The sequence below is a fragment of the Nodosilinea sp. FACHB-131 genome (genome assembly GCF_014695395.1).
In the GTDB taxonomy this organism is placed as follows: Bacteria; Cyanobacteriota; Cyanobacteriia; order Phormidesmidales; family Phormidesmidaceae; genus Nodosilinea.
On record NZ_JACJOF010000025.1, the window covers coordinates 1 to 57,671 of the forward strand.

46 protein-coding genes and 1 pseudogene (1 of these 47 running past the window's edge) are annotated in these 57,671 nt (G+C 55.2%); 27 read left to right on the forward strand and 20 right to left on the reverse strand.

The window, feature by feature from the left end; translation table 11 throughout:
- Positions 1-1,804: 1,804 nt before the first annotated feature.
- From H6F75_RS15280 to H6F75_RS15295, 4 genes are all read left to right on the forward strand, one after another.
- Positions 1,805-3,865: an AMP-binding protein gene (locus tag H6F75_RS15280; RefSeq protein WP_199303958.1), complete on the forward strand. Its 2,061-nt coding sequence runs from the start codon at positions 1,805-1,807 to the stop codon at positions 3,863-3,865.
- A 134-nt stretch (positions 3,866-3,999) separates the two neighbouring features.
- Positions 4,000-6,372: a 3-hydroxyacyl-CoA dehydrogenase/enoyl-CoA hydratase family protein gene (locus H6F75_RS15285; RefSeq protein ID WP_190753331.1), complete on the forward strand. Its 2,373-nt coding sequence runs from the start codon at positions 4,000-4,002 to the stop codon at positions 6,370-6,372.
- A gap of 145 nt (positions 6,373-6,517) precedes the next feature.
- On the forward strand, positions 6,518-7,702 hold the full coding sequence (locus tag H6F75_RS15290; RefSeq protein ID WP_190753332.1) for an acetyl-CoA C-acyltransferase: 1,185 nt from the start codon (positions 6,518-6,520) through the stop codon (positions 7,700-7,702).
- A gap of 122 nt (positions 7,703-7,824) precedes the next feature.
- Entirely contained in the window at positions 7,825-10,164 is a 2,340-nt protein-coding gene (locus H6F75_RS15295; RefSeq protein ID WP_190753333.1) for an acyl-CoA dehydrogenase, read from the forward strand.
- A gap of 148 nt (positions 10,165-10,312) precedes the next feature.
- On the opposite strand, the gene H6F75_RS15300 is transcribed toward H6F75_RS15295, so the two are convergent.
- Positions 10,313-10,723, reverse strand: coding sequence for a hypothetical protein (locus tag H6F75_RS15300; protein WP_206754683.1), 411 nt, complete (start codon positions 10,721-10,723; stop codon positions 10,313-10,315).
- A gap of 31 nt (positions 10,724-10,754) precedes the next feature.
- On the opposite strand from H6F75_RS15300, the gene H6F75_RS15305 reads away from it, so the two are divergent.
- Entirely contained in the window at positions 10,755-10,988 is a 234-nt protein-coding gene (locus H6F75_RS15305) for a hypothetical protein (protein ID WP_190753335.1), read from the forward strand.
- On the opposite strand, the gene H6F75_RS15310 is transcribed toward H6F75_RS15305, so the two are convergent.
- The 4 genes from H6F75_RS15310 to H6F75_RS15325 form a co-directional block, all read right to left on the reverse strand.
- The gene (locus H6F75_RS15310; RefSeq protein ID WP_190753336.1) at positions 10,968-11,582 is read right to left on the reverse strand and encodes a hypothetical protein; all 615 of its coding nucleotides are present in this window, start codon (positions 11,580-11,582) and stop codon (positions 10,968-10,970) included. The genes H6F75_RS15305 and H6F75_RS15310 overlap by 21 nt on opposite strands.
- Before the next feature lie 19 nt (positions 11,583-11,601).
- Positions 11,602-11,820 (reverse strand): hypothetical protein, encoded by a 219-nt coding sequence (locus H6F75_RS15315; RefSeq protein WP_190753337.1) that lies wholly within the window; start codon positions 11,818-11,820, stop codon positions 11,602-11,604.
- Positions 11,821-11,874: 54 nt separating this feature from the next.
- Positions 11,875-12,720 (reverse strand): hypothetical protein, encoded by an 846-nt coding sequence (locus H6F75_RS15320; protein WP_190753338.1) that lies wholly within the window; start codon positions 12,718-12,720, stop codon positions 11,875-11,877.
- A gap of 197 nt (positions 12,721-12,917) precedes the next feature.
- Positions 12,918-13,982: a hypothetical protein gene (locus tag H6F75_RS15325; protein WP_190753339.1), complete on the reverse strand. Its 1,065-nt coding sequence runs from the start codon at positions 13,980-13,982 to the stop codon at positions 12,918-12,920.
- 457 nt (positions 13,983-14,439) lie between these two features.
- Here H6F75_RS15325 and H6F75_RS15330 point away from each other — a divergent pair, with 457 nt between their 5' ends.
- Positions 14,440-14,922: a hypothetical protein gene (locus tag H6F75_RS15330; protein ID WP_190753340.1), complete on the forward strand. Its 483-nt coding sequence runs from the start codon at positions 14,440-14,442 to the stop codon at positions 14,920-14,922.
- Between the two features lie 103 nt (positions 14,923-15,025).
- Positions 15,026-16,237 (forward strand): ATP-dependent 6-phosphofructokinase, encoded by a 1,212-nt coding sequence (locus tag H6F75_RS15335; RefSeq protein ID WP_190753341.1) that lies wholly within the window; start codon positions 15,026-15,028, stop codon positions 16,235-16,237.
- A 42-nt stretch (positions 16,238-16,279) separates the two neighbouring features.
- Here the strand turns inward: H6F75_RS15335 and H6F75_RS15340 are convergent, their stop codons facing one another.
- Positions 16,280-16,729, reverse strand: a complete 450-nt coding sequence (locus H6F75_RS15340; RefSeq protein ID WP_190753342.1) for a hypothetical protein — start codon at positions 16,727-16,729, stop codon at positions 16,280-16,282.
- Positions 16,722-17,414: a DUF5671 domain-containing protein gene (locus H6F75_RS15345; RefSeq protein ID WP_190753343.1), complete on the reverse strand. Its 693-nt coding sequence runs from the start codon at positions 17,412-17,414 to the stop codon at positions 16,722-16,724. Before H6F75_RS15345 ends, H6F75_RS15340 begins: the two co-directional genes overlap by 8 nt.
- Positions 17,415-17,773: 359 nt before the next feature.
- On the opposite strand from H6F75_RS15345, the gene H6F75_RS15350 reads away from it, so the two are divergent.
- On the forward strand, positions 17,774-18,049 hold the full coding sequence (locus tag H6F75_RS15350) for a transposase (RefSeq protein ID WP_199303959.1): 276 nt from the start codon (positions 17,774-17,776) through the stop codon (positions 18,047-18,049).
- A gap of 88 nt (positions 18,050-18,137) precedes the next feature.
- Here the strand turns inward: H6F75_RS15350 and H6F75_RS15355 are convergent, their stop codons facing one another.
- From H6F75_RS15355 to vapB, 3 genes are all read right to left on the reverse strand, one after another.
- Complete coding sequence (locus H6F75_RS15355) at positions 18,138-20,195, reverse strand: prolyl oligopeptidase family serine peptidase (RefSeq protein WP_190753345.1); 2,058 nt, start codon at positions 20,193-20,195, stop codon at positions 18,138-18,140.
- 99 nt (positions 20,196-20,294) lie between these two features.
- A complete protein-coding gene (locus H6F75_RS15360) occupies positions 20,295-20,705 on the reverse strand; it encodes a type II toxin-antitoxin system VapC family toxin (RefSeq protein ID WP_190753346.1) in 411 nt (136 codons plus the stop codon).
- Positions 20,702-20,935 carry a type II toxin-antitoxin system VapB family antitoxin gene (gene vapB, locus H6F75_RS15365; RefSeq protein WP_190753347.1) on the reverse strand — a complete coding sequence of 78 codons (234 nt, stop codon included), beginning with the start codon at positions 20,933-20,935 and terminating at the stop codon, positions 20,702-20,704. Before vapB ends, H6F75_RS15360 begins: the two co-directional genes overlap by 4 nt.
- 136 nt (positions 20,936-21,071) lie before the next feature.
- Between vapB and ligA the strand changes: the two genes are divergently transcribed.
- The 7 genes from ligA to H6F75_RS15400 all read left to right on the forward strand — a co-directional run bounded on the left by ligA (position 21,072) and on the right by H6F75_RS15400 (position 29,577).
- Positions 21,072-23,183, forward strand: a complete 2,112-nt coding sequence (gene ligA, locus H6F75_RS15370; RefSeq protein WP_190753348.1) for an NAD-dependent DNA ligase LigA — start codon at positions 21,072-21,074, stop codon at positions 23,181-23,183.
- A gap of 526 nt (positions 23,184-23,709) precedes the next feature.
- Positions 23,710-24,906, forward strand: a complete 1,197-nt coding sequence (locus H6F75_RS15375; RefSeq protein WP_199303960.1) for an EAL domain-containing protein — start codon at positions 23,710-23,712, stop codon at positions 24,904-24,906.
- A gap of 289 nt (positions 24,907-25,195) precedes the next feature.
- Positions 25,196-27,103: a glutamine--fructose-6-phosphate transaminase (isomerizing) gene (gene glmS, locus H6F75_RS15380; RefSeq protein WP_190753350.1), complete on the forward strand. Its 1,908-nt coding sequence runs from the start codon at positions 25,196-25,198 to the stop codon at positions 27,101-27,103.
- Between the two features lie 85 nt (positions 27,104-27,188).
- Positions 27,189-27,605 carry a XisH family protein gene (locus H6F75_RS15385; RefSeq protein ID WP_190753351.1) on the forward strand — a complete coding sequence of 139 codons (417 nt, stop codon included), beginning with the start codon at positions 27,189-27,191 and terminating at the stop codon, positions 27,603-27,605.
- Positions 27,593-27,928, forward strand: a complete 336-nt coding sequence (locus H6F75_RS15390) for a XisI protein (protein ID WP_190753352.1) — start codon at positions 27,593-27,595, stop codon at positions 27,926-27,928. Before H6F75_RS15385 ends, H6F75_RS15390 begins: the two co-directional genes overlap by 13 nt.
- A gap of 78 nt (positions 27,929-28,006) precedes the next feature.
- Complete coding sequence (locus H6F75_RS15395) at positions 28,007-28,345, forward strand: hypothetical protein (protein WP_190753353.1); 339 nt, start codon at positions 28,007-28,009, stop codon at positions 28,343-28,345.
- Positions 28,346-28,617: 272 nt separating this feature from the next.
- Positions 28,618-29,577, forward strand: a complete 960-nt coding sequence (locus H6F75_RS15400) for an HNH endonuclease (RefSeq protein ID WP_190753354.1) — start codon at positions 28,618-28,620, stop codon at positions 29,575-29,577.
- A 766-nt stretch (positions 29,578-30,343) separates the two neighbouring features.
- On the opposite strand, the gene fabF is transcribed toward H6F75_RS15400, so the two are convergent.
- The gene (fabF, locus tag H6F75_RS15405; protein ID WP_190753355.1) at positions 30,344-31,606 is read right to left on the reverse strand and encodes a beta-ketoacyl-ACP synthase II; all 1,263 of its coding nucleotides are present in this window, start codon (positions 31,604-31,606) and stop codon (positions 30,344-30,346) included.
- A gap of 76 nt (positions 31,607-31,682) precedes the next feature.
- On the opposite strand from fabF, the gene H6F75_RS15410 reads away from it, so the two are divergent.
- On the forward strand, positions 31,683-32,294 hold the full coding sequence (locus tag H6F75_RS15410; protein ID WP_190753356.1) for a TetR/AcrR family transcriptional regulator: 612 nt from the start codon (positions 31,683-31,685) through the stop codon (positions 32,292-32,294).
- Between the two features lie 194 nt (positions 32,295-32,488).
- Here H6F75_RS15410 and H6F75_RS15415 read toward each other — a convergent pair whose 3' ends face one another.
- The 3 genes from H6F75_RS15415 to H6F75_RS28825 all read right to left on the reverse strand — a co-directional run bounded on the left by H6F75_RS15415 (position 32,489) and on the right by H6F75_RS28825 (position 40,505).
- The gene (locus H6F75_RS15415; protein WP_190753357.1) at positions 32,489-33,220 is read right to left on the reverse strand and encodes a class I SAM-dependent methyltransferase; all 732 of its coding nucleotides are present in this window, start codon (positions 33,218-33,220) and stop codon (positions 32,489-32,491) included.
- 84 nt (positions 33,221-33,304) lie between these two features.
- Positions 33,305-34,546, reverse strand: a complete 1,242-nt coding sequence (thrS, locus tag H6F75_RS15420) for a threonine--tRNA ligase (RefSeq protein WP_190753358.1) — start codon at positions 34,544-34,546, stop codon at positions 33,305-33,307.
- Between the two features lie 808 nt (positions 34,547-35,354).
- Positions 35,355-40,505, reverse strand: a complete 5,151-nt coding sequence (locus tag H6F75_RS28825) for an adenylate/guanylate cyclase domain-containing protein (protein ID WP_190753359.1) — start codon at positions 40,503-40,505, stop codon at positions 35,355-35,357.
- A 573-nt stretch (positions 40,506-41,078) separates the two neighbouring features.
- On the opposite strand from H6F75_RS28825, the gene H6F75_RS15430 reads away from it, so the two are divergent.
- The 3 genes from H6F75_RS15430 to H6F75_RS15440 all read left to right on the forward strand — a co-directional run bounded on the left by H6F75_RS15430 (position 41,079) and on the right by H6F75_RS15440 (position 43,926).
- The gene (locus H6F75_RS15430; protein ID WP_190753360.1) at positions 41,079-41,651 is read left to right on the forward strand and encodes a hypothetical protein; all 573 of its coding nucleotides are present in this window, start codon (positions 41,079-41,081) and stop codon (positions 41,649-41,651) included.
- A gap of 674 nt (positions 41,652-42,325) precedes the next feature.
- Positions 42,326-43,237 carry an SAM-dependent methyltransferase gene (locus H6F75_RS15435; RefSeq protein ID WP_190753361.1) on the forward strand — a complete coding sequence of 304 codons (912 nt, stop codon included), beginning with the start codon at positions 42,326-42,328 and terminating at the stop codon, positions 43,235-43,237.
- Between the two features lie 110 nt (positions 43,238-43,347).
- On the forward strand, positions 43,348-43,926 hold the full coding sequence (locus tag H6F75_RS15440; RefSeq protein ID WP_190753362.1) for a hypothetical protein: 579 nt from the start codon (positions 43,348-43,350) through the stop codon (positions 43,924-43,926).
- Positions 43,927-43,993: 67 nt separating this feature from the next.
- On the opposite strand, the gene H6F75_RS15445 is transcribed toward H6F75_RS15440, so the two are convergent.
- Positions 43,994-44,479 (reverse strand): orange carotenoid protein N-terminal domain-containing protein, encoded by a 486-nt coding sequence (locus H6F75_RS15445; protein ID WP_190753363.1) that lies wholly within the window; start codon positions 44,477-44,479, stop codon positions 43,994-43,996.
- 404 nt (positions 44,480-44,883) lie between these two features.
- Here H6F75_RS15445 and H6F75_RS15450 point away from each other — a divergent pair, with 404 nt between their 5' ends.
- From H6F75_RS15450 to H6F75_RS28830, 3 genes and pseudogenes are all read left to right on the forward strand, one after another.
- Positions 44,884-45,456: an HdeD family acid-resistance protein gene (locus H6F75_RS15450; RefSeq protein ID WP_190753364.1), complete on the forward strand. Its 573-nt coding sequence runs from the start codon at positions 44,884-44,886 to the stop codon at positions 45,454-45,456.
- Between the two features lie 281 nt (positions 45,457-45,737).
- Positions 45,738-46,094, forward strand: a complete 357-nt coding sequence (locus tag H6F75_RS15455; protein ID WP_190753365.1) for a nucleotidyltransferase domain-containing protein — start codon at positions 45,738-45,740, stop codon at positions 46,092-46,094.
- Between the two features lie 64 nt (positions 46,095-46,158).
- Positions 46,159-46,428 (forward strand): annotated as a pseudogene (locus H6F75_RS28830) (HepT-like ribonuclease domain-containing protein); the annotation flags it as partial.
- Positions 46,429-46,472: 44 nt separating this feature from the next.
- On the opposite strand, the gene H6F75_RS15465 reads toward H6F75_RS28830, so the two are convergent.
- From H6F75_RS15465 to H6F75_RS15475, 3 genes are all read right to left on the reverse strand, one after another.
- Positions 46,473-47,384: a DUF5996 family protein gene (locus H6F75_RS15465; RefSeq protein ID WP_190753366.1), complete on the reverse strand. Its 912-nt coding sequence runs from the start codon at positions 47,382-47,384 to the stop codon at positions 46,473-46,475.
- A 199-nt stretch (positions 47,385-47,583) separates the two neighbouring features.
- The gene (locus H6F75_RS15470) at positions 47,584-48,927 is read right to left on the reverse strand and encodes a hypothetical protein (protein WP_199303961.1); all 1,344 of its coding nucleotides are present in this window, start codon (positions 48,925-48,927) and stop codon (positions 47,584-47,586) included.
- Positions 48,928-49,177: 250 nt separating this feature from the next.
- On the reverse strand, positions 49,178-49,447 hold the full coding sequence (locus H6F75_RS15475) for a GlsB/YeaQ/YmgE family stress response membrane protein (protein ID WP_073610913.1): 270 nt from the start codon (positions 49,445-49,447) through the stop codon (positions 49,178-49,180).
- A 725-nt stretch (positions 49,448-50,172) separates the two neighbouring features.
- Here H6F75_RS15475 and H6F75_RS15480 point away from each other — a divergent pair.
- The 4 genes from H6F75_RS15480 to H6F75_RS15495 all read left to right on the forward strand — a co-directional run bounded on the left by H6F75_RS15480 (position 50,173) and on the right by H6F75_RS15495 (position 55,732).
- The gene (locus H6F75_RS15480) at positions 50,173-52,098 is read left to right on the forward strand and encodes a 3-oxoacyl-[acyl-carrier-protein] synthase III C-terminal domain-containing protein (protein ID WP_190753367.1); all 1,926 of its coding nucleotides are present in this window, start codon (positions 50,173-50,175) and stop codon (positions 52,096-52,098) included.
- Positions 52,095-53,003: a hypothetical protein gene (locus tag H6F75_RS15485; RefSeq protein ID WP_190753368.1), complete on the forward strand. Its 909-nt coding sequence runs from the start codon at positions 52,095-52,097 to the stop codon at positions 53,001-53,003. Before H6F75_RS15480 ends, H6F75_RS15485 begins: the two co-directional genes overlap by 4 nt.
- A gap of 83 nt (positions 53,004-53,086) precedes the next feature.
- On the forward strand, positions 53,087-54,904 hold the full coding sequence (locus tag H6F75_RS15490; RefSeq protein WP_190753369.1) for a M3 family oligoendopeptidase: 1,818 nt from the start codon (positions 53,087-53,089) through the stop codon (positions 54,902-54,904).
- 273 nt (positions 54,905-55,177) lie between these two features.
- A complete protein-coding gene (locus H6F75_RS15495; protein ID WP_190753370.1) occupies positions 55,178-55,732 on the forward strand; it encodes a YetF domain-containing protein in 555 nt (184 codons plus the stop codon).
- Between the two features lie 4 nt (positions 55,733-55,736).
- On the opposite strand, the gene lepB is transcribed toward H6F75_RS15495, so the two are convergent.
- Positions 55,737-56,294 carry a signal peptidase I gene (gene lepB, locus H6F75_RS15500; protein WP_190753371.1) on the reverse strand — a complete coding sequence of 186 codons (558 nt, stop codon included), beginning with the start codon at positions 56,292-56,294 and terminating at the stop codon, positions 55,737-55,739.
- A gap of 587 nt (positions 56,295-56,881) precedes the next feature.
- Here lepB and H6F75_RS15505 point away from each other — a divergent pair.
- Positions 56,882-57,091: a DUF2949 domain-containing protein gene (locus H6F75_RS15505; RefSeq protein ID WP_242020040.1), complete on the forward strand. Its 210-nt coding sequence runs from the start codon at positions 56,882-56,884 to the stop codon at positions 57,089-57,091.
- A 62-nt stretch (positions 57,092-57,153) separates the two neighbouring features.
- On the opposite strand, the gene H6F75_RS15510 is transcribed toward H6F75_RS15505, so the two are convergent.
- Positions 57,154-57,671, reverse strand: the end of a protein-coding gene (locus H6F75_RS15510; protein ID WP_190753372.1) for an AI-2E family transporter. It continues 532 nt past the right edge of the window; the window shows 518 of its 1,050 coding nt (coding positions 533-1,050); the start codon falls outside the window, past its right edge; its stop codon occupies positions 57,154-57,156.

Sequence of the window (57,671 nt, forward strand, 5' to 3'; positions counted from 1 at the left end):
CCCAGCGGTGTCGGGTGTTGCTCAACCGACAGGCGTTCATTCAAGGGCTAACAGGCTTTCACTGGTGGCTAGATGCCGTAAGCTAATTATTCCTAAATAGGCGGATTTGATATGATTTGGTCCTTCCGCGATGCCTGTATGTACCGCCGCCATGAACGGCGGTTGCGGTCATCTTGCTACTGGTGCAGTTCTAGGCAACCAGTTCTCAGATTTTGGTCTCAGCCTGGTCAGTGTGCAAAGTGCGGCATAGAGTTGGATGCAGAAAATATAAGCTATTACAGTTCAACCTTCGAGGAAGCCTAGAAAGCTGACACTGTAGATTACTTGCTTTTCCAGTGGAGTAGGCTTGGACCCGGTACGCGAAAGAAACCCCAAACCCTTGAGAGGGTGCTCACCTCGAGCTGTGGAACAAGAGATATAGTAGAGAGTTTGCTTGCTGATCAGTGATACCCGAACTTTGTCAAGCATATTCTGTCAAAAACGGACAAAATATGCTTGACATCGCAGCCCCAATTACCTTGACCACGAACGTTTGAATAGTTGCGTATACCGCAAACAATCAAACACCCAAACTGTCTACTGGATAAGGATTTCAGGTGAGCCAGATTTTTGACGGACTAAATTTGGACTAAATTTTTGAGCCTCGTTAAGGCGTCTTGCGAGGGCGTAGAAACTCAAGAGGCACCGCTTCACTACACACAAGGGTAGCCGACACGCCTCGGCCTAGCTCACGGTCCAATCCAAAATTATTGGACAAAATGAGGTCTCACTGTTAGTCTTTTAAGCTGCCTTGCGAGACTATCAAAGAGATTTATGAGTCTTAGCGTAGGACTGATTAATGGACTCTTGCTTTTTAGATAAGGCTAAAGAGCAGAATTTGCATGGCTGCAGTCGCCCCTTCAATCCCTTCGTCCTCCATCACCCTCTCTTCACGAACCTAAAAACAGCTATTCTCAAAATCAAGTCTTTGTGGTATCAATATAAGACTAATTTCCAGGCACCCAAGTCTCAATGTGAGATTTGACTAAGGTAAAATCACAAGCCCGCTAGATTTACTTCTTTGGGTATAGGCAATCTGCTTGGAAACTTGAAGTTTAAGACGGTTATTTCTACCCACTGCAAAGCTTAGAGACTGAGAGAGTAGTGTGAAAGTTGAACTTTCCTGTCTTTTTCTCGTGATTCCAAAGGGTTTGGCAGCGCACTTGATGAATAGCTGAGCGTTTACGCCTAGCTAAAGTGCCTGTTAGCCCAATTCTTTACAAAAGTTATTTGCGATAGATTTCAATTATGGGTAGGGCAAAAATTGGAAAGCTATAATTAACGAAACAACGAATATCTTCAAAGGAGCTAATGGGCTTTTTTGTAGAAATCCTCAATAGAATCTGACTCCCTTGAGTCAGCAACCAGACAGTTAAAAGCAATTAAAAAATAGAAGTGCTGCACTAGTTTCAATCAATTACTAACAGGCATCGACCAAAACCGGTGCTGAAATGATTGATGACGTGCACAGCATCTAAGTTTTGATTGCTTTCTTCAGATCATCAGGTAATAGGCTAAGGGATCTATGCCCTAACGCATCAGGCCTAATCCTTTAGCTATTGCCCCGCTTCAAGGCCATCAAAAACGGCAGCTAGCTTACTTAGGGTAGGTCGCCGTCAGTTTGTCCATTCTTCTAATTCCTCCGTCGTCTGCTGGCGAAGGAAAGCGTTTGGCAGTGTCTCCATCCTTTGATTTAGTTACTCAGGTCAAATAAACGCGAACGGGTCACCGCTTTCGGTCTACATCCCCTCACTTCCCAGCCGCTATGACTACCCCGACTCTCTTCAATCTCGCGCTTCGCGAAGCGTATAGCCTTTGGCACCCCAAAAACGAAAACCATCTCGAAACGAGTATCCCTACAGGAAGTGCATGTCCCAGTCCCGCCATTCTCCACCGCACCCTGCCGTCTTTGCTTGATGGTGCAAATGGCTTAGCCATTGCCAACGATCGCGTTCTTAACCAGTGGCGCAAGGGAAGCTGGCAATCCTTTTCTACCGAGGCCTTTCGTCGAGCGATGGAAGAATTTGCCTTGGGGTTAGAGACCTTTGATCTGCACCGAGGCGATCGCGTTGCTCTGATGATGCACAGCGATGTGGGGTTTGCGATCGCCGACCTTGGCACTTTGCTAGCTGGGTTTGTCAACATCCCCATCGACCTCACCCAGACGATCGAAAACATTCTGCTAATTTTGCAAGAAGTCGAAGCGCCGCTGCTAGTAATCTCTAACCCAGCTTTGCTCGACCAAATTCGCCCCTACCTGTGGGAAGTGCCTACCTTAAAGGCTGTGATTGTGGCCGAGGTGCCCGACAGTTGGCAGGCCGAGCAGACCGGAGGTAGTGAGGCAGTCTCGGCCGCAGCGTTGCCGACACCAGCTCCTGAAACCTGTTTGCAAATTCCCCATCTACTCTGTGAAACCCCTACTCAGCAGCCGTGTCCGCCAGTACCCCAGGCGCTGCGAGTGTGTGCGCTAGCCGAGGTGCGTGAGTGGGGACGACAGCGTTGGTCAGCCGAGGCTGTTCAGGCTTTAGAAGATGCGATCGCGCCCGCCGATCTGGCCACCATCATCTACATCGCCAGCGAAACCAAGCGCCCCAAAGGAGTAATGCTTAGCCATGAGGCGATCGCGGCTAACGTACTGGCTTCGTTTTCTAGCTACCCCAACCTTCAAACCGGCCCCGACGAAGTGGCCCTACTGTTTTTGCCCCTCAACCACATCTTTGCCCGCGTGTTTTTGTATGGCCACCTGGCCTGGGGCCACAGCATTTATTTCTCTGACCCCAACCACCTAATCAAGCACCTGCGCCGGGTCAAGCCCACCTTTTTAATTACCGTGCCTCGGCTGTTGGAAAAAGTGCATGAGCGCATTCTCGACCAAGTTAACCACCTCAGCCACTTCGACCGGCGGGTGCTGCAATGGGCTATCAACCTCACGACTCGGTTCGACCCGGCTCAGCCGCCTCAAAAGCTCTACCGTCTGCAAATGCAGCTAGCCGAACGGCTCGTATTTATCAAATGGCGCGAGGTGTTTGGCGGCCGGCTCAAGGCCTGCATCTGTGGCGGTGCCGCCTTGTCTGGCAATCTGGTCAAGTTTTTCTCGGCGGCAGGGGTGCCCGTCTATCAAGGCTACGGCCTCACCGAAACCAGCGGCGTCCTCACCTACACTCGCGCCGGCCACAATCGTCTTGATACCGTTGGCCGGCCCATTCCCGGTGTTGAGATTGCCCTAGCCCCCGACCAAGAAGTTTTGGTGCGCGCCCCCTTCCTCATGCAGGGCTACTACCACGACCCCGCCGCCACCGCCGCTGCCCTCACCCCTGACGGCTGGCTACACACTGGCGACTTCGGCACCCTCGACGCCGACGGCTTTCTCACTATCACCGGGGTAAAAAAAGCTCTCTTCAAACTCTGCACCGGCAAATATGTCTCCCCCCGACCCCTAGAGCAAGAATTAATGGCCTCCCCCCTGGTGGACAAAGCCATCACCGTTGGTGCTAACCACAAGTTCTGCGCCATGGTGATCGTTCCTGACCTAGACGCCCTACGCCACCAAGTCGAGAATTGGGACCTTGATCTGACCCAACCCGACTGGTGGCACCATCCCCGCATCACCGCTCTCTACCAAAGCCTGATCGACACCGCTAACTGCCATTTCCCCTACTGGTCTACCGTGCGCAAATTTGCCCTAGTTGATCAAAGCGAGGGGTTAGACGAGGTGGTGGAGCGGTTGTATGGGGAGGGCGGTGGTAGAGGAGATGGGGGAGATGAGGGGGATGGGGGAGAGGGAGAGGCTTGTCCGGTGTATGCGCGATCGCTAATGCGCTACTAAAAGGCGATCGAGAGATCAAGTAGTGGGTTAACAGCCATCACTCCCCACCTTCCTCATCCCCCTCATCCCCCTCACCTTCCCTACCCCATCACTCCCCTACTCCCCTCCAACTACGCCAAACCAAGGAGCCAACCATGCAAACACCCTTCCAAACCGCTGCTGTCCTCGGAGCCGGGGTCATGGGTACCCAAATTGCGGCTCACCTGGCTAATGCCGGGCTCACGGTTCACCTATTAGAACTGCCCTCTCAAAAAGGCAGCAAAAACGACCTGGTAGAAGGAGCCTTCAAAAAAGCCTGTAAGCAGTCGCCGCCAATCTTCTACAGTCAGCAAGCGGTGAAGCGAGTCATTCTGGGGAACTACGAAGAACATTTCGAGCGCCTGGCCACGGTGGACTGGGTGATTGAAGCGGTGGTCGAAAACCTCGCCGTCAAGCAGGAGTTGTTTGCGCGGGTTGAGCGCACCGTTGGCCCAGATGCGGTAATTTCTACCAACACCAGCGGGCTGCTGATTCACCAGGTGGCAGAGGGACGCTCGAAATCCTTCAAAAAGCGCTTTTTGGGCACCCACTTCTTTAACCCGCCCCGCTACCTGAAACTGCTAGAACTTATCCCCACTGCCGACACCGACCCTGCCATGGTTGAGCGCATGGCCGCCTTTGGCCGAGACAGGCTGGGCAAAGGCATCGTCGTCGCTAAAGACACCCCCAACTTCATTGCCAACCGCATCGGGGTCTTTGTGTCGATGCTGGGCCTGCGCTCCTTCATTCCGGGTGACTACACTATCGAAGAGATCGACACCCTCACCGGCACCCTGGTGGGGCGACCTAAGTCAGCCACCTTCCGCACGGCAGATCTAGTGGGGCTCGACACACTACTCTATGTCGCCGATAACCTCTACCCTGCCATCCCCCACGACGAGCGGCGCGAGCTGTTTCAGCCCCCCGAGCTGATGCGCAAGCTAGTGGCCACTGGCACGTTAGGGGCCAAGTCGGGCCAGGGCTTTTACAAAAAAGTAGGAGGCGAGATTCGCTCGCTGAACCCTCAAACCTTTAGCTACGACTCGCCCCGCCCCGTCAATCTAGGGAATTTAGACGGGCTGAAGAAACACGATTTAGCTGAACGGCTGCGTCATTTATATAGAGATCGCGGGCGGACCGGAGATTTCTTCCGCCAGGCCATGCTCGAAACCCTGGCCTACAGCGCCAACCGCATTCCCGAAATTGCCGATAGCCCGGCCGACATCGATCGCGCCATGGCTTGGGGCTTTGGCTGGGAGATGGGGCCCTTCGCCATCTGGGATGCCCTCGGTTTTGACCGGGTCATTCAGGACATGACCCAAGCCCGGTTGACCATCCCCTCCTGGATAGAACGTATGCAGGAAACGGGAGCCACAAGCTTCTACAGTGCTGACCCCGCCCTCACTGCGCCCTCTGTTTATGTACCTGGTGAGTACTATCTACCCCTAGAAGTCTCTACCAATGAACTCCACCTTGCTGACCTTAAGGAGCGCCCACTTCTTTGGCACAACAGCGAGGCCGCCTTGCTCGATGCTGGCGATGGCGTTGCCCTGTTCGAGTTTCGCTCCAAGGCCAATACACTCAGCACCAAAGTGGTCGAGGGCCTGGGTGCCGCCCTCGACTGGCTGGCTGCCCACGACAACTACCACGGCATGGTGATCGGCAACGAAGGCCCCAACTTCTGCGTCGGTATCAACCTGGCCGAGGTGGGCAAAATCGCCCAGTGGGAAAACCTCAACCCCCTCAACCGCAACCATCGCACCATTGCCAAACTGCTCCATGACGTCCAAGCCCTGGTGCAGCGTATCTACTACTTCCCTAAACCCGTAGTTGCCGCCATTCAGGGGCGGGCGCTGGGGGGCGGTTGCGAACTCGCTATGGCCTGCCCCCATGTGGTTGCCGATGCCGAAACCTACATCGGTCTGGTGGAACTCGGCGTTGGGCTGATTCCCGCTGGGGGCGGCCTCATGCGCCTGGCCCGCTGGGCCGGTCAGCGCGCCATCTCCGACGAACCCGCTGACATTCTGCCCTGGCTGAAGCAGGTGTTTCGCACCGTCGGTATGGCCCAAGTCTCTAACAGCGCCCACGAGGGCATCGAGCTAGGCTTCTTGCCCGCCACCACCCAGATCGTGATGAATAGCGATCGCCGCCTCTACGCCGCCAAACAAGAAGTGCTCTGCCTGCACCGCATGGGCTACGCGCCCCCACCCCGCCAGCCCATCCCCGTGCTGGGGCAACCCGCCCGCGCCATCCTCGAACACATGGCCTACGTCATGCACGCCGGTAGCTACATCAGCGACTACGATCGCAGCCTCGCCAACCGCCTCGCCTACGTCCTCACCGGCGGCGATCTTACCGTCCCCGCCGCCGTAGACGAGACCTACCTCTTCAACTTAGAACGCGACAACTTCCTCCCCCTCATCGACGAACCCAAGACCAAGGAGCGACTGCTGCACATGCTGAAGACGAAAAAACCGCTGAGAAATTAGAGCGTGAGAGGGTGATGGAGTGATCGGGTAATGGGGTGATCCGACGTTCAAAATTCAAAACTAAAAACTTTGAACTTTGACACCCCCACCCCCTCACTCATCCACCCTCACACCCATCCACCCATCCACTCCGGAACCTCCCGCTATGAACACCACCGCCTACATCGTCAGCACCGTCCGCACCGCCGTGGGCAAAGCGCCCCGCGGTACCCTCCGCCACACCAGCCCCGACGTTTTGGGAGCTGCGGCTTTAAGGGGCGCGATCGCTCACATCCCCGCCCTGGTCTCTGACCACATCGACGATGTGATCATGGGCTGCGCCATGCCCGAGGCCGAGCAGGGGTATAACCTGGGTCGGCTCATTGCTTTGCGAGCAGGCTTGCCCGACTCGGTCTCTGGTTGCACTGTCAATCGACTGTGCGCCTCGGGGCTGCAATCCATTGCCATGGCCACCCAAGCCATCGCCTGGGGCCAGGCCGATGTGATCGTGGCGGGCGGCGTCGAGTCTATGAGCATCATCCCCATGGGCGGGCACCAGTTTTCCCCCAGCACCGAGCTGTTTGCGGAGATGCCCGATGCCTACATTCCCATGGGCCTCACCGCCGAGAGAGTCGCCGATCGCTTCCAGGTTTCCCGCGCTGACCAAGATGCCTTTGCCCTGCGATCGCACCAAAAAGCCCTCGCCGCCCACGCATCCGGTCGGTTCAAAGCCGAAATTGTCCCCGTTACCGTGCGCACCACCGAGTACCTTGACGGCCAGCCCCATACCCAAGAGCTCACCTTTGACACCGACGAAGGCCCCCGCGCCGACACCAGCCTGGAGGCCCTGGCCCAGCTCAAACCCGTCTTCAAAGCCAACGGCACCGTCACCGCTGGCACCTCCTCCCAAATGTCGGACGGAGCCGCCGCCACGGTCGTCATGGGCGAAAACACCCTCCACGAACTCGGTCTGCAACCCCTGGGTCGCCTACTTGGCTTCGCCGTCGCCGGGGTGCCCCCCGAGATCATGGGCATCGGCCCCATCGCCGCCATCCCCAAAGTGCTGAAGCAGGTCGGCCTCACCCTCGCCGACATCGGCCTAATTGAGCTCAACGAAGCCTTCGCCGCTCAATCCCTCGCCGTCATCCGCGAACTGGGCTTGAACGAAGAAATTGTGAATGTGAACGGGGGTGCGATCGCCCTCGGCCACCCCCTTGGCTGCTCCGGCGCCAAACTCACCGCTACCCTACTCCATGAAATGCAGCGACGCGGCACCCGCTATGGTCTGGTGACTATGTGCGTTGGCGGGGGGATGGGCGCAGCGGGGGTGTTTGAAAACTTGATGCGATGAGCTGCGAAAAAAGTTTTGAGTTTTGAGTGCTGAATTTTGAATGCAATTGCTACTTCAAGCAATCAAAACTCAAGACTGAGAACTTAAAACTTTTCCCCACCTCCCACTACCCGAGGCCCACCATGCTCCACTACCTCCCCATCTCCCTCACCCTCCTCACATTCCTCATCGTCGTTATCCTCCTCATCCCCTCCCTCCGCCGCACCCTCATCTCCACTCCCCTTGGCAAAGTCGCTCGCAAACAGCTGCCCAAAATCTCCGACACCGAGCGGGCTGCGATCGAAGCAGGCCAGGTCTGGGTCGAGGGCGAATTCTTCTCTGGCCAGCCCGACTGGCAAAGGATGCTCAACGAGCCCTACCCCCAGGTGCCGCCCGACGTGCAGGCCTTCCTCGACGGGCCGGTGGAGCAGGTCTGCCAAATGGCCACCGACTGGGAGATCTACCAGCGCAAAGACCTGCCCCCGGCGGTGTGGAAGTTTCTCAAGCACGAAAAATTCTTCGGCATGATGATTCCCCAAGAGTTTGGCGGCTTGGGTTTCTCGAATTTGGCCTACAGCGCTGTGATGGTGAAGCTGGCTTCCCGCTCCTTTACCCACGTAGCCACGGTGGGGGTGACCAATTCCCTCGGCCCAGCCAAGCTGCTGCTGCGCTACGGCACCCCCGAGCAAAAGGCCCGCTACCTACCGCGCCTAGCTATTGGCGAAGAGATTCCCTGCTTTGCCCTCACCGAACCCCTGGCCGGGTCTGACGCCGCCAGTCTCACCTCGCGCGGTGAAGTATTTAAAGGAGAAGACGGCCAGCTGTATCTGCGGCTGAACTGGAAGAAGCGGTATATCACCCTGGGGGCGATCGCAACGCTGCTCGGTCTCGCCTTCCGCCTCTATGACCCCGACAATTTGTTGGGGCTAGGGCATGACGTGGGCATCACCTGCGCCCTAGTGCCAAGGGAAACCCCTGGCGTTGTCATCGACCATCGCCATGACCCCATGGGCGTACCCTTCTTTAACTCTCCCATCGAGGGCCACGACGTAGTGCTGCCCATCGACCAGATCATCGGCGGTGTTGCCCAGGCAGGGCAGGGTTGGAAGATGCTGATGCAGACTTTGGCGGCGGGTCGGGGTATTAGCTTCCCCGCCACCTGTACTGGGGTGGCCAAGTTAGTATCGCGGGTGGCCAGCGCTCACAGCGTCGTACGTCAGCAGTTTGGCCTGCCCATCGGTCGCTTCGAGGGGGTCGAAGAACCGCTCGCCCGCATTGCCGGGTTGACTTACGTGGTTGATGCCGCTCGCCTCTACACCTGTGGCGCGGTGGATAGTGGAGCGCAACCGGCGGTGGTGAGCGCGATCGCCAAGTACCAAAGCACCGAGCTAGCCCGCACCATCGTCAACGACGGCATGGATATCCTCGGCGGTTCCGGCATCTGCCGGGGGCCGCGCAACCTGCTGGCCAACGTCTATACCGCTATCCCCATCGCCGTCACCGTTGAGGGAGCCAACATTCTCACCCGCACCTTAATGATCTTTGGCCAGGGCGTCATCCGCTGCCACCCCTACCTCTACGACGAAATTCAGGCTCTCTACGACAGCGACTGGCTCGCCTTTGACCGGCTGCTGTGGGGCCATGTTGGCGCGTTTATCCACAACGTCGGGAGCTCCACTGGGCTGGGTCTCACCCAGGGGCGATTGGCCAAGGCTCCTGTCGTCGGTCCCACCGCCCGCTACTACCGCAAACTCTCCTGGGCTTCGGCCACCTTCGCCGTTCTCACCGATGTCGCGCTAATCCGCTACGGCGGCAGCCTCAAGCGCCACGAAAACCTCACTGGCCGCTACGCCGATGCCCTCTCCTGGCTCTACCTGACCAGCGCCGTGCTGCGCCGGTTTGAGGCCGAAGGGCAACCCGACGCCGACCTGGCGACAGTGCGGTGGGCGGCTCACTATGGCCTGGTTCAAATTCAAACCGCCTTTGAGGGCATTGTCAGCAACCTGTCTCTCCCGGTAGTTGGGCCACTGCTGAAACCGCTGATAGGGCTTGGCCTCCGGCTAAATCCCCTAGCGACCCTGCCCACGGATGCCCTGGGTCACCAGGTCGCCAAGGATCTGCAAACGGCTGGGGAAATGCGCGATCGCCTCACCGCAGGCATCTACTTGCCCACCGACCCCACCGAAGCCCTGGGCCGTCTGGAGCAGGCTCTCCGCTTCAGCCATCAGGCCGACCCCATTCACCGCCGCCTCAAAGACGCCGTTCGCACCGGTCAGCTCGCGACTGATGGTTCAGAATCCCTAGAAACCCTGGCCCACCGAGCAGGTCTGCTAACCCAGCCCGAGTGGGATGTGCTGACAGCAGCAGATGAAGCCCGTAAGGACGCCATCCAGGTCGATGCTTTTACCTTTGAGGAGTATGCGGCGGGCAGCACAGTAGATCTGACTAGCATCCCTCAGCCCTTACTATCGGATCGAGGCTAATCCTGTTTTGAGACTTAAAAAAGTCAAGTTGGGACTTCCTTGGATGTAAAGGAGTCCCAGCTTGAGACTGTTAATCGCGGTTAGCCTCAATTTCTTTGCCGGGTTGGTCAAGACGCGGTTCAGCATCCATAAATTTGTACAGACTCGATTAAGGCTGGCACACCACGCTGACCGACTCAACTAGCTCGCCATCCACAGCAATTTTTAGCCAGCAGGATGAGTTCGCCGTGTAGTACTCCATAAAACGACCATCCTCGCGATCGCTCACTATCGGCTCACCATAGCGTTCGCGCACCTGCTCAAAATCCATGCCAGGGCAAACTCCCGCTGGGGTGCAATATTGGTCGCTGGTGCTAGTCATGCCGATCACCGTCCCTCCCTCCATCAAAACGATGAAACTGGGGTAGTCGAGCTGACTATAAAACGAGCTGCTCACTTGACTCGGTTGACCAAATTCACGAATGACTGTCTTCCCCTCATCCCCAATTGAAAGACCACCTAGGCGAAGTTCTTGCTCCGGCAAATCTTGCGATTGCAATGCAGGAGATTGCTCAGCCACAGTCTGCGTCTCCTGACTCAGGCTCGTAGGCATGTTTTCTTCTGCGCTGGCCTGCTCTACCTGGGGTGATAAGTTAGTTGATGCTTCGGGCAAAGAATTGTTGGATAAGTCAGACTCGACTGAAAAAATCGGCTCAACATTAGCTGTAGTCGAGCTAGTACAGCCCATGAATATAAATCCAGCTAAACCCGAACCAATCACACTGAGTAAAGCCGGACAATCAAACTTCCAACTTTTCCACATTTCAATTGCCCTGCTCAGATAGACTTTCTTCCACCGATCGCCATCCGTTTTCAGTGCATACCCCGGCTTCATCGGGGCGAGGAAGGCACCAGTAATTTTCACCGTCAGATATTACCCCCTGTTGAATATAAGTTAGCTCTACCAGAGGATTCCATTCTTTCTCGCCCATTTCATCGTAATAGCGATACTGGTCGCCAAAAACCTCTAGTCCCTGGTCAGTACCGCCCATCACATACAACCCATCCAAAATGGGCGGCGATGCCGTGGCTTCATAAAGCTCTGACTCGCAGGGCTCATCTTCCCCATTACAGCCGCTGATCACGTCACCATCCTCAGATATTTTAGAGATGGTGTTTCCCTCTATCCGCAAGCGCTCTCCATCCTCCAGAATCAGAGGATTAGAAAACTGTCCCCGATAGAGCACAGAACTGCTCTCGGTGCCGTGCTGTTCCACAGTAGTCGCGCCATCCAGTTCAATGGTGATCGATTGTCCGGTGCCATTGCCGCTGTAGAAATTGAAGTAGCGATCGCCAAAAAATGGCGGCTCTTTTGCCGAGTCTGAGCTGCTAGAGGACTCATTTAAGGCTGTTGTTGGGGCGTAATTAGCATCTGCCAAAGTACCAGGAGGCGTGACGTTAGCACATCCAGTCATGAACCCAGATAGCCCGACCAGGGCAATGGCGGAAACGCGAGTTGGCCACAATTGCAAACGTCTTTTCAGCATAAGAATTTCGTTTAATGGGCTGTGCTTTATAGGTGATGTAGCCATCAATGGAGGCGGCATCACCGCAGAAATAAGCGGGCGATCGCCCGTAATCACCCCGATCCAAACCTACCAGAGGAGTTTTGCCCATAAAAAAGCGCCAGATTCTAAACTGGACTCAGTTTTCTACGGCAACAACACCCCCCTACAGCGCTGGAGGCAGTCCGGTTTGAAGATAGTTGGCATAACCGCGCCAAAAGTCGGGATGGTCGTAAGGGTCGAGCTGCCAGGTTGGGTTGGCCTCATACAGCTGAGCCAGTTGTTCTAGGGTCTCCAGTATGGGCTGCTGGGTCGTAGTGGGTAGAGCCGTAAACCATCGGGCGAGTTCTTGCCCCGCCACTTCTGGGTCCTCATCTGAGCTGAAGTATCGATCGCCTATATTCAACTTAATTAGCAGGCTGAGATAGCGCTCGTAGGGCTCGGGATACCCTGGCTTAGTAGCAATCACCTGGCGATAAAGATCGAGCGCCTGCTCCAAATCCTCTTGCTGGTCGTACAGACGGTTGGCGATCGCCCACTGTTGCTCAGTAGGCGTCGCTTGCTGCACCGTGACCTGACACCAACGCTCGTCAACTAAGTTGTCGGGAGAACCCATCGGTTCGGTTTCGCCAAGCAAATTTCTAATTGGGGTAGTTTGCACCACCCGATAGCGATAGAGCCCAGCATTTTGATCATCAATTCGCACCACCACACTATCGCTATAGGGGGTCTGCATGATGTAGTCGCCGAGTATGAGATCAACGCGCAGGTCACTCACAAATTCGGGATAGCAGGACGGCGCTGGGTCATCTGGGCTCGTTGCCACGTTAATAGAAATGACATCCCCCGGTTCAGCAACAAAGCTATAAACCCCGCTTTCGTCAGGGTCGGGGGACACTTCTAAGCTCACCAGGGTAGGAGCCTTTGGCTGGGCCGATGCTGATGCGGCTAGGGCTAGCAGGGGCAACACCCAGCCAAAGGAGCGCATTGTAATAGTTGATATTGGAGCCATAGGATCGTTTATTTGGGGGCGACTAACCGTGTCTGGGTTAGTCTTCTCCGACGAAAGCCAGCATTCCGCAAAACTTAGATGTAGTTTTGAAGAATTACTTCGTCCAGAGCTTAAACCCGAGTTCAACATCCCAATGCAAAAACGGGCCGCCTCCCAGGGGTAAACGCATTTGCCTTGGTGAGAACCAACATTTGGTATTACAGCCCCGACAACCGCACCTTGTAGGGGATTTCTTCGATCGGCACGTCTTCAACGTCCCAGTCGTCGTAGCGCAGCTGGAGCCGCTTTTCTCCGGCATACCCCACCAGCTTGCCGCCGTAGTGTTTAGCCTCGGTGCCCAAGCTTTGGATGCGCACCATGCCGTTGAACACCGTAGCGCGAGCCAGGTAAATTACCAGGTCATCCCGAGAAGGACGATTCACCGTTGTGCTGGCGGTCAGGTGCCCCAGGCCGCGCTCATCCATTTCCTGCCCCAAGGCCAGGGCCGTATTGCGAATGCCGCGAATCGCCACGATCGCCGCTGCCACCGCCATGGTGATATCGACCCCTTCATCGGTCAAAATTTGCTGGGTCGATAAAAACTGAAAATTGCGCTCCCCCAGATCGTTGCGAATGCGGCGGTGAATCAAATTCTCTGACTGGTATTCGGTCAGTGCCCCTACGATCGCCCCACAGGCCGCCCGAGGTTCTCGCCAGGGAGACTCGCGGGTTTTGCCATAGACCTGCTTGCCATCTTCTTGAATGCGCCCCACGTGGGTCTTGAGATCGATCGCTACCAGCGAGATCGACTGCGGATTGCCTTCATAGACCCGCCGCTTGAGCTTTTCATCTAGCTCGTGGGCGACAGTGACATGGGCTAGGGTGGCCCCATTATCGGTGCCGCCCCCGGCGGGGAAAAACGCCTCTAGCTTGAGTTCGCCAATCTCAGACAGGGTCGCAAACCGGGAGGCCACCACGTCGCGGTAGCGCTTTGTCGCCTCGCCCTGGTGGATGCGATCGCCGCAGTTGGTGTAGGCCAGCGTCGTCACCGCGCTGGGTAAATTCATGTCGGCTCCGCAGGCCTGAATATCCGTCGGGCTGGCCCCAGCAAATTGCAGCTCGTCGCGCAGCAGTTGCAGCCCCTTGATCAGCGCATAGCGATCGCTGACGATCTCGTTTAAATAGTTGTGATAGGCATTGCGCTCCATTCCGAAGCTGGCGGGCAGCTGCCAAAATCGCTCAATTCGCACCTGGCTTGGGGCAGCGTCAAAGGGCAAAGTCATGGAAAGTAGACCCTTTTGGGTGAAATGGCTGGTTTGAACTCATGCCATAGTAAGCGGTCTAGCTCAAAAATCATCCCCTTAAAATAGCCTTAAGCGGAGACGGAACTTCTTTACATCTCAGCAGTCTTACACTAAGTCCACTAAGCATTCAAATGAGACGAATTAAAAGATAGTTGAGTCTCATTGTGGGACTTTGATCTTTCTGAGTGTGTTTGGGATGCGATCGCACATCTTCCACCTCACCATCTTGTAGGTTAGGCATCCTGCCTGCTCTTGGATAGCCGTCTCAGCTGTCCTGCATTATTAAATCCTTACTCCCTAACTCTTGTTCGCTAAAGTCTTTCGCTAGCTAAAGGTTTCGGTAATTAACAACAGCGTGCGCAAAACCGATATCGTCCTATATTTTCAGTATTTTGTTGTCCTAAATACATTAATGAGCCCTTACTGAGATAAAACCATGCTTAAACCCTTCGGCCTTTCTGCCCTAGCCGCCAGTGCATTGTTGATGACCTTGGCCGCCTGCCAGCCTACGGCCACCACCCCTGACACCAGCGAAGACACCACCACCGAAGCCCCCGTTGCTGAGGCACCAGACAGTGATGCCACCGTTGTTGGCGATCGCACCGACTACACCGAAGTGCCCGTGCCTGGCGGGGCCGTCGGGGAAGAGCCCACCGAAATCGCCCTTGCCGCCTTTGGTAGCACCGAGCCGGGGGAAGGCAACTTTGAGGAAGAGGTTGAACTGGTAGGGCAAACCGACGACCAGGCTTTGGTAGTTCTTACCCAAACCGGCCTCGCCGATGACTCCGTCAATGGCACGCGCTATCGCCTGGAGTTTGTGCCCGAGGGCGACCAGTGGCGGCTCGACTGGGCTGGTAGCCAGGTGCGCTGCCAACCCGACCGTGGCTCCCAAGAGTGGTCTACCGACCTGTGTATATAGAAGATTATTCTCCATTAAGACTGTTAAAGACTATTGAAGAAGGTAATCTGCAAGGCTCGATTGGCTTGAGGATTGAGGAGATCAGCCCTTCGGACACCGTTCTATGACATCCATTCAGCGCATTGGCATTCTCACCAGCGGCGGCGACTGCCCCGGTCTCAACGCCGTCATTCGAGCGGTGGTTAAATGCGCTAACCGGCGCGGGTGGGATGTCATTGGCATACCCTACAGCACCGACGGGTTTATGCAGGTGGCCGACGGGCAGTACGAGCCTGAAAACTTACTGCTCACCGACCACGGCTACGATATCCCCGGCATTTTGCAGGGGATAGACGTGCTGCAATTTCTGAGCGGCACCATCCTGGGCTCGCTCAGAAAAAGCCGCTTCGACGGGCCTGATCAGATCAGCAAAATCTTGGCGGGCTACGAAAAACTCAACCTTGACGCCCTGATCGCGATCGGCGGCGACGGCAGCCTCGACATCATCTATGACCTGGCCCAGCGCGGCGGCTGGAACCTGATTGGCATTCCCAAAACTATCGACAACGACGTACCGTTTACCGAAAAATCCATTGGGTTCAACACAGCGGTGCAGACGGTAAACAGCGCCCTCTACGACCTCACCTTTACCGCCGCCAGCCACGATCGCGTCATGGTGGTCGAAGTCATGGGTCGCGACGCGGGGCATTTAGCTCTCCACGGCGGCATTGCGGGCGGGGCCGACGTCATTCTCATTCCCGAACTGGTGCCTGACCTGAGCCCCCTCGTGGTCACCCAGATCTGCCAGCACATCGCCGATCTGCGCCAGCGGGGCCGCAAGTTTGCCCTAGTGGTGGTGGCCGAGGGCGTCCACGGCGAAGACGGCAAACCCCAGCACCTGATTGGTGAATCTCTGGCGACGGCGATCGCCGATCGCAGCCGCACCCTCTGCCAAACCGGCGAAACCGCCTACTGCGACATGGACCGAGTCGAAACTCGCGCCATGGTGCTGGGCCACATCCAGCGCAGCGGCATCCCCACCGCCAGCGATCGCCTCTTGGCCTCAGCCTTTGGCCGCAAAGCCGTGGATCTGATTGCTGAAGGCCGCTACAACCGTTTGGTGGTTTGGGAAGCGGGCCGGGTCCGCTCTAAAGACCTCAGCGATGTGATCGCCACCGTGCGCGAGTGCCATCTGCGCGGCATTTGTCCCAGCCCAGTCGAAACCGACAGCACCATGGTCAAAGTGGCCCGGTCATTGGGCATCTATGTGGGCGATCCCAATACGCTGCCCGACCCGAAGGCCGTCATGCAGGAAATACCGGCGATCGCTCAGTGACGCTAACGGGTTGAGCGAGCAAGCGTTTGTCCGGTTAACCCGTCAGTACACTAAGTTTGGATACTCCGCCACATCAAACTCAAAGCAGTGGCGACCTTCGGGGTGCTGCCAGCGCTCGGCATCGGGGTTTGAGTTTTGATCGCTGAAGCGGTGGGTGCTGCTGTCGGTATCGAAGGTGGCACAGAGGTTAAAGTCGCGATCGCCTAGCCGCTCATACTCATAGGGCTGATTGGTCAGCGGGTCGTTGCGCAATTCGATCGCATTCAGGGTAGCGGGCAGCTCAAAGCTGTCGTCATCAGCCAGATATTGCTCGTGGAGTCGCTGGGCGATCGCCGCCACATCCTGCAACCGCTGGCGATCGGCGGCAATCTCTCGTTGCCGCCCCGGCGTGCCCAGCACCCAGAAGCCAGCGACGATCGCTAATCCTACCGCCGCCGTGGCTACTGCCGCAAACGCTCGGTCAAAAGTTTGATTGTCAAACGTCTTATTCATGGGCCAAATTTAGAACCTTAGGGGCAGGCTTGCGCCGAATCCAGTCGAAGTAGTACCACAGCACGCCACCGTCAAGCACCAGCACTACCAGCACCTTGAGCAAAAAGCGCGGTGTTAATTCACCCCGTAAAAATGAGGTCAAAAAGGCAATCACGGCGCTAATCGCAATGATGGCGGCCACCAGCAGCGTCAGATAGGTCAACCACTTGCGCACCCCCGAAAAATGCTTCTCTCGGTGGGCCGCTAGGTCGCGGTTGATCTGCCGCATCAGCCCCAGGTATACCGGGTAGGCCACCAGCAGCCGCGCCAGGGCAAATGCCACCTGCCAAGATGGATCGTAGGAGCCGTAGCCACTGTTGAGGCTGTCGGGTATTAGATGATCGATAAAGATAAAGGCCATCTCACCGAGCGCCTGAATCCAGATGCCTAGGGTGACAAAGGCCAACAGATAAAAGAAGGCATCACGCGCCAGCTCGCCCGAACCGCCGCGCGGCGTCGGCAATGGGCGGCCCACCAGCCCTTCGTACACTTCAAAAAAAGCGCGCTCTACTTCGCGGGAAGGCCAGCCGTAGTCGCGCAGCAGCTTGCTGATGAACTCGTCGGAGGAGCCGCGATCGCGCGCCAGCAAAATAAACTGCACCAGCTCGCTGCGACTGTCGGGGGTAGGAGGAAGATCTGTACTCATGGGCCTACGGTAATCCGCCGTAGATATTCTAAAAAGAATGAGTGATCCACCTGTTTAACTGTCCTTTAAAACCGGAACCGGAAGGAGGCTCAACGGCGTATCCGCTGGCTGAGAATGCGGGTTGGTTGGTGGTAGGGTTTGCGACCGGCTCGGGGTTCAGACACGTGCGATCGCATGCCTGACACTCATGAGCGCATGCCTGACGATCACCAGCACTTGTTTGGCGATCGCGGTCATGAAGCATATCACGTTGGTGTAACGACAAAATTCTCATTAAAGGGTGCAATTGAACCGACTACCCTGCGAGGGCAAATAACCATTTGCCCCTACAGGGGACTGCCGTAGGGGCAAATGGTTATTTGCCCTCGTCATCCTGGCGCAATGATTACCATCGCCTGGTGCCAGCGATGAAGCCGCGATCGCTAGCCTCATTCATCGCCGGGTTCAAATCTGCCACAACCAAACGCATCAACACCCGGCGCGATGCGGCAGGCACGCCGGTTTGGCAGCGCAACTATTACGACCACATCATTCGAAACGAGCGATCGCTTCAGCACCTGCGTCACTACATCAAAAACAATTCTCTAACCTGGGCTGACGACCAACTGCATCCATGCAACCCATCAAAATGGTGATGGCTTCCTCAGCTCTGGGCGATTAGCAGGGCGATAGCAAACAGGAGAAAACTGCGATCGCCCATCCACCCATCTACCCATCCACTCCCTACATCCCCAAATTCGCCGCCAAAAACGCCCACTTATCCGACACCTCTTCGATCACCTTTGCCGTCGGCTTGCCTGCCCCGTGGCCCGCCTTTGTCTCAATGCGAATCAGCACCGGAGCCTCGCCTTGGTGAGCCGCTTGCAGCGCCGCCGCAAACTTAAAGCTGTGGGCCGGCACCACGCGATCGTCATGGTCAGCAGTAGAAATCAGCGTCGCCGGGTAGGCCGTCCCCGGCTCCAAATTGTGCAGCGGCGAATAGGCATAGAGCGCCCTAAACTCCTCCTCATTCTGCGGCGAGCCATAGTCCGACTCCCAGGCCCAGCCAATGGTGAACTGGTTAAACCGCAGCATATCCATTACCCCCACAGCGGGTAGCGCCGCTGCAAAGAGATCCGGACGCTGGGTCATGCAGGCTCCCACCAGCAGGCCACCATTGCTGCCCCCTGCGATCGCCAGCTTTTTCGCCGATGTATAGCCTTCAGCGATCAACCACTCTGCCGCCGCAATAAAGTCGTCGAACACATTCTGCTTATTCAGCTTCGTGCCCGCCAAGTGCCACTCTTCGCCATACTCACCGCCGCCGCGCAGGTTCGGCATCGCATAGACACCGCCCATCTCCATCCACACCAAGTTGCTCACCGAAAACGACGGCGTCAGCGAAATGCTAAAGCCTCCGTAGCCGTAGAGCAGCGTTGGGTTCTGCCCGTTCAGCTCAATCCCGGTTTTGTGGGTGATGAACATCGGCACGCGCGTACCGTCTTTGCTGGTGTAAAACACCTGAGTTGTGGTGTAGGCACTGGGGTCAAAATCGACCTCGGGCTGGCGGTAAAGGGTGCTTTCGCCCGTTACCATGTCGTAGCGGTAGATCGTAGGCGGCACTGTAAAGCTAGTAAAGCTGTAGAAGGTTTCGGTATCTTCCCGCTTGCCGTCAAAGCCTCCCGCCGAGCCAATCCCCGGCAGCTCTACCTGCCGCACTAGCTCCCCGGTCAGCGAAAAAATGCGAATCGTGGTGTAGGCATCCTTTAAGTAATCGGCGACGAACTGGTTATTCAGCAGGCCCACTCCCTCAAGGGTGTCGTCGCTTTCGGGAATAATCTCTTGCCAGTGCGATCGCTCCGGCTGGGCAACGTCGATCGCGATCAGCCGCCCCTTCGGCGCATCCAAATCAGTCGTAAACCAGAACAGCGACCCCTCATTATCCACAAAGCTGTAGCTGGCCTCAAACTCCGAAATTAGCTCTACCACCGGGCTTTCTGGATTGCTCAGATCTTTATAAAACACCAGGTTGTTGGGGTCAGTCCCCTTCCACACCGAGATGATCAAATAGCGCCCGTCTTCGGTGACGCCGCCGCCAAAGCCCCACTCTTTTTGATCGGGGCGCTCATACACCAGCACGTCCTCACTTTGGGGTGTGCCCAGGCGATGGTAGTAGAGCTTTTGGTAGTAGTTGATCGCCTCTAGCTTGCTCGCCTCATCCGGCTCGTCGTAGCGGCTGTAGAAAAAGCCCTGGTGGTCGTGACTCCACGATGCGCCCGAGAACTTCACCCACTTCAGCAAGTCGTCGGTGTCTGCGCCAGTCTCAATATCGCGCACGCGCCACTCAACCCAGTCTGACCCCGCGCTCGACAGGCCATAGGCCATGTAGGCCCCATTCTCACTTACCTCCATGCCGCTGAGCGATACCGTGCCATCCTCCGACAGGGTGTTGGGGTCGAGCAGCACCCGTGGCTCAGCCTCCAGGCTGAGCAGGGTGTAGAGCACGCTCTGGTTTTGCAGCCCGTCATTCTTGAAGTAAAAGTACCGCCCACCCCGCTTAAAGGGGGTGCTGTAGCGCTCGTAGTTCCAGATCTGGGTGAGGCGATCGTTAATAGCCTGCCGCCCCGACAGTCCCTCTAGGTAGGCTGAGGTTACCTGGTTTTGGGCCTCAATCCACTCCTGGCTGGCGGGCGATTGCGGGTCTTCGAGCCAGCGATAGGGGTCGGGCACCGTCACGCCGTGGTAGGTATCAACCTGGTCGTGCTGGGGGCTGGGGGGGTAAGTGAGCGAGTTAGCAATCATAGGAGCTTGAGATAGACCAAGGGCTAGTAGTAACCCTAACAAGAAGCGTAGAGAATCGCGCACGAAAACATGCCCTTCGTTAATTCAGGAATCTGCGCTCTAGTCTTGGCTATCCACCCAATTTTCTAGAACAATGTTGGGATAGCTGCGAAAATCTTCAAGGTTATTGGTGACCAGAGTGAGGTTGAGACCGATGGCATGGCTGGCAATCAACTTGTCGAGAGCATCGCTGCGGCGATCACGGGTAGCAGCGCGCACATCTGCATAAGCCGCCGCCGCGGCAGTGTCAAAGGCCACCACTGGAATTAACTCAACCAGAGCATCGAGCGCCTGTCGATTCTGTAGTCGAGCTGCTTCTCTGCTTACGTAAACCCCATATTCCAATTCAGCTAGCGTAATCGAGGAGATCACTACATCACCCTGACGACATTCTGCAAAACGCTTCGCGACAGAAGGCGGCTGGTGCTTCATTAAATAAATGCAGATATTGGTATCGAGCATATATTTCATAGCGTGTCTCGATCTTGATCAGATTGCGCTGGGCGTCCCTCAGCCATAAAGTCTTCAGAAAAAGCGGCAAACCGTTCTAAAACATTGATCAACGGCGCTCTTACTGGGCGAATAATCAGAGTGTCGCCTTGGCGTTCAATGTCGTATTCCACATCTAGCTGCTCAAACTGAAGTTCTTTCGGAATTCGCACCGCTTGGGAATTGCCGCTTTGAAAAACACGCGTGCGCATAGGTAGATTCCCGTCGCAGAAATAGTGTATCTACAAGTATATACATCCCTGCGCGAGGAGATAGGCGGCGAATAGCACTGCACTGAGCCCACGGCAGCGCTACACTAGCCACCGGGCGATTTTAGGAAACTGAGCCATGGGCGACAACGGCACCGACGAAACTACAGCGGCCAGGGTACAGACGCTCAGGTCGCAGCTACAAGCCGCCAGCTACGCCTACTATGTGCTCGATGCTCCCGATCTGCCCGACGAGGTTTACGATCGCCTCTACCGCGAGCTGCAAGACCTCGAAGCCGCCCACCCCGAGCTAATCACCCCCGACAGCCCTACCCAGCGCGTCGGCGAGCGGCCCGCCACTCAGTTCACCTCCGTTCGCCACAACATCCCCCTCTACAGCCTTGAGAATGCCTTTGACCTGGCCGAATTTCGCGCCTGGGAAGACCGCTGGCGGCGGCAGGCCCCCGACATTGGCGCAGTAGAGTACGTCGCCGAACTTAAAATCGACGGCAACGCCATCGCCCTCACCTACGAGAACGGTCTGCTGGTGCGCGGCGTCACCCGAGGCGACGGCACCGCAGGCGAAGACATTACCCCCAATGTGCGCACTATCCGCTCCATCCCCCTGCGGCTGGCCATCGAGAACCCGCCAACCGTGGTCGAAGTGCGCGGCGAAGCCTTCCTGCCGCTGGATGTGTTTGAGCAGATCAACCGCGATCGCACCGCCAAGGGCGAAGCCCTCTTCGCCAACCCCCGCAACGCCGCCGCTGGCACCCTGCGCCAGCTCGACTCACGCATTGTCGCGGCCCGCAAGCTCGACTTCTTTGCCTACACCGTCCACTGGGGAGAAGCCGTGGATGAGACATCGGGTGCAAGAGTTAACGACGATCAGCTGGCCCAAATTGAGGCCACTAGCCACGCCCCAACTCAGGCCCTCACCCACCCGCCCACGACCCAGTGGCAGGCCCTCGAATTTCTCAAGTCCCTCGGCTTTCGCGTCAACCCCAACCGCCAGCTCTGCCAATCCGCTGAGGATGTGCAGAGCTACTACGATGACTGGGCCACTCAGCGCCTGCAGCTCTCGTACCTCACCGATGGCGTGGTGGTCAAGCTCAACGACTTTGCCCTACAACAGCAGCTGGGCTTTACCCAAAAGTTTCCTCGCTGGGCAGTAGCGCTGAAATACCCCGCCGAAGAGGTGCCTACCATCCTTGAAGCCGTCAGCTTCCAGGTAGGTCGCACCGGGGCGGTGACCCCCGTGGCCGAGCTGCGCCCGGTGCAGCTGGCGGGCACCACCGTCGCTCGCGCCACCCTGCACAACGCCGATCGCCTCGCCGAACTCGACATTCACCAGGGCGACACCGTAGTTGTGCGCAAAGCCGGAGAGATCATCCCCGAAGTGGTGCGGGTGCTGGCCGAGCTGCGAGCGGCGGGGGCGATCGCGATCGCCATGCCCACCCACTGCCCCCAGTGCAGTAGCGCCCTGGTCAAACCCGACGATGGGGCCGTTACCCGCTGCATCAATATCTCCTGCCCCGCGATCGTGCAGGGGGCGATCATCCACTGGACCCGGCGCGACGCCCTCGATATCGAGGGCCTGGGCGAAAAGTGGGTAAAACAGCTGGTGGAGCAGGGGTTAGTCCAATCCGTTGCCGACCTCTACAGTCTGACTGAGCAGGATTTGGCCCCCCTCGATCGCATGGGTAAGCGGCTGGCCGAAAAGCTGCTGGGGGCGATCGCCGCCTCCAAAACTCGGCCCTGGGCCTCGGTGCTCTACGCCCTGGGAATTCGCCATGTAGGTGCCGTCAACGCCAAAACCCTGGCCCAGCATTTTTCCAGTGCCGCCGCTCTTGCCGCCGCTAGCCCTGAGGCGATCGCCACCGTCCACAGCATCGGCCCCGAAATTGCCCAGGCTGTCTACCAGTGGTTTCAGGTGCCCGCTAACCAAACCTTAATTGATCGCCTGCAACAGGCTGGCCTGCAACTTGCTTCCACTGAAGCCGAAGCCTCCTCGACCGCTGGTCCCCTAGCGGGCAAAACCTTCGTGCTCACCGGCACCCTGCCCACCCTCACCCGCCAGCAGGCCGCCGACATCATCGAAGCCGCCGGCGGCAAAGTCACCAGCAGCGTTAGCAAAGCCACCGACTACCTGGTGGCGGGTGAAAAAGCCGGCTCAAAACTCGTCAAAGCAGAGAGTTTGGGCATTGCCATTCTCACCGAAGCAGACTTGTTAGCGCTGGGGAAAGTCTAGTACTCGACCAGGGGTTGCGACAGGCTCTAGGGGTTCAGGGTTCAGGGTTTAAGGTCTAAGGCAAACCGTGAACCGTACACCTCAAACCTTGAACCCTAGACCCTTGAAATCCTGGATGTGACAGGCCACCAAGTCAGTGATCTAGATTCCCACCTCTAGGGCAGCGCAGCGTTAGCATAGAAAAATCTCTCATTCTCCATAAAAATTTGGGCATCTTAAATGGGCCGATAATAGTATCGACCTGATACAAAATGAGTAATCCCTTGATTTGCGGCTTTAAGGTGGGGTTCGTCATCTTCAGGGCTTAGTTAAAACTATCGGCGGACTGGGCTGTAGGGCTGGGATTGAGCCAATACCTACACCCACGCGCTCGGCCTGGCCAAGCTGTTGGGCTATGTCTAAAACCATCTGCAGCTGAAATCGTCTGAAGTACTACTGCGGCATACTGCTTGGACTCCGCTAAATGACTGGACAACCGATTCCGGACCCGATAGCCAACAACCTATCGTTACTACCCTACGTCCTCTTGTCGGCGTCTAGTGCTGGGGCAGAATCGACCGACGAGATCGTGCTCGATGCCCTGTGCGCCATTCGCGTTTACCTCGACATGGAAGTGGCGTTTGTTGGTGAATTTTCAGGCGGTAGACGCCACTTTCGCTATGTAGATTCGTCCCTAGAGCATCCGCCGATCGCCGTTGGTGACTCAGGCCCGCTTGAAGAGAGCTATTGTCAGCGCGTTGTGGATGGTCGGCTGCCAGAGCTGATTCAAGATGCCTCATTGATTCCGGAAGCGATGGAGCTACCGGTCACCACGGCCCTGCCGGTGGGAGCCCATCTCAGCGTGCCGATTCGCTTGGGAAACGGGCAAATCTACGGGACATTCTGCTGCTTTAGCACTCGGCCCGACTTTACACTGGGCAATCGCGACCTAGCCCTCATGCGCCTGTTTGCCAATTTTGCCTCCCGCCAAATTGGCCGAGAGCTAGATGCCGAGCGCCAGCATCGAGAGATGCGCCGCCGCCTTGACTCAGTGCTGGAGTCTAAATCGTTCACTATCGTCTACCAACCGATTGTCGAACTCACCGAAGACAAGATTGTTGGCTTTGAGGCGCTGACGCGGTTTTGGTCGAGGCCCATTCGCAGCCCCGATGTGTGGTTTAGCGAGGCGGCTGAGGTGGGCCTGAGCGAAGAGCTGGAGATGGCGGCGATCGCCAAGGCCCTTACGGGCTTCGACCACCTTCCTGACGATATTTATTTGTCTCTCAACGTTTCGCCTCACAATATATTGAATGAGGCTATCCACCGCACCCTTCGCGATGCGCCCCTCGATCGCATTGTGCTGGAGGTCACCGAGCATGTGCCTATCTCCGACTATGCTCGGTTCAGCCAGTCCCTTGAGTCCCTGCGCGATCGCGGCATTCGCCTCGCCGTTGACGATGCTGGATCTGGCTACGCAAGTTTTCTGCACATTCTCAAGCTCAAGCCAGAGATCATCAAGCTCGACATCGGACTCATTCGCGATGTTGATACCGACAGTAATCGGCGAGCTTTAACCGCCGCCCTGGTTGGGTTTGCCCAAGAAAGCGGCAGCAAACTCGTCGCCGAAGGGGTAGAGACGGCCCCAGAACTCGCTGCTCTCAAGCAGCTTCGCGTTGACAAAGTGCAGGGGTATTTGCTCGGGCATCCTCTACCAATCTGTGAGACCGCAGCGCTGTTTCGGTAGACAAGCTCAGGCCAGGGTCAGGCTTAAGAAGTTTCAAGATTGCATCCCCACGACAAAAGTCCTCTCAAATTGAAGAATTTGGGGGGACAGATAGCGCTTGGCAGGCCACTAAGACGCTTTGTACCCTGCTAAGGTTTTGCCCCCTGCTCCCCAATGTTTTGGGGTTCTAAAATGCCCTACCGATCTCACCCGCCGAGACAGCGTGTATTCTAGAGTGTCAGTCTGACCCGAGACACCCGCCCGTACCCAGGCAGTTACCCCCCAGGCAGTTACCTAAGGAGACAACGCTATGTGTGGCATCGTGGGATACATTGGCACCCGGCCCGCCGCCGACATCCTCATGGATGGCCTGCGTAAGCTTGAATATCGCGGCTACGACTCTGCCGGGCTCGCCACCGTGCTCGAAGGCGAGCTGCACTGCGTGCGCGCCAAGGGCAAACTGCAAAACCTGCAAGACAAGCTCGACGGCGAAGAAAATCCCGCCCGCCTGGGCATTGGCCACACCCGCTGGGCCACCCACGGCAAGCCCGAAGAATATAACGCCCACCCCCACCGCGACGGCAGCGGGCGTCTGGCCGTGGTGCAAAACGGCATCGTTGAAAACTACCGCGAGCTGCGCGAAACCCTCAAGGCCCTAGGCCACGAGTTTACCTCCGACACCGACACCGAGGTGGTGCCCCACCTGATTGAGTCGCACCTGAGCCAGCTCAACACCGACGATACCCAGGGCCGATCGCCTCTGCTAGAAGCTACCCGCCGCGCCTGTCAGCAGCTGCACGGGGCCTTTGCCCTGGCAATTGTCTCTGCTGACTATCCCGACGAGCTGGTGGTGGTGCGCCAGCAGGCCCCACTAGTGATTGGCTTTGGCCAGGGCGAATTTTTTTGCGCCAGCGACACCCCGGCGATCGTGCCCCACACCCGCGCCGTGCTGCCCATGGAAAATGGCGAGCTAGCCAGCCTGACCCCCCTGGGGGTAGAGGTGTATAACTTCGCGGGCGATCGCCAGCGCAAGCACCCCATCACCCTGAACTGGAACCCCATCATGGTGGAGAAGCAGGGGTTCAAGCACTTCATGCTCAAGGAGATCTATGAGCAGCCCGGCGTCGTGCGCACCGCCCTCGAAACCTACATCAACAGTGCCTGGACAGTGGATAGTGCCAATACTCCCCTGTCGCCCATTAGCCTGAGCCTGCCCGACGACCTGCTCGATGGCCTGGAGCATCTACAAATTGTCGCCTGCGGCACTAGCTGGCACGCCGCCCTAGTCGGCAAATACCTGATCGAAAACTTAGCTAACCTGCCCGTGATGGTGCAGTACGCCTCCGAGTTTCGCTACTCGCCGACGCCGCTGATACCCAACACCTTGACCATTGGCGTCACCCAGTCGGGCGAAACCGCCGACACCCTGGCCGCCCTCGAAATGGAGCAAGACCGCCGCGCCGCCCACCCCGACCCCCGCTTTGCCCCCCGCATGGTGGGCATCACCAATCGGCCCGAAAGCTCGCTGTCACGGCTAGTGCCCCACATCATCGACACCCACGCGGGTATTGAGATCGGCGTCGCCGCCACCAAAACCTTCACCGCCCAGGTGATGGCCTTTTACTTCTTGGCGATCGAGCTGGCCTACCGCCGCCAGACCCTAACGGGCGATCGCATCGAGGCCATTCTCAACGGTCTGCACCAGCTGCCCGCCTACATTGAGCAGGTGCTCGAAAGCCAGGAGCGCTATATCGAAGAGCTAGCCCACGAGTTTAACGAAACCCAGGACTTCATCTTTTTGGGTCGGGGCATCAACTTCCCCATTGCCCTCGAAGGGGCGCTGAAGCTCAAAGAGATCAGCTACATTCACGCCGAGGGCTACCCAGCAGGCGAAATGAAGCACGGCCCGATCGCCCTGCTCGATGCCAAAGTGCCAGTAGTGGCGATCGCCATGCCCGGCAGCGTCTATGACAAGGTGCTCTCTAACGCTCAGGAGGCTAAAGCCCGCGATGCCCAGCTGATTGGCGTGGTGCCCATGAATGACACTGATGCCCAGGAAACCTTCGATCGCCTGCTGCCGGTGCCCGTGGTCGATGAGCTGCTGTCGCCGATTGTGGCGGTAATTCCGCTGCAACTGTTGGCCTACCACATCGCCGCCCGGCGCGGGCTAGACGTCGACCAGCCTCGTAACCTCGCAAAAAGCGTAACGGTAGAATAGGCCAAGATGGCAAGGTTCTTGAGGAATCTTGCCATCTCAAATAATTTGAGGATGCTGTTCTCACCAGCTTTGTACAGCGACGTTCATGGCAGCAAGAGATCTTTTTCACACGGCAGTGAAACATGGTCTTGAGAAAGACCAGTGGCGTATTTCTAGCGATCCTCTAGAGCTGGATTGGGAAGAAGTCAAAGTTAAAATTGATTTGGCGGCTGAACGGTTGATTGCGGCAGAACGAGGCGAAGAAAAAATTGCCGTAGAGATTAAAAGCTTTATTAGCCCATCTCCAGTGAGCGATTTTCATACTGCTTTAGGGCAGTTTTTGAACTACAGAATTATGCTAGAGGTTAAAGAGCCCGAGCGTGAGCTTTATCTGGCGATACCGATAGATACCTACGAGACATTTTTTCAAAGTCGTTTTGCTCAGACGGCTGTGGAGCGTTACCAGCTTAAGCTCATCGTCTACAACCCAATCTCAGAGGAGATTGTCAGATGGATAAGTTAGAGCATTATCGAACATGCATTCAAGAGCTGCTAGAGCAGCATAGTCAGTACAAAACTCAGGAAAAAGAGGTCGATAATATACTTGTGTTTGATACGACGCGTGACCACTACCAGTTGATGCGCGTGGGCTGGAAGGGGTTAAGTCGGGTTTACCATACGGTGCTTCATTTCGACATTGAGGATGGCAAAATCTGGCTTCAGCAAAACACAACGGATATTGATGTTGGCCAAGAACTCGTCGATATGGGTGTTGCTAAGGAGGATATTGTTCTTGGTTTGCATCCTAGCTACAAGCGCCCCTATACGGGTTATGGAGTCGCCTAGAACCCCAATCGCGCAGATGAGCTATTCTGGGAGACTATATTTGAGATACGAGGCCGAAGTGTTAGGAGCTAGCTGATCATGCCGAAGAAGAAAACTGCGTCAGTTGTCGGAACCTGGCACATCTACGAAATGGAACTATGGGATGAGAATTATTTCAATATGGAGGTGCAGGCCTACATCACGATCAACCTAAGTGGGATTGGAGATTTTCAATTCGGCTTGGTCGCGGGAGGTTTGGATGGAGAGTTTGTCCGAGAGGGCGACTCTGAACGATTTGAGTTCAACTGGGAAGGTAATGATGAGTGTGATGAAGCCTCTGGTAGTGGCTGGCTCAGGTCAAAGTCAGCTGATGAGGTAGAGGGGAGCATTAAGTTGCATGGGGGCGATCGCTCTGCCTTTGCCGCCCGGAGAGCTTGATAGTTTGATCGCCGCCTTCAGAACAGCGCGTTTGCTGCACAGATCAGATATGAATCACTGCTAGAGACGGATGAACCGATTGCCTGGAATGGGCGATCGTACTTGTCAATAGTTTGTAGGTTGCTGCGGTTAGCCAGGTGAGTTTGGCGGAAGTTAAGGAATTTTCACTAACCGATGAATTTCAAGACCGCTGGGCTACTTTAGAGAGGCCTAGGCCCTGTATATAGAAAGGCTGAAGGAAACTGGTGCTAGATGCCCCCTCTGGCTAAACGATGCCGAAAGACCTGCAATACTACGCCAAGAAGTTCGCGAAGCTGAACGTCAATAAGCATCGAGAGCGGGGGGCTGCACCTCACAAGCCTGTGCTGTTGATCTCAGTGATGGAGCTGATCGAGCAGGGCAAGATTCGGTTAAATCAGGTGCCGCTGTCGCCAGAGCTAATCTCGACGTTTTTGAAGTATTGGCGCAGTTTGGTCAGAACCGATCATCGCTCGGATGTTTCACTGCCGTTTGTGCATTTGACGGGGGATGGGTTTTGGCACCTGGCGTTTTACCCCGATAGTGAAACGGCAACACCGACGGGGTTGGGCCGCAAAGGGGTGACGGCGGTGCGGCGCATTGTGCAATATGCGTGGTTGGACCCGGAGTTATTTGCAATATTGCAAGACCCAGGGCAGCGGGTGATTTTGCTGCGGGTGCTGATCGATAGCTGGTTTGCGGGGCGCTCATCTCAGATTGAGCAGCTATCATTAATCGATGAATTTGAGTCGGTGAAAACTCAGCTTTTGCGGGAGGGTGGCGCGACTTATAAGGTCGAAGATCTGAAGGATGAAGAGAATATCGTCGTCAGGAATGGGGCATTTCGCAAGATTGTGGTGTCGCTCTACGACCAGCGCTGCGCGTTTTGTGGGTTGAGCATTATTAGCGCTGATGGCCAAGACATTGTGGATGGTGCCCACATTAAGCCGTTTTCTGAGTTTAGGGATGATCGCTTTGTAAACGGGCTGGCACTCTGCAAGAACCACCACTGGGCGTTTGACCACGGTTGGTTTGGAGTGGATGACGACTACCGAATTTTGATTCCACCGGAGCGATTTGCGGAAGAGCCTGCGGTGGAGAGCAGAGAGATGGTGGCGTTTAGGGGAGAGGCGATTGGGCTACCGAGAGAAAGAGAGTATAGGCCGAGTCTAGAGGGGTTGAAGTGGCATCGGGAGAGGTGGGAGATGGGATAAAAGGTCTGTCCTTCAAATGCTTTTACCAAAAGCCAGAGGATCAAAAGCCCCTATCTCAGCCCTTATCAGCTCTCATTAGTGGCTAAAGTCTACTTCTTAGCTGCTAACGCTTATTGCCTAAAGCTTAAGACACAAATAAACCAGATTAATGCCTACTCCTTAGCCGCTAAGCAGTTCTGCTTAAGCATAAGTATAGTTCTCCAAAGCAGCTCAGGAGTTCTCGTTGGCCACAAAACAGTTCTCCTTAACAGCTTATGAGTTCTGAGGAGATAGTATGCCCCGACTATGGCCAGGTATGTTAAGTAAACGGACAACTTCGGTGATGGCGATAGACCTCTACTCTCGCCCCTTATAAACCTGGAAAATCCTCTGTACGAGTGGGTTTCGATGTAGCTCCTCTCAACGAATCAGTGCCGCAGATGGTCGGTAAAGTAGAACTTCAAACTGGCAAAGTATGCCGCTTTCCGGGTTAATGGAAGGAAAGCCTCAGAATATGGGAGAAACCGTGAGCAGGCCATATAGCAACCCGGCTAATCGCGCGCGCAGGCAACTATTCAACCCGCAAGCATCCAGTAGGTTAAGGCCATTGAGCACTCAGTTTGATCGATAGACACTTCAGCTACCTCCTAACAGTGTCATTCATCCTATGCAAAGTTGATATTTTAAGGAACAGGTTGATTGCAGGCGGTCTAACGGAATAGTTGAGCGGCAATAGGTAACTTTGGCTAAACAGCTAGGACAGTTTGCTCGCCGCTCCAACGAAGTGTTAGGTGTCGGACGAAAACTTTTGAAAGACAACTGTTGTGTTGTGCCCTCCAAAACCAAAAGCATTGGATAAGGCTACGTTTACCTCACCTGCTTGGGGTTTTGACAACGTATAATCGAGGTCAAGATCTGGACTGAGAGTCTCCACATTAATAGTTGGAGGAATCACGTTATATTGAATTGCAAGAATACTAGCAATCGCCTCAATCGCACCCGCGGCTCCTAGTAGATGTCCAGTCATACTTTTGGTTGCAGATAGCTTCATCTGAGCTGCATAAGTTCCAAAAATTTGCTTGATTGCATTTGACTCAGCTACATCTCCCAACTGTGTTGAGGTTGCATGCATATTGATGTAATCCACCATTTGAGGGGCTATGTTTGCGTCTTGAAGTGCCCGTTGCATAGCTAAGACTACCCCTACACCTGATGGATCAGGTGCTGCATAATGATACGCATCAGAAGAGGCTCCAAACCCTAATACTTCTGCGTAAATCTTGGCACCTCTTGCTTGGGCGTGGCTGCGTGTCTCAAGGATAATCGTCCCTGCGCCCTCACCGACTACAAATCCATCACGATTAATATCAAAGGGACGACTCGCTGTTTTAGGCTCATCATTGCGTCCGGAAAGGGCACGCATGGCTGCAAAACCGCCTATCCCTAGTGGTGTAATAGGGGCTTCACTTCCACCACAAACGATAACATCAGCGTAGCCCTGCCGCAGCAGCAGCACCGCATCTCGAATCGCATCATTCCCAGTTGTACAGGCAGAAGTAACGCCATGATTAGGACCCTTGAGTCCATAGCGCATCGCTATCATTGCAGATGCCATATTACCGATCATCATCGGGATCATGAACGGTGATAGTGCATTAGCTCCCTTTTCCAATAGCACCCTAGCTTGCGTTTCTAACACTTGCAATCCACCGATGCCTGAGCCAAAGACCACACCCACGCGATCGCGTTCTTCTTTGGAAAACCCACTCAGCTCAAGCCCAGCATCCTCGACGGCTTGTTGAGCCGCTGCCAGTGCATACTGGCAAAACAAATCGAGCCTTCCGGCCTGCTTTCGTTCCATATAGTTCAAGGGATCAAATCCCTTCACTTCGCAAGCAAAGCGAGTTTTGAAGGAACTGGCATCAAAACGGGTAATTGGGGCAGCACCGCTCTCTCCGCGCATCATGGCTTTCCAGAAGGTGTCTACTGAGAGACCAATCGGGGTTACTGCCCCCAGTCCTGTCACTACAATCCGCTCTTGGGTTTGCATAGGCGATTAGAAGATTACAACTCTAGCTGGCTTTACTGTAGTATAATACCGACCAATCGGTATTTTTTGAAATCTCATGGGTAAAGGCGACAAAACTCGGCAAGACATTCTTCACAAGGTCGCTGTCCTTTTCAATGAGCAGGGCTATGGGGCAACGTCCATGCACGATATTACACGGGTGACAGGCATTCAGCGGGGAGGGATCTACAACCACTTCGACAGTAAAGAAGAGTTAGCCGTAGAGACATTCGAGTATGCTTGCTCTGTCTTGGCTCAACGGTTGAGGCAAGGTATCAGCCGTCAGAAAACCGCCTTTGGTCAGTTAAAAGCGATCGCAACCAGCTTTGCCGAACTTTATACTCAGAATTCGCTGTTCCCTTGTGGCTGTCAGGTACTTAACACGGCTGTTGAAGCGAAGCGGCAAATGCTCCCCCTGCGGCATAAAGCACAAGAGGCGATGAGCCAACTCAAAAAACTAATTGTGCAAACAATGCTTGAAGCGATCGAGCAAGGTGATTTACCAAATTCTATTGATACTGATGCTGTAGCAGCAATTTTTATATCAACGTTGGAAGGAGCAATGCTGTTGAGCGTTTTATACGATGACTCGACCTATCTTGATCATGCGGTTAGGCATCTCCACTGGTATATTGACACCTTGGCGCTAGATTCACATTCTTCTATATGAAGAAAAGCTTTACTACATGCGAGCGGAAAAGCTTTCAATGCGAAATCCGCTACAGTCTTCTTTGAATCACTTCCTTAAGCAAGAACCTGAATGCACCTAACGTTGCAGTTGAGTGGTGGCAAATAACTTCCGCATCCACACCAGCAGCTTTCAAAAGCCGCTTCAACTGAATTGTTAGATTGCACAGCTACAGTTTAGATTTTCTGAGCAGCAACGCATATCATTCCATTAATTGTTTCATTCCGAACCACTTGAAATCCTTCTTTTTGTAGCTGATCAAAAATCCAGTTTTTATTGATGCGTAATTTCGGATAAGAACTAACATTCAATATCCATTGTTCTCCATCCTTTCGATAGAGTAGGTCGTAAACTTCCACAAAGTCTTCATGATACTCAAGAAAACAGGTGAGAATTGTAGACTCATCACTTCGGACAGGGATAAAACGCTGTGTTCCGCTAAGCTCTGTAGAAGCGTAGTCACGGAAAGTCAAAATCAGTTTACCATCTTTAACCAATGCACGTTTTACGTTTAAGAGCAAAGACTGGACTGAACTCAATGACTCCAAATGTGTCAGCGTGTCGCCCATGCAAACAATGACCTGCGCTTGCTCTTCGACATGCTTGGAGAAATTAAGAATGTCGTCATGAACCGTGCGGACAGGAAGATACTTGGCACGAGCACTCAATTCTGACAATAACGCTGCACAAAAATCCACAGCAACGACTGAAAATCCCAACTCTGCTAATGGAATAGATTGAAATCCCGATCCTGCTCCTAAATCGATGGCTAATCCCCGCGGTGTTGAATCAAGTCCAAGCTGACAGAAAAGGTCATGATTGAGTTTAAGTACCGTTTCTGGAGCGCCCGCCATCCAACTGTAAACAGAGGCAATCTGCTGATCATAGTGCTCTTTCGCTGTGTTCATTCTTCAACTCGATAATCTGATAACACTTCAGGTATAACCTCTAAATCTTGTTGCAGCTTGCGATTGCGCATCTTCTTCTGGCAATCAGGGTGAGAAACCTAAGCTCGGCATGGCAAGATCTGCCAACATAAACTCAAGTTGAGCAAGGCTGATTTCTTGTTGTTCGACAGCACCCAAACATCGAAGATTCAACGTTTGGCTCTTGGCTTCCTGCTCACCCACAATCGCAATTAACGGAACCCTGTGTTTAGAAAGATCCCGAATTTTCTTACTAATTGTTCGATCTTGATTGTGAAGTTCTACTCTAATCCCCAGGTGCTTGAGCCGAGAGAAAATCGTTTCTGCCCAGACCGATGCCTTATCAGAAATAGAGGCGATCGCAATCTGTGTCGGGGCAGCCCAAACGGGAAGGACACCGCGATGGTGTTCTAACAAAATGCCGATCCACCGCTCTAGCGACCCTAAAATTGCCTGATGCAGCATGACAGGGCGTTCTAGTTCCCCCCGTTCATTCACAAACGCTAACTCAAACACCTGAGGAAGGTTGAAATCAATTTGAAACGTGCCACACTGCCACGATCGCCCCAACTGATCTTGCAAACTAATTTCGAGTTTTGGCCCATAAAATGCTCCTTCATTTGGAGCTAATTGGTAGCTGTGCCCGAGTGATTGAACCGCTTCGACTAACAACGACTCAGCGCGATCCCAGAGGTGATCAGAGCCAAGCCGTTGCTCAGGTCTCAGAGAAACTTGCAAGGAAAAGTGGTCATAGCCAAAGGCAGCGTACACCTGCTGCACCATTTTGAGGAAATTGCTAATTTCATGCTGCACATCAGATTCTCGGCAGAAGATATGAGCATCATCCTGAACAAACTGTCGTAGTCGCATACAGCCTGACAAGGTTCCAGAGAGTTCATTGCGATGACACATGCCAAACTCCATCAATCGCATCGGATGCTCTCGATAGCTGCGCTTGTGGGACTGATAAATAGCGATGTGGGCAGGGCAAGACATGGGCTTGAGCGCATAGTCAGGGTTGAGGATGGATTGAGCTGAGTCATTGTTTGCGTCTGACTCTCCACTACCCACCACAAACATGCCTTTGCGAAATTTTTCCCAATGCCCTGAACGTTCCCAGAGTGATCGGCTCAGCGCAATGGGCGATCGCACTTCTTCAAAGTTATAGGCTTGATAAACCTGTCGCATCAAGTTTTCAATGCTGCGAAAAAGCTGAAATCCTTGAGAGTGCCAAAATACCATTCCCGGACTATGCTCCTCAAAATGAAACAAGTCCATATCTCTTGCAAGTTCACGGTGATCCGCCATTTTAGTTTCTCCTGATGTAAAAGTAATTTGGCAACAAAAAACCCTCCACTCTTGACTCGGAGGGTTTAGAAAAAATTGCGTATGCAATCTAATCGTCACGTCCCTCCTGGCGTGATGGTAGTGGTGGTATTAGTAGTTATTACAAGCAGCATTGTCAGCAACATGAGCATTCCTTTCCATTCAAAAACATTGCCCCCCAGATTTTGTCTGGAGGGCAACTAAAGTAGTAAGACTGTGTTTGTGTGCAGCGCCTTACGACCCTCCTAGATGGATAGTTGGGGTAGTAGTGGTAGTAAGGGCGATCGCTACTCTCATGGCGGGAGAAGTTCTGTTTTGATATATCTTCTCTAACTCAATTCTCTAGAAAATGTCAAGTACTTAGGAAAACTGAACAATATGTTTAGCAGGCTAACGGTGAAGTTGTGCGGCGGCAGATCACCTTGAGTGACCACTAATAAACTCTGTACCATCCGCACCAACGCAATGCGTACGTCCAGCATGGGCGTGAACTAATGGGGTGAAAGTGCCCTGTGGAAGAACCAGCCATCCAAATGCTCGAAAGTCGCAGGAGCCAAGAGATGGACAACCACTAGCTTAAGGCAAGAGCGTTTCCGCAAGGAAGGGTTTGACACTCTAAAACGGAGTGGGACAGACAAGGGGGTTGCCCAATTCGACCTTGGTGTGGGGATTCAGGCAGGGGAGGAGCCGTGGAGGGGAAACTCTCACGCACGGTTCCGGAGGCGGGCGGGTCTTGGTGAAAGGGCTCGCCTAGCTAACAGTCTAAGGCCGTCTAGAACCCTCAGGGGCCTTAGCGTGGCCCTGCCAGCCAGTAGGTGACCATTTCGCCCCAGCCTTTGACGGCGATCGCTCCCCGCCGCTGCAAGTAGTAGCGCCCCTTAAGCTGTTCGTAGGTGGTGGTGGAGACCTGAATTTTACCGCCCTGCCCCTGGGTTTCCATGCGGCTGGCGACATTGACCGTATCGCCCCACAGGTCGTAGGTAAACTTTTTGGTGCCGATTACCCCAGCTACCACGGGCCCTGTGTGAATACCAATGCGAATGGCAATGTCTTGGGGGGGCAGCCATTGGGGCAGAGTGGATAGGACTAGGGGTTTCTGAATGGCAGCTTGCATGGCCAGGGCCATATCGGCAATGGCGGCGGCGTGGTCGGGGTGGGGCTCGGGCAAGCCACCGGCCACCATGTAGGCATCGCCGATCGTTTTGATTTTTTCTAGGCCGTGCCGATCGCAGAGTTGGTCGAACTGGGAAAAGATGTGGTTGAGCAGATCTACTAGCTGTTGGGGGGGAATCTGGCTGGCAAAGCGGGTGAAGCCGACAATGTCGGCAAACAGCACGGTGACCGCGTCAAAGCCGTCGGCGATCGCCTGATTCTGCCGTTTGAGCCGCTCTGCCACTGACTCCGGCAAAATGTTGAGCAGCAACCGCTCGGAGAGGGCCTTTTCAGCAGTTAATTCCTGGGTGCGCTCCAGCACCTTTTGCTCCAGGGTGGCGTACAGGCGGGCATTCTCCAGAGAAATGGCTGCCTGGGCCGACAGCAGCTTGAGCAACTCCAGGCGATCGTGGGTAAAGACCTCGGCCACCAGGCGATTCTCTAAATACAAAATGCCGGTGAGCTTGCCCTGATGGATCAGCGGTGTACAGAGGATCGATTGGGGGCGATGGCGTTGAATGTAGGGATCCTGGCCCAGTGCGGTTTCGGTTATCTGGTGGAGCACTAAGCTGTCTTGGGTGCGCAGCACATAGTTGATCACGCTCACGGGTACCCGGTCGGCTATAGGCAGCGAGGCCAGCACCGTGGTTTCGCCATCGATCTCGCTGGTGGCCTCGATATAAAAGCTGCCCGCCGACTCCAGCATCAGATGGCCCCGCTGGGCTCCAGCATTTTCTACCAGCACCTCCATCAGCCGAGCCAGCAGTTGGTCCAGCACGATCTCGCTGGCGATCGCTTGGGAGGCCTTCATTAGCGTGCTCAGATCGAGGGCCTGGCCGGAGGTGGTCCCAGTGGTGGTGGTGCCGCTGGGGTGCCAGAGGCTCTCCGAGTTGCCACTCTCCGGCAAGTCTAGCTGTTTTACCTTGCCCGTTGCCCCCCATTGGCCGTAGGTGTAGCGGGCTTTTTGCCTGTGGCTGCGGGCAAAGTCGGGCTTGTGGCGGCGCTGCCAGAAGCTGACGGCGCACTCGTGGCCGATGGCCTCATCCTGCAAAAAACCCTGGGCGGCAGCGGCGGCGATCGCCCGGTCGTAGCGGTCGAGAGTGTAATCCAGGGAACTGCCTTGGAGCTGGGCCAGTTCGGCCTCCAGCAGCCAAACCTTGTGCTGAAAGTTGTCGGGGCAACTGGTGGCCCAGCGCTCCAGTTTGGCAAAATGGAGGGCCACCTGCTGCTGGTACTCCGCCCGCTGGCGATCGGTGGCGTTGTGGGCCAGGCGCAGCAAAATCAGCGCTCCGTAGAAATGCAGATCGGCGTTGGAGATCACCCCCAAAATATAGTTTTGCAACGCCAGCGCCCGCTCGATGCAGGCCCAGGCCGCTACGTCTTCGTGGTACAGGTAGAGCGCCAGGGCCTTGGCAATAGCGTAACGGCACAGGGCGCTATAGTTTTTGTGAGCTTCGCAGGCCTGGAGATAGTCACTTTCGCTCAGGGTCGGCAGCTCAAAGCTGAGGCGATCGGCGGTCTGCCCGGCCAGGTTGGCCAGTATCAGCTGGTAACCCTCCAGCACATCGATCGCCCACTGATTGTTCACCCCCTGGCAAAACAGCAGCGCCTCCTGCACCTGCTCGGTGAGTTCTGGCAGGGGTTTGCCCTGGGCCATCAAATTGGAGATGCGGTAGCTGAGGGAGTAGCCGACGTACTGAAATTCCCCGGATTCCAGACCGGCACGCACCCCCTCCTGGTTAATCGCATCGGCCAGCCGCAGGGGCTGCACCCAGGAGTGGACAAAATTGCTCAGAATGAAGCAGTCCCGCGATCGCTGGGTGAGGCTTTGGTAGCGATCGCTAAGCTGCATCGAGATCAGGCAGGATTCGTAGCCCGCTGCGTAGTCGCCCAGTACCGAGCCCAGCAGGGTGCCGTAGTTCGAGTAGCCGTAGCACGACTCGGGCCCGTTGCCGTACTCCAGAAAGAGGCTCATCGACACGGTGACCACCACCTGCCAGATCACCTGCCGGTATCGGTAGGCCGCCGACCCCATATTCGAAAGCACCTTCACCGCCAGGCGCTGTTCGGCCTCGGCAATTTCTGGCTGATCCAGCAGTGCCGACAGCGGGCGATCGCCCAGGCGGGCCTGAAACTGCCGATATTGCTGCTCAAAGGCCGCCTCGTACTGGTCTGCGGGAAACTCGACCCCCAGCAGGGCCAGGGCTCGCCGCCCGTAGTCTAGAGCAGCGGCGTAGTCGGTTTTGAGAGTAGACTGCACCACCAGCAGGTTGTAGGCCTCTGCCTGGTCGACCACCGCCGTAGCATGGCGGAGAATGGTATTGAGGATCTGCCGAGAGGCCTCAAAGTTGCCGATTAGGTACTCTACCTCCGCCTGCTCCTGATGGAGCGCTAGGGTGAGGGCGTACTGTTGATCCCAGGCAGCGGCAGGCAGGCAGGCTAACCCCACCGCCAGGTAGCTGTGGGCGGCCTGGTAAGCGGTAGAAGCTTTGGCCTTGCGGGCCGATCGCAGATTGAGCTGGGCCAACTCCAGGCGCTCAGCCTCGGTGGTCAGCTGCGATCGCCCCATGTTGAGGTGATCGACGATGGTAAACAGGGCCTCATCGCCGCTCTCGGCCCGTGGGTGACTGGGGCTGTCGTTGAGTAACAGCTGGCCAATTTGCCAGTGCAGCCGCTGCTTCTGCGGCTCTGGAATCAGGGCATAGGCCGCCTGCTGCACCCGGTCGTGGAGAAAGCGATAGGCCTGCATCGCCCCCTGATCGTCGAGTTCGCTGGGGGCCAGTACCAGTCCCGCCTGGAGGGCGGGAAACAGATCGGCGCCGGTCGCCGCCTGTGGCTGCTGGGCGATCACCGCCAGGGTGTTGAGGCTAAAGCTGGCCCCAATACAGGCGGCTAACTGCAACACCTCCTGGGTTTTGGGGGTCAGCTTGCGCAGCTTCTCCGTCATCAACTCGACCACATTGTCGGTGATGGCCTGGGCCTGAATCTGGGCAATGTCCCAGACCCAGAGGCGCTGATCTAGATCGAAATGCAGTAAGTTTTCCGTCGCCAGGGTCTTTAGAAACTCGTTGGCAAAGAAGGGGTTGCCGTTGGTTTTGTGGTGAATCAGCTCGGCCAGGGGCCGGGTGGTGTCGACATCGCTGTGGAGACTGTCGGCCAGGAGCTGGCTGAGGTGATCGACGATGAGGGGGTGGAGCAGAATCTGGGTGAGGGGCACTCCCCCAGCCGCCAGACCTTTCAGGGCCATAGTCAGCGGGTGGGTGCTGCTGACCTCGTTGCTGCGGTAAGCCCCAATCAGCAGCAGCGATCGGGCGTCGCGATCGCTCAGCATCAGCTGAATCAGCTGCAGGCTACCGGCATCGGCCCACTGCAAATCATCAAGAAAGATCACCAGCGGGTGGGCCGGATCGCTAAGGGCACGAACAAACGTTTGGAAGACCCGTTGAAAGCGGTTTTTGGTTTCGGCGGGCCCCAGGGCGGGCACCGGCTGCTGCGGGCCAATCACCAGTTCTACAGCGGGAATCACCTCGACAATCACCTGGCCACTAGCTCCCAGCGCCGCCCGCAGCTTAGCCTGCCACTGCTGTAGGGCCTCTGGGCTTTCGGTCAGCAGCTGTTTGACCAGGTCGCTAAAGGCAGCCGCCAGGGCGCTGTAGGGAATGGTGCGCTGGAGCTGGTTAAACTTGCCGGTAATAAAGTAGCCCCGCCGCTCGGTGATTGGCCGATAGATCTCGCGCACCAGCGTCGTCTTACCAATGCCCGAGTAGCCGGTGACAGTGATCATTTCTGGGCGGTGGGACTGGGCTCCGGTGGCCTCGGTGGTGACCTCGCTGCCAGTGGCAATGCGGTCAAAGGCCGCCAGCAGCGCAGCCAAATCGTCCTCTCGACCGTAGAGTTTTGGGGAAATGCTCAGCCAGGCAACATAGTCTTCGCGGCCCAGGGGCACCATTGCGATCGCCCCCTGCTGTCGCCATTGGGCCAGGCAATACTCCAAATCTGCCTGAAGGCCCAGGGCGCTTTGGTAGCGATCCTCAGGATTTTTGCTCAGCAGTTTGAGCACGATGGCCGACACTAGGGGCGGGATTGCCGGATTCAGGGCTGTGGGGTCGGGGGGCTGCTTGGCCAGGTGGCTGTGGATCAGTTCCAGGGGATCGGCGGCATAGAAGGGCAGCTGCTGGGTCAACAGCTCAAAGCAGGTTACCCCAAGGGAATAAAAGTCGGTGCGGTAGTCTAAAAGCCGATTCATCCGCCCAGTTTGCTCTGGCGAAAGATAGGCTAGGGTGCCCTCTAAAACGTTGGGATGCTTGAGGCTGGGTCTGAGTTGGTTGATGCGGGTGGCAATGCCAAAGTCAATGATTTTGACCTGCCCGGTTTGCCAATTCAAAACAATATTGGCGGGGTTGATATCTTTGTGAATAATATTGGCAGCGTGAATTTGGGCCAGGGCAGCGGTGATGGCAATGGCTAATTCTAAAAATTGCTCTAGGCTAAGGGACTCCTGGTGGATCACATCGCGCAGGGCGATCGCTCCAAAATCCTCCAGAATAATCACCAGGGTTTTTTCATAGGATGCCAAGCTGTAGGCTCGGACAATGCCCGCCCCGGATAGGCTGCTGAGGATTTCGTACTCTCGCCGGTAACGGGCTAGCTCGGCCGGTGTCGGGTAGTCTGGGCTGAGCACCTTGAGAATCACGGGCTGGGCGTCAGCTGCCGTGGTAGCTCGATACACCCGCGAATTGGCGCTCTCGTACAGCAGCGCTTGGGGGTGATAACCGAGCAGTGCAACCATAGACACGTTGACTAAAGATACCTGGACGCAATCTGACTATTTCTCGTTTGACCCAAACTGGAGAAGAGAGAACGAATGCCAGGTTTACAACTGGGGATGCACTCCCAGATTATCACCCCAAACGGCGTTGTTGCATGGTATGGGGTGTTACGGACGGGGTGATGGCCCAAGGTTTAAGTACCACCCAAAACCTGACGCCGATGCAGTACCGAGTCCGCAACTGGTCTGAGTATAAAGCTGGTCTGAAGCACGTCAAATACATCCCCACAGCTGGTTTTGGCACATCAAATCCACTTTCTTGACGAGCAGAGGTTGCACCATAGCTTATCTTGCTGCCTCCCAAGCGTCTCACCTATAGTTAAGAAAGCTTGTCCGGTTTGTTGCTTGTGACCTGGCAATTGCCTGCTCCAACTGGTATACAACTTTATTTTTCAGAATAAGTTCGTTCGAAGCCACCTCGACTCCGAGTAGTGTACAACTTTAAAGATCTCGGCCTTTAAAGAGAGCACAAGACATCAAGGGTTCAGAGTTTTCTGGTGTAGAAGTTTATTTTGTGTGTACACCCGTTTAGCCATGCCAGCTCAGCCTAAAACCAGACCCCTCGGAGAAATGCTGCAACGGGCAGGATTGCTGTCCCAGGCGCAGCTTGATGTAGTGCTCCAGGATCAGCAGTGGCAGCCTGATCTGAGAATAGGCGACATTCTTGAGCTGCGCGGTTGGGTCAAGCGCGACGCTATTGAGTTTTTTGCTGAACAGTGGCCGCAGCTTGCTACAGCCGGTCGGGATAACCCCATTGGCTATTACTTTCAGCAGGCGGGGCTGCTGAATTCTCAACAAGTAGACGCCCTACTGAAGGAACAAAAGCAGGCGGGGCTGAGAATTGGAGCGCTGGCGGTTTTGCACGGCTGGCTTTCTCAAGAGACGCTAGATTGGTTTCTGCGATCGCTGGCACCGGAGGAGTCTGCGTCCTCTGCTTTCATGAAGCGGAAGCAGGCGAATGAGAGCGATCGCCTTAACCAAGCCGGTCAGGCTCAGTCAAAACCGCAGGCTACTCAGGCGCAACCCAGCCCGCAAACGACGGTTGAAGGCTCACCAGCTAAAGAGCCAACCGAGCCTACAGTGGATGATATTTCTTGGGTTGATTAGAAGGGATAGTAGCTAAACCATGGGCGTGGTAGCTCTTCCCTTACTCACTCTAGAGTTGCTGGAGCAAATGACTAACGAAAGCCCCTGGCAAGTATTTGCCAAGAGAGTAGCAGTGAAGAGCTGAGGAAAGAACCGTAGCCCCTAACCTCTTTTCCTCATCCACAGGAGTTAACGGTCAGATTTGCTAGCCACAAAAAACCCCACTGTCGCCAGCGGGGTAAGTAGGTCGTTGTTGTAGGAGGAAAGTCGTTAAGTTGTCTATCGGGTGCAGGAAACGCCGCGATAGGTAGGTTGCATAGCTGGGGGGCTCCTGAGTGACGCTTAGTTTGTCTCAATGAATTCATAATCCCCTGAATCCTCGATTCACGAAGTGATAGCGGTGTTGGTCGCTCGGTGATAGTTCTAGCCCTAGAACGTGAGCAACACCCTCCTCTGAGATGATGCAGATCACAATTTCAAACTGGCCCAACCCAACAGACCTGCCCACATCGGTAAAACAGATCTAGAGAACAACCGGGTAAAATCAGCCCAAACTGTAAGAGAGCGCCTGTAAGAAGGGAGATTGAGCCTGGACACACCCCTTTCTAGGGGGGGCAGGGGAAGCATCCAGTGACTAAAGCCCCGACAGATCCCTTGCCAAACCGCTTCTAAAACGTAGCTGCCAAAATTCTGCTGTGCCACCCACCTCCGTTGACCCCATCTCCTACACCGCTAAAATCGTGGCGGCCAAGCGGGCCATTGAGCAATCCCTGCCGCTGCCACTGTTTAATGATCCCTATGCGGCGGCATTGGCAGGGGATGAGGTTGAGCACCTTCTGGCCAAATGGCAGCAAGTTTCTGCACAGCAGGGGCGCGCCTTAGAAGACGTGATCATCAAGCGCACCCGCTACATTGCCATTCGCACCCGCTTCTTCGATGACCTGCTGCTAACCACCCTGACCCAGCTACCTGAGCTTCAAGTTGTCATCCTGGGTTCGGGGCTAGATACTCGAGCCTATCGACTACCCTGGCCATTAGCCACTAGCCTCTACGAAGTCGATGTGCCAGCGGTCTTAGACTATAAAGCCAATATTCTGCAAAACCAGGAGCCCAACTGCCGCCACCACCTGATTGCTGGTGACTTAGAAGACGTGCAAACCGGCTGGATGGCCCGCCTCCTAAAGGCAGGCTTGAGACAACTGCCCACAATTTGGCTCCTCGAAGGCGTGGTGATGTATTTGCCAGAGCCTTCAGTCCACGCCCTTCTAAAAACTATCGCCACGCTAAGCTGCCCTGGCAGCGTTTTGGGTATGGATGGAGTAACCAGTGGTTCCATTCGGGCTGCTCAGCGAGCTCAGAAAGACGATAGAGGGCGTGTAGTGCGCCACTGGCAGTTTGGCTGCGACGAGCCCCAGCAGCTGCTAAAGCACTATGGCTGGAGCGCTAGAGTTAGCCGACCCCAGGATGTTGGCATTGCCCATGGCAGATATCCAGAGTCTATGCCGGTTACGGCAGAGGTGGGTGGCCATCAGCCAGAACGAGGAGTTTGGCTAGTGCAGGCTACAAAAGACCCGCAACCGCGATCGCATCAATCGCATCTTAAATAAAGAAACGATCAACAGCCCGGAATTCTAATAGGGGTAGATGATTAGGACGGTATAGGGCCGTCCTGCGAGAAGATCCTATAAAACAGTGATCAACAAGGGCAAGCAGTCTAATGAGACAACTCCAACTCGGTGGCGTTTGGGTTTTGGTGCTGGCGATCTTGGCTCAGCCTGCGATCGCCCAGTCTGAGCGATATCCAACTGCGACAGAACTTCAGCAGCTAGCCCAGGAACTGAGGCGCAAGATTCCAGACCTTCAAGCCAGCGGTTTCTACAGTGATCGCCGCACCTTTGAAGAGTGGCAGGAGAGATCGGCTTACGCAGAAGCTTGGGCTGACGTTGATCCGGCGATCGCCCCATTTCTGGGCGAATGGACTGCCATTGAAGAATCCCTTCATATCTATCCGGCTACCGCCAGAGGAGGAGTTTGCATCCTCGATGTATACCAAGATGAGAGCAAGCTTTACACCGGTCAGGTCAGAGACGGCAAACTGTACACCGACCAAAACCAAGTCTTCTTTCTAGACAACAACTTCTTGGGCAACGCAGCGGTCTATGACAATCAGCCCAGTTTTTATGAGTATGCTCATCCCCGACCGCTGCCCAATCTGTCTGAAGATCTAGGGCAATACTACCCTGAGACTATAGCTGCTTTTGAGGCATCAAATTGTCTTGTAGGTTTGCCTCAGTAGTTCCGCAGCTTCAGAGTATCTCCTCCCAGCACAACTCAATTGGCTGGGAGGAACACCTGCGCTAAGCCTAGATGTCAGAACCGCTGGCGGGTTCCGCGCCCATGCCAAGGGCAGCGTCGCGCAGAAAGGTAATTTGCTCTTCGAAGCCCATGGTTTCTAGAGCAGCCAGCAGGTCTTGCCCCTGGTTAGAAAGCTCATAGTCGTCGGGCATCGGGATAATCTCACCACTATCCATACCTTGGGCCAGGTAGTACCAAAAAGCCAGTTTTGTGTTGGCGCTCAAAGAGCCATACTCTCGGCTGATTTGGTTAGAGGCATCGCATCGTGCGATCGCCCGCATGGTGTCAAGCTGCTTTTGCTGATCTACCTCTTTGACCTGGTTGTAAAGACCATTGGCAATTTCAGGGGATGCAGAGCCAGGCGCAGCAGGCGTGATGCGCTCTCCCATCTCCTCGTAGACAAACCACAGCAGTGCTAGTTGCGCATCTGTATCTAAGCTTTTAAAGACATTCAGAGCCTGGTTAGGGTCGTTAGCGGTTGTGTAAGCAGTCATAAAAAATCCTTTTGTTGCAGCTTGTACAGGTGGCCCCAAAAAGCACGCTTTAGCAGTAAAGTCCGAACTCTGAGCCATCACCTGCAACTTAACGGAGGATTGAATCCGCATCCTCCTGCTAGGGCTATAGTCGAGGCTATGCCAGTGGATGGGTAAAGGTATTTAACGGTGATCCCGACCGTCTACTGCTGCTGCCGCGATCGCTTGTATCGTAGGCGTTGTGCGGTTTAACAGAGGGCTAAGCCATCTTTCAAAATTAGCCGGAAAAGATTTTGCACTTCAGCGTTGTATCTCAACCCAAAAATCGTTGCGCTTTCAGACACGTTCTACCCTATGGTTCTACTCGATCGCTGAAAGATTTCTTAACTTGAAGAAGCCTATCGCTAAATCAGGAGGAATATTTCATGGTCAGTGATACTTCAGTAGATATTAAACAGGTTCGCGATCGCTCCCTGTGGACCGGCGTTGTTCTAGCCATTTTGGGTGTGGTTGCGATCGCATTGCCCATCGTTTCGACCATTTTTGTTGAGACCTGGGTAGCCATAATTCTGGCTTCCGCTGGGGCAACTAAACTGGTCTATGCCTATCAGACACGTGAGCAAGGCGGAACCCTTTGGAAAGCGCTGCTGGGTATTCTCTACATCGCTACAGGTATTATGCTGTTCGTTAATCCACGCAATGGGATACTCACGTTGACCCTTTTGCTTGGTAGCTTTTTGCTCACCGAGGGCGTGTTTGAGCTCATTCTCGCCTTTCGACTGCGGCCTCAACAAAACTGGACCTGGGCTTTGGGCAACGGCATCGTCACCCTAATTCTGGGGGCCATGATCTGGTTTCAATTTCCCTTCGATGCTCCTTGGCTACTAGGTACTTTAGTCGGTGCCAGTATTCTCTTCTCGGGCATTTCTCGTATTGGGCTATCTCTAAAGGCCCGCGAAGTCCTAGACCGCGAGCCCGAATCAGCAGCTTCTGCTTAGGCAAGTATTGAGCCATGTCGGGTTGTAACCACCTCTCAGTAGGTACTGAGAGGTGGTTTTCAGCGTTCTGCCTTCTGTAACAGAAAGACGATAGCCTAGCATGAAGGTAGAGCGGAACCGGTTGGCTGCTGAGTTGAATGATGGTCAATACCCGCCCTCCGAGTTTTTGCTATCCGAGACGGTTTAGGCAGAAATTAGCGAGGAAGCAACCTCGCTCTTTAGCAGCAGGTAAGAGGATGGTTACAATTAGCGCAGCTCATTTATAAAGGAGCCAATTGGCTATGGATCAACTCGATGCAGAAGTACTGCCTGCGTTAGCTTTTGCCTCAGCTATTGAGGCCGTTAGGAGTAAGCAGTTTGAGATTGCAAAACTCTGCCAACTCAATCAAGTTGCTCAGCTCGATCTCTTTGGTTCGGCTACACAACTAACCTTCGACCCTGCTACTAGCGACCTTGATTTTATAGTAGATTTTCTGGTCGATACTCCCGAAGGGGCAGCCGATCGCTTCTTTGGGCTAAGGCAGGGGTTAAGCGATACTTTAGGGCGAACCATAGACTTAGTTGATGTCAAAGCGATCAAAAACCCTTACTTTTTGCAAGCCATTGCCCCTAGTCGTTTAACTATCCATGGATGCTGACATTCAAACCTACTTATATGACATTCAACAGGCCTGCCAGCTTATTTAGGGCTTTGTCGCTGACCAAACTTTTGACAGCTATCGAACCAACACGCTAATTAGCTCTGCTGTAGAGCGCCAGTTTATTACCATTGGTGAAGCCTTAAATCTAGTCATTAAGCGATCGCCCGACCTAGAAAGCCAAATTTCTGATGCCCGTAAAATCGTAGGCTTCCGCAATCTATCAACCCACAGCTACGGAGCTGTCTCAGATGCTGTTGTCTGGGATATCATCCAGACCAACCTTCCTAAACTGATCAGCGATATTAACCAGCTCATGGGGCCAGCCTTGTAATCTTTCAAATCCTGATTCTGCACCCCTTACCCTGCCGCATAGCGCTATTTGAACCAGGTCTGTTGCAGCGCTGCGGTATCCCAATTGGCTAGATTAGCAGCGGCCTCATAGGTACTGTGCAGAAACTTTAGCAGCGCTTGGTCAGGGTCAGCAGCCTGGCGCACCGCATCGTAGGGCAAGACAAACTCCCCCAGCCCTTCGTGGAAAAAGGCCGCCTCCGGCTGAACCGGCGCATTCTTGAAGCCCTCTGGCACCGGATAGGCGTAGGAGTAGAAGGCTGGGTAGCCCAGGCCCATTCCAGGCCAAAACCCGGCGCTGCTCACCTCTTGGCAGTAGGCTTCTTTAGCGACATCGTCGGGCAAGTTGGGCACACCCCCGCCATGCTCCGGTGCCGGTCGCCCCGAAAATCGCGTCACCGCCAAATCAAAGCTGCCCCAAAAAAAATGTACTGGGCTCACCTTACCCGCAAAGTGAGAGCGAAACTCCCGAAAGACGCGATCGCTCTGCAACAGCACCCGCCAAAACCGCTGCGCCGCATCGGCGTCGTAGGCCCCATGGGTTTCATCCTGCTCAAAGGGAATTGCGTCCGCAATCTCGTTGGGCGTGGTGTGAATGCGAACGGTAATATTCAGGTCTGCCAAAGCCGCCATCACGGCGCGATAAAAGTCGGCTACTGACCGAGGCCGTAGCTCGACCGTTCGCACAATGCCTTCGCTGGTGGCAATGCGCAGCTGGTGGTCAAAGAAGTCAAAGTCAATCTGAAAAATCTGGTCAGCACTCGGAATGGTGCTGGTCGTTAGACCCCGTGCGGTCAAATACAGTGGCACATGCCAGGAGTGGTTAATCCAGGGCGTTTGCACTAGCCGAATCTTGCCCACAATTTGAGTCCACAGGTGCAGCGTGGCGTAAGTGTCCTGCCAATCGTCGAGAGGTAGCGGTGGCCAGACGTTAGGCATAACGTTTCCCCAGTTGGTTTAAAACAAATTGGAGCACAAGATCAGCGATTTGTCAGGGAATGGGGGCGATCGCTTCTCTTTCTGCCAGACGGAGTTGACCCATAGTGCAGAATTTCCCTAGCGACTATGAGCCAGCCCTAATGTTTGCCAGGGGGAGCGCAGACAGATGACCTACAGCAGATGCCCTATCAAATAGCCTCTAAACGGCAAAGCCGGTTTTTTGCTTTTGTTTGCCCTTCGACTTTTTCTTTGAGGAACCTTGATCCACCTCTTTCATCGCTTCCTGAAACAAATCTTGCAGATGCATCGGCACGCTGGCAATCTCTGGAAGCTTCGGTTCTAAGGGCTTGCCGGCCTGTACTAAAACATCGTCCAGATCGTCTACGGTTAGGTCTAAACGGTTAAACTGTCTCCCCAGAGACTCCATCAACGGTGTGGCGTTGTCTTCAGCAAAGCAGCGCCAAACATAGGCGTTGACCGCATCTTCCTTAAGATATTTTTGAATCAGCTGGTCCGCCTTGGTCACAGATGCGTCATCGGTCGCTTCAAACAGCTGGGTCAGACGCACATAGTCTTTTAGGAACGTCTGGCCCCAGCGGGGGTGAACAAACACTGTCACAGCTTCTGCCCGACGCAGCTCATCGGGGAGATTGATGGGCGGCGTTGCCATCTTAATCGCCTTGTCATCCTTTAGAAGACGTTCTACCTCGTGCCCGTCTTTGCCAAATGAGGCCATCGACTCAGCCACCTCTTCCTCAGAAACCCCAGACTCAGCAACCAATTCCTTAAGTGACTTAGAACTGTCAATGCCGAGCGCTTCTAACCGGCGCTGGGTAGAAATCTCTTGATACTCTTTGAGCTTTTTGTTCAGCTCATATCCCGACAGGGTAATGCGATCGCTCCCAAAAAAATCCACAAAATCGTGGTGATAACGCTCCACAGATTTCCAAGCTTCTTCTAAAAGCTCAGGGGCATCGCCATACAAATGGTTGGGAAACCAATTTTTGAAGTTGCCGATCGCAACGGCAAGCTTGGGCTTGCCCAGCTTACCCAGCAGCATTAAAGGACCTGAGAACGTCCAGGCATCGCCCACGTCCGGCGACAGACGAGTGACGACAATCTCTCCAGGGCCAAGGCGAGCCAGTTCCTCGGCTGACTGTGCTTCATTCGGCTCAACCCAGTAGCGCTTTTCCGTCAGCCAGTTCATTACCTCATAGCGCCCTGGGGTAGCTTGAAGTACCTTAAACAGGCCATTAAAAGTTTTTTTCCAACCCTCAGCCAAAGCCTGGTCACTCTGAGACAAGCTGGGTTGATTTTCAATAAAAATGTCCAACACCGACTGGCCAGCCACCTGACCCTCGGTTAAAAACATATCAATCGCTAGGTTTGAACGATTAACGCCTTGCAAGTTGGTAGCTGACCAAAGCTTCAGCTGATCGGCGCTGTATTGTTCTAAGGCTGTTGCCAGATCGCCCTCAGCATCTAGTACAAAGGCCTGTAGCGTCTGTTTTAAGACCTGAGACTGGTTTACGTTATCGCTCACACAAAACCTATCGACACAACGCAGGAGAAACTGCTGCTAACCTACCTCAAAAAATGATTTGGGACAACTTGCTTCACCGCTGCCCTCGACTATTACACCCATACGCACAAAAATAGATAAGCCCAGTTAGTGGAAGAGAGTCACCGGGCAGTGTGCCAAGTTTTGACCCCCAGCGGGTGGCGATCGCCACCCGCTTACAATCCGGTTTATTGGTGCTTATCTATTTCGATTTATGGCTAGTAGCTGACAATTAAACGGCACGCTTGGCAACTGCGTAGTAGATGAACAGGGCAACAATTGCGCCCAAAACAGCGATTACTACACCACCAATGCTGAGACCAGTTGCCGTTAGGGCTAACGATCCTGTGGTTAGCAGAGTGTAGAGGCTACCCCCAACAAATGCACCAATCACACCTAGAATTAGCGTACCCAAGATGCCGCCACTCTGATGTCCGGGATAAATAGCTTTAGCAATTGCACCAGCAATCAAACCCAATACGATCCAAGCTAGAATGTTCATTCCCTTCTCTCCAAATGTTGTAGGCAATCAGTGCCTTTTCCTTACAAATAACAATAGCCAAACGATTTAGTTGGCGAGACCATCCAAAGAAATAGTTAACCTTTGTCTAAAGGCATACATGAGGTTGTAGTACCTAAAATTGCTGGGATTTGGTTGCCTTTTTTACGTATTGCCCACCTATTTTCCAGGGTTGGGCGTCGAATAGGGCTCACCAACGGTAGGTAGCTATGCCAACAGTCAGTGCAATTCTGGGGAACCCCGTCAAGGTGGCTAGGCACCTTGACGGCTAGGGCGTGTGGTTCATTCCGGCTAAAATTCTGCATCAGTGTTACCCCGCCCGACAAAACCAGGTTAGAGGCTGTAACTGCTGAGCTTGAGCTATCAGCGATCAAGGGCTAACAGCCCCTAGACAGTATTTCTAAATTAGGCAACAAACCGTTGGCCTTCCTGACTGTAGGGTCAAACTCTAAAGCGGATCGATTTGATTCAGGGCGCTGGGCGGCGGTGCTTTACTGGGCGAATGGCTCATTCAACAAAAGGTTTAGGGCTAAGTCAATCAGGGCATCTTGAGACGATGCATCTCGTCAACAGTTTTTGCTGGATTGTTCTGCTTTGGCCACTGGCGGCGTGCTGTCGGTGCCGAGCTTGATTCACTTGTTATGGCACAGCACCAGCGGGCCGCACAGGGCGGCAACTGACAGTCTTACGCTTAGAGGTCTAACCCCATGCCGTCTTTCACCCCCTTCGACCGGGCTCAACCCCGGGCGGCCTACATCACCCACATCGGCAAATGTCTACCAGGAGAGCCGATCGCCAACGATGAGATGGAAGCCTACCTGGGCCAGGTGGGCGATCGCCCCTCCCGAGTCAAGGCCCGCATTCTCAAAAGCAACGGCATTCAGCAGCGCTACTATGCCCTCGATCGCCAGCAGCAGACTACCCTCAGCAATAGCCAGATGGCGGCAGCAGCGGTGCGAGACACCCTGACCCAGGCTGAGCTAGACCCCAAGACCATTGACCTGTTGGCCTGCGCCACCACCTGGCCCGACCTACTGGTGCCGGGCTTTGCCAGTATGGTGCATGGGGAGCTGCCGGAGCTGGCCTCGGTAGAGGCGACCTCTCACCAGGGGGTGTGCTGCGCTGGCGTGGCAGCGCTCAAATACGTGGCGGCCCAGGTGCAGCTGGGTCAAAAGCGGCAGGCGATCGCGGTGTCCTCAGAACTGGCCTCGCGGTTGTTTAAGCACACTCGGTTTGAGGCCGAAACCGCCCATCGGGCGGGGGCTGCCCTGCCCTTCGACACCGAGTTTCTGCGGTGGATGCTGTCGGACGGCGCGGGGGCATGCTTGGTCAGCGATCGCCCCAGCGCCAGCGGCCTCAGCCTCAAAGTCGAGTGGATTGAGTCGGTCTCCCACGCCAATTCCCATCCGCTGTGCATGTATGCCGGGGTCGATAGCCCCACAGCGCTGACCAGCTGGATGGATTTTCCTAACCAAGGGGCGGCGGCAGCGGCGGGAGCGCTCAACCTGCGCCAAAATATTCGTCTGCTCGACCAGGTGGTGCAGCTGGGCGTAGAGGGCTGGATCAGGCTAATCGAAGCTGGTCGGGTGCACCCCGACCAGGTGGACTGGCTGCTGTGCCACTACTCGTCACATTTCTTTCGCAGTCAAATCATCAATCTGCTCGAACAGGCGGGCTGCATGATTCCTGAGGAGCGGTGGTTTACCAACCTCTACACCCGGGGCAACACCGGCTGCGCCTCAATCTACCTGATGCTGGAGGAGTTGTTTAACTCGGGCAAGCTGCGAGCAGGGCAGCAGATCTTTTGCTTTGTGCCCGAAAGTGGCCGGTTCACCACCGCCTACCTGCTGCTGACGGTGGTGGAGGCAACTGGGCCAAGCCAAGGTTCTAACCCCACGCTGCTGCCGGCCACTGCGGCGATCGCCCCCCCTGACTGTTCCCCCTCGCCAACCACTGCCCTGGAAGCCGAAACCGAGTCTACGGTCTCTGAAGCGCTGTTGCGCCAGCTGATGCTGGTGTGGCTGACCTTTGAGCGAGAGCTGCGGTCTGTCCCCATCGTCAGGCGACTGCACCGGGGGGAGTTTACCCTCGCCGACTACCGAGCACTGCTGCGGGCCTTGCGCCCCCAGGTGGTCGATGGTGCCCGGTGGATTGCCCGGGCCGCGTCGAATATGACCGACTTTGAGCTGCGATCGCACCTGATCGGCCACGCCCGCGACGAGCACCGCGACTTTCAGATGCTGGAGCGCGACTACGTCTCGGTCGGAGGACAGCTCGAAGAGATTCTGGAGGCTGAGCAAAACCTTGGTTCAGAGGCCCTGTCTGCCTTTATTTTTCAGCGCGCCTCCCGCGAAAACCCGATTGATCTACTGGGCAGCATCTTCATTGTAGAAGGGCTGGGCAACCGCATGGCCGGCCAGTGGGCCGCACTGATTCAACAGAGCCTGGGATTAGATAAGACCCAGATCTCCTTCCTCAACTATCACGGCGAGAACGACGAGGCCCATGTGCAAAAGCTCGATGCCTTTCTCAATGCCGACTGGATGACGGCGGCGATCGCTGCCCGCATTGTCAAAACGGCTCAAGTCACCGCCCGCCTGTACCGCCTGCAACTGGAAGAGATTGACCTATGACCCACACCCCCGTGCCCCACAACCGGCAAGACCCCAGCTACTGGGATGCCATCTATGCCGACTGGGCCATTCCCCTCGACCCCACCGCTAAGGCCTACATGGTCAAAGACCTACAAAGCTGGTCGCGCTGCTACCTGCTGCTGCCGATCAAGCTCTTCGCCAACCTGGCCATGGCCCTGATTATGACGCTCAAGCGGCTCTTACCGTTTCAGTTTCGCAACTACTGGCTGATGCACCAACTGGCAGTGAGGTTTCTTAACACCTTCACCACCCCCGAAGCCTGCTACCTGATCGTGCGCCACTTTGCCATCGGCTCTAACATCGTCAATTTTTTAATCGACAATGGCCCCGACCCGACCCTGCCCCACGCCACGCTCTACCCTCGCCGGGTAGAAGACCTGGCCGCCAACGCCTTTTTAGAGCACGACATCAACCTCTACAACTTTGTGCTCGACTACCACCGCGCCCAAGCGCAGCACCCTAACTGGCTAGAGACTGTGCATCAGCGAGGGCTCAGCTATGACGGCATTCGCCCTGTGTCGGTCGAGATCGACATCAGCCGACGGGGCTGGCTCCAGGTGCTCGATATGGAGTCCTCCCTAGAGCTGTTCAAAATCTGCTATTCCCTCTGGGTCACCAGCGACGAGTTTGAGCGGGCGGTGCTTTCCCTTCAGTTTGACGAAAGCTTTGCCCTCTACTTTAGCCGGGTCACTGGCGACTACGCCTGGAACCACACCGTGACAAACCGTCATCCCCTGGCTCCTAACAGCTTCTTTGGGGCAGCCCGCAACCTGCTGCTGCACGGTCTGGCCTCGGAGTCGCTCCAGCGCTATCTGGAGCTAGCTATGGCAGATAGCGGCCCTGAGGCTCAAGCGGCTGTCGCCATGAACCGCGTTGCTCCCTAGCGACGCGATCGCGCCGCTAGGGGCTTAGCATATCCTGACAGGTTAGGTAAGCTAAAGGCAATGCCCTTTGCTCCCTTGCCCCTATGCCCATCCTCCATCAAATCTGGGATAACAGCCACTTCTTCGCGGGCAGTGATGATCCCCAAATCGCCGCCACGGTTGAGCGGATCAGAGCGGAAATCGACACTTTATCTACCCTCTGCGCTCCGTTCATCGAGCATATCGAACCGGCCGAACCCCTAACTCAGGAAAAGTTTGAGGGTTTGCTGGCTCAAGTTAGAACTGCCCACCAGCAGCGTACCGACATCGCCAAACGTCTGGGGAACCTGCGTACCTTTATCTCCTCTATTCTCAGCGTTGACTCCCGCGATGCCAGTGCCAGCGAGTGGAAACCCACCCTACAACAGCTCAGTGCCGAAATTAGCCAAGCCACCAAAGCCTTAGACATTTTTCTGCTGCGGGTTGACGACGCCTTCATCAAAGCCTTGACCGCCGATCCGGTTCTCGAAGAGCTGAGTTTCTCCCTGCTGCACCAGCGTCAGCTCAACGATCAGCTGCTCAGTCTAGCCGAAGAAAAGCTGATCACCGGCCTGGCCGTCAACGGTCTGCAAGGCTGGGGCAACCTCTATACCGAGTTATCGGGCACCCTGCAATGCACCGTAGACGGCAGCCCTGTGGGGTTGGCCAAAGCCTCTAACCTGCTCAGCTCCCCCGATCGCACCCTGCGCTCTGAGGCCTGGCACGGGGTTAACGCCGCCTGGGAGAGTCGGGCCGAGACGGTGGCGGCTGTTCTCAACGCCATCAACGGCTGGCGGCTAGAAGAAACCAAACAGCGATCGCACCACCGCAGCCTGCACTACCTCGACAAAAGCTGCCACCAAAACCGCATCGATCGCGGCACCCTCGACGCCATGATGGAAGCTACCTATCAGCGGCGTCACCTCGGCCAGCGCGCCCTAACGGCGATGGGCAAAGTGCTCGAAATCCAGCCCATGGCCCCCTGGGATTTGTTTGCTCCACCCCCAGCAGCAGGCCAGAGCGAGGGAGTTTCCTTTGAGGCGGCGATCGAGCTGGTTGCCAACGCCTTTCGCCAGTTCAGCCCCGCCATGGGCGACTTTGCGATGATGATGGCCGAAAAGGGCTGGATTGACGCCCAACCGACCCCCAACCGGGCCACGGGGGCCTACTGCACCAGCTTTGCCGAGCCCAAGGAACCGCGCGTTTTTATGACCTTTGAGGGCAGCATGAACAACGTGCTGACTCTGGCTCACGAACTGGGCCATGCCTGGCACAACTGGGTGATGCAGGATCTGCCCCGCTACAAAACCTTTTACCCCATGACCCTGGCCGAAACCGCCAGCATCTTTGGCGAAACCCTGGTACGCGATGCCCTGTTTGAGCAGGCCAGCACCCCCGAGCAAAAGCTCAAGATTGCATGGGAAGAAGGGTCCGCCGCGGCCACGTTCTTGCTCAATATTCCAGCTCGGTTCACCTTTGAGCAAAAACTGGTTGAGGCCCGCAAGCAGGGGTTTGTGATTGCCGACAACCTCAGGACCATGATGCGCGACAGCTGGCAGCACTGGTATGAAGATAGCCTGGCCAGCTACGATGACATGTTTTGGGCCAGCAAGCTGCACTTCTCGATCGCAGAGCTGGGCTTCTACAACTATCCCTACCTGTTCGGCTATCTGTTTAGCCTGGGCATCTACGCCCAAAAAGACCACTACGGCGCTCAGTTCAACGATCTCTACACCAAGCTGCTGCGCGACACCGGCAGCATGACAGCGGAGGATGTGGTGCTGCGCCACCTCCAGCAAGACATTCGCCAACCCGCATTTTGGCAGGCCAGTTTAGACATTGTCGATCGCGCCGTCAGCCGATTAGAAAGCCTGGTGGTGTAGGCGCAGCAGTTCCTAGGATGATGATTGCTAGTCACTAAAGCGGTTGGGCAAGGTGGAATTTCGCAATCACTGAACTTCGACTGGCGCTGGCCGATTTATTGAGAAGATGAGCAACTGGAGTCGCGAACTGTCGTACAGCAAGCGATTTGGGAAAGCTGGCCTCACCGTTCGGTGATAGCAATAGTTTTAGACGGTCTTCGCAGCCAACGTGCAGCAGGCGTTTGAGCAGGGTTCTGCTATAGCATTGAACACCTGCTAATTTCCCTAAACTCTATGACTATCGTTCACGATCTATGGATACCCGACGTATCTATTCTCGAAAAGATTATTCGGCCAATTTTGGTCTACGGCTTTTTGCTCGTTGCCCTACGGCTGGGGGGCAAACGAGAGCTAGGGCAGCTAACGGGCTTTGATTTGGTCGTAGTGCTCATGCTTTCCAACGCTGTGCAAAACGCCATCATTGGCGACGACAACTCGGTCTTAGGAGGGCTAGTTGGGGCCACTACCCTGCTGATCACCAACTACTTGGTGGTGCGTTTGGCCTATCGCTATCCCCGCATTCAGCAGGTGGTAGAAGGCCGATCGACGCCGCTGCTATTAGATGGGCAAATGATTTCCAAAAATTTGGCCAAAGAGCTGATTAGCGAGAAAGAATTCCGCACGGTACTGCGCCGCCAGGGGTTTGAGAACCTGGCGGAAATTAGGGAGGCCATTTTAGAAACCAGCGGCAGCATTACTGTAGAACGAGCCACCGACTTGCCCACCCCCGTTGAGGCAGAACTGCTGCACCGGCTCGATCGCATCGAGCAACGGCTCCAGCAGCTATAGCGCTTTAGTCGAGATCGCCGAGGCGATCGGGGGGCCAAAACCGAAAAACAGCGCGGCCAATCACATGGTCGGCTGGCAAAAAGCCCCAAAAATGGGAATCATAGCTCTTGTTGCGGTTGTCCCCTAAAACCAGGTAAGAGTCATCTGGCACCGTCACCGGCCCGTACTGGTAGTCAGGCTTGGCCGCAATGTAGGGTTCTGACTGGGGTTCGTCGTTGATATAGAGCTGGCCGTTTTTGACCTCAATCACATCCCCCGGTAGACCAATCAGCCGCTTGATAAAGGCCTCGTTCTGACCTAGGGCATCGGGCGGACGAAACACCACAATGTCGCCTCGCTGAGGGTCGCCAAAGTCGTAGCTCACCTTATCGATGATGAGGCGATCGTTGATCTCCAGAGTGGGCAGCATTGAGCCCGAGGGAATGTAGCGGGCCTCGGCCACAAAGGTGCGAATGCCCAGGGCCAGCAGCACGCTCAGGCCCAAGGTTTCGACGGTTTCACGCAAAATTCCTTTGCCTCTGGGGGCCGAAGGGCGGGGAGGGGTAGAGCTGGAATCGATCATGGCTGACTCACTTACAGGGGCTGAACGCTAATTCTCGCTGAGGCAGGGTCATTACAAGGTTAAATCACGCCATCGTCGCTGCACCAATGCTAGCGGCAAATAATCCAGTGAGCATAAGTGACCTCAAGAATGCCCTGGGGTTAGTTAGTAATAACGACGCGATCGCGGCTGTGATTGAGCCAAGCATAGACAGTAGGGTCAATGTAGCAGAGCAAAATCTACCAAAAGACAGTTGAATTACTTTAGCCCAGTTCGCCAGTCTCGCACCGTCAAGGCACTCTACCCGCCAAGCTTTACCCAGCCGTTGAGAGGGATAGCTAATACCGCTACCTGAATGCTTGGGACCATACTGTCGATACCATTGATTTCTACCTATAGATTCTAGGCTAAGCGCCAGGTATGTCATTACAGTGGCATGACTGTGACAAAGCGATCGATTTAGGCCCCATGCAACCGGGCTGAAACGCCAGCGACACAGTATTGCCACAACCGCTGTTTAAGCTTTGCCTTCAAATTGACCCGTCCTAGTTAGCCTACTGTGGCTACTAGCGGGCAAGACCAACGCTCCTCACACCAGGAAACTTGCTATGACCTCACCACTGCTCAGCCGGTTGGTTAGCTTCGTGCAAACCGAATTTGGGGTATCCAATGAAGAAGTGGCTACCGCATTCCACCACACCGACTCCGCCACCCAGCTGCCGATGATTCTCTGGCAGTATGGCTTTATTAACACAACCCAGCTCGACGCACTGTTCGCCTGGCTAGAACGGGCCAGATTTCGCTCCGTTGAGGGGTAAGGAACAAGGGTTATAGAGGGTTAGAGGCGGTTAGGCGATCGCCGGTCTTCCAGACCCACAGGTCAGCTAACCGGGTTAGCTCCAGAGGGGTAATACACCTCCTCAAAAATCCGCTTGAGAGCCCCCGCCAGCGGCACGGCCAGCAGCAACCCCAACACCCCTGCTATCTGGGAGCCAAGCAACAGCAGCACCAAAATCCACACGGGGTTTAGTCCAATCAAATCGCCGAGAATCTTTGGGGCAACAGCATTATCAATTATCTGGTCGACTAGCAGGGCCGCCACCACCAGCTCTCCCCCCAGCAAAAGGCTGTTAAAGCTCACGATAATGGCGGCTGTTAAGATGCCCACCACATCGCCAAACGGAATTAGCGCCATCAGGCCAATGCCAATGCCAAACACCAGCCAGTAAGGAATGTGGAGCACAAAGAAGACGGTCGTCAGACTGGTGACCATCAGCAGGGCGATCGTCGCCTGACCCACAAAATAGTTCTTAAACTTTTCCTGAAACGCCAGCCGAATCTGACCGCCAAGGTTGCCCGGTAGCCAGCGCAGCAGACCGCTCCAAAACCCATCCCCAT

Bases quoted from the DNA above. Each gene is read 5' to 3' on its own strand.
- H6F75_RS15280 (WP_199303958.1), top strand. From the start codon at position 1,805: ATGACTACCCCGACTCTCTTCAATCTCGCGCTTCGCGAAGCGTATAGC.
- H6F75_RS15285 (WP_190753331.1), top strand. From the start codon at position 4,000: ATGCAAACACCCTTCCAAACCGCTGCTGTCCTCGGAGCCGGGGTCATG.
- H6F75_RS15290 (WP_190753332.1), top strand. From the start codon at position 6,518: ATGAACACCACCGCCTACATCGTCAGCACCGTCCGCACCGCCGTGGGC.
- H6F75_RS15295 (WP_190753333.1), top strand. From the start codon at position 7,825: ATGCTCCACTACCTCCCCATCTCCCTCACCCTCCTCACATTCCTCATC.
- H6F75_RS15305 (WP_190753335.1), top strand. From the start codon at position 10,755: ATGTTTTCTTCTGCGCTGGCCTGCTCTACCTGGGGTGATAAGTTAGTT.
- H6F75_RS15315 (WP_190753337.1), bottom strand. From the start codon at position 11,820: ATGGGCAAAACTCCTCTGGTAGGTTTGGATCGGGGTGATTACGGGCGA.
- H6F75_RS15320 (WP_190753338.1), bottom strand. From the start codon at position 12,720: ATGGCTCCAATATCAACTATTACAATGCGCTCCTTTGGCTGGGTGTTG.
- H6F75_RS15325 (WP_190753339.1), bottom strand. From the start codon at position 13,982: ATGACTTTGCCCTTTGACGCTGCCCCAAGCCAGGTGCGAATTGAGCGA.
- H6F75_RS15330 (WP_190753340.1), top strand. From the start codon at position 14,440: ATGCTTAAACCCTTCGGCCTTTCTGCCCTAGCCGCCAGTGCATTGTTG.
- H6F75_RS15335 (WP_190753341.1), top strand. From the start codon at position 15,026: ATGACATCCATTCAGCGCATTGGCATTCTCACCAGCGGCGGCGACTGC.
- H6F75_RS15340 (WP_190753342.1), bottom strand. From the start codon at position 16,729: ATGAATAAGACGTTTGACAATCAAACTTTTGACCGAGCGTTTGCGGCA.
- H6F75_RS15345 (WP_190753343.1), bottom strand. From the start codon at position 17,414: ATGAGTACAGATCTTCCTCCTACCCCCGACAGTCGCAGCGAGCTGGTG.
- H6F75_RS15355 (WP_190753345.1), bottom strand. From the start codon at position 20,195: ATGATTGCTAACTCGCTCACTTACCCCCCCAGCCCCCAGCACGACCAG.
- H6F75_RS15360 (WP_190753346.1), bottom strand. From the start codon at position 20,705: ATGAAATATATGCTCGATACCAATATCTGCATTTATTTAATGAAGCAC.
- vapB (WP_190753347.1), bottom strand. From the start codon at position 20,935: ATGCGCACGCGTGTTTTTCAAAGCGGCAATTCCCAAGCGGTGCGAATT.
- ligA (WP_190753348.1), top strand. From the start codon at position 21,072: ATGGGCGACAACGGCACCGACGAAACTACAGCGGCCAGGGTACAGACG.
- glmS (WP_190753350.1), top strand. From the start codon at position 25,196: ATGTGTGGCATCGTGGGATACATTGGCACCCGGCCCGCCGCCGACATC.
- H6F75_RS15385 (WP_190753351.1), top strand. From the start codon at position 27,189: ATGGCAGCAAGAGATCTTTTTCACACGGCAGTGAAACATGGTCTTGAG.
- H6F75_RS15390 (WP_190753352.1), top strand. From the start codon at position 27,593: ATGGATAAGTTAGAGCATTATCGAACATGCATTCAAGAGCTGCTAGAG.
- H6F75_RS15395 (WP_190753353.1), top strand. From the start codon at position 28,007: ATGCCGAAGAAGAAAACTGCGTCAGTTGTCGGAACCTGGCACATCTAC.
- H6F75_RS15400 (WP_190753354.1), top strand. From the start codon at position 28,618: ATGCCGAAAGACCTGCAATACTACGCCAAGAAGTTCGCGAAGCTGAAC.
- fabF (WP_190753355.1), bottom strand. From the start codon at position 31,606: ATGCAAACCCAAGAGCGGATTGTAGTGACAGGACTGGGGGCAGTAACC.
- H6F75_RS15410 (WP_190753356.1), top strand. From the start codon at position 31,683: ATGGGTAAAGGCGACAAAACTCGGCAAGACATTCTTCACAAGGTCGCT.
- H6F75_RS15415 (WP_190753357.1), bottom strand. From the start codon at position 33,220: ATGAACACAGCGAAAGAGCACTATGATCAGCAGATTGCCTCTGTTTAC.
- thrS (WP_190753358.1), bottom strand. From the start codon at position 34,546: ATGGCGGATCACCGTGAACTTGCAAGAGATATGGACTTGTTTCATTTT.
- H6F75_RS28825 (WP_190753359.1), bottom strand. From the start codon at position 40,505: ATGGTTGCACTGCTCGGTTATCACCCCCAAGCGCTGCTGTACGAGAGC.
- H6F75_RS15430 (WP_190753360.1), top strand. From the start codon at position 41,079: ATGCCAGCTCAGCCTAAAACCAGACCCCTCGGAGAAATGCTGCAACGG.
- H6F75_RS15440 (WP_190753362.1), top strand. From the start codon at position 43,348: ATGAGACAACTCCAACTCGGTGGCGTTTGGGTTTTGGTGCTGGCGATC.
- H6F75_RS15445 (WP_190753363.1), bottom strand. From the start codon at position 44,479: ATGACTGCTTACACAACCGCTAACGACCCTAACCAGGCTCTGAATGTC.
- H6F75_RS15450 (WP_190753364.1), top strand. From the start codon at position 44,884: ATGGTCAGTGATACTTCAGTAGATATTAAACAGGTTCGCGATCGCTCC.
- H6F75_RS15455 (WP_190753365.1), top strand. From the start codon at position 45,738: ATGGATCAACTCGATGCAGAAGTACTGCCTGCGTTAGCTTTTGCCTCA.
- H6F75_RS15465 (WP_190753366.1), bottom strand. From the start codon at position 47,384: ATGCCTAACGTCTGGCCACCGCTACCTCTCGACGATTGGCAGGACACT.
- H6F75_RS15475 (WP_073610913.1), bottom strand. From the start codon at position 49,447: ATGAACATTCTAGCTTGGATCGTATTGGGTTTGATTGCTGGTGCAATT.
- H6F75_RS15480 (WP_190753367.1), top strand. From the start codon at position 50,173: ATGCCGTCTTTCACCCCCTTCGACCGGGCTCAACCCCGGGCGGCCTAC.
- H6F75_RS15485 (WP_190753368.1), top strand. From the start codon at position 52,095: ATGACCCACACCCCCGTGCCCCACAACCGGCAAGACCCCAGCTACTGG.
- H6F75_RS15490 (WP_190753369.1), top strand. From the start codon at position 53,087: ATGCCCATCCTCCATCAAATCTGGGATAACAGCCACTTCTTCGCGGGC.
- H6F75_RS15495 (WP_190753370.1), top strand. From the start codon at position 55,178: ATGACTATCGTTCACGATCTATGGATACCCGACGTATCTATTCTCGAA.
- lepB (WP_190753371.1), bottom strand. From the start codon at position 56,294: ATGATCGATTCCAGCTCTACCCCTCCCCGCCCTTCGGCCCCCAGAGGC.
- H6F75_RS15505 (WP_242020040.1), top strand. From the start codon at position 56,882: ATGACCTCACCACTGCTCAGCCGGTTGGTTAGCTTCGTGCAAACCGAA.